Below are 53,817 nucleotides of genomic sequence, written 5' to 3' on the forward strand. Positions count from 1 at the left end.
GGCGGGAGCGGGTCCTCAGCGGGCTCATGTCGTACTGGGTGTACCAGCACCTGGGCAATCTCTCCCCCGCCGAGCTGGCCGCCGACGGGCTGTACGAGGCGATACGCGAGACCCCCGACGGTACGGAGGTGCTCCGGGCCTTCGCGTCCGCGGCGGACGCCGACCCGGGCACGGTGCGCTGGAGCTACCGGCGCGACTTCGGCCGGACCCGGCTGCTGATGGTCGACACCCGGGCCGCGCGGGTGCTGGCCGAGGACGGGCGGGCGATGCTCGATCCGACGGAGCAGCAGTGGCTCCGGGAGAATGCCCTGGCCGGGCACGGCGGTTACGACCATCTACTGATCGGGTCCTCGTTGCCGTGGCTGATGCCGCCGCTGATCCACGATGCCGAGACGTGGAATGCCGCGCTGTGCCGCGGGGAGCGGGGGCCGCGGTGGGCTCGGATCGGGGAGGATCTGCGCCGGCGCAGCGATCTGGAGCACTGGGCGGCGTTCCCCGCCTCGTTCGCGGCGCTGACGGATCTGATCGAGGAAGTGGGCACGGGGCCGCGGGCGCCGGCGACGGTGTGCGTGCTGTCCGGGGACGTGCATCACGCGTATGTGGCCGAGCCTCGAATACCGACCACGTCGCGGGTGTTCCAGCTGACGTGCTCGCCGGTTCACAATTCCATCCATACCGCGGTGAAGTGGGGTTTTCGGCTGGGCTGGTCCCGGACGGGGCGGTGGCTGGGGCGCGGTTTCTCCCTGCACGGGCGGACGGGGCGGCCGCCGGTGAACTGGCGGCGTACGGGCGGTCCCTGGTTCGGCAATCAGCTGATGACGCTGGCTCTGTCGGGGCGGAGTGCGCGGCTGCGGCTGGACCAGGCGCGCAAGAAGCGTGAGGGGGCCGTGCTGGAGACGGTGCTGGACCGGGACCTCACCGCGGCGGAGTAGGGGTGCGGGTGGGCTCCGGCGGTGCGGGGCGGTTGACTTGGCGGGCCGCCGCGGCGGGTTGCGCCCCGGGCATCCGGGATGCGAACGCCGGGCGTACGCTGTATGGCTGTCAGCCGCTCCTGCCGCTCCCCGCGACGTCGCGGCGCTTCATGCCGCAGCACGTCAACCGGACTGGGGAGTCCCGCTTTGTTTGAGACGCTGGGGTCGCTGACCGCGAGCCCATGGATCTACGCCCTCGTGGCGGTGTCCATCGTGCTCGACGTCTTCCTCCCGGTGCTCCCGAGCGGGGTTCTGGTGATCACCGCTGCGGCGGCCGCCGCGGCCTCCGGGGCGGCGGGACCCGTGCCGGTTCCGGTGCCCGAGCAGGTGCCGGACATCCTGCTGCTGCTAGTGATCGCGACGAGCGCCTCGGTGCTGGGTGACATGGCGGCGTTCCGGCTGGGCCGGCGCGGCGGAGCCCGGCTGGACCGGGCCATCGCCCGCTCCCGCCGGCTGACCCGGGCCCATGAGCGGCTCGGCACGGCTCTGGCCCGCGGTGGTGGCGCCCTGGTGGTGATCGCCCGCTTCGCCCCGGCCGGGCGCTCGGTGGTGTCCCTGGGCGCGGGCAAGACCCAGCGCAAGGTCGCGGAGTTCCTGCCCTGGTCGGTCCTGGCGGGCATGGCCTGGGCCGGCTACAGCGTGGCGCTCGGCTACTTCGGCACCCAGTGGCTCGGTACCCAGTGGCTGGGCACCGCCCTCTCGGTGGTCGCCCTCTTCGCCGCGGGCGCCCTGGCGGCCTTCCTCGTGCGCCGCCCGCCCCCGGCCGCGGCGACGGCGTAGCCGCACTGCACGGCTGGGCTCCCCCGGGCGGAGCAGTGGCTCACCCGTTCACCCGGCCCCGATCGCCGCCCCCGGGCCGGGCTCCTAGCGTCCAGAGAACGGTGCGCAACCGAATCCGGGTCACATCCGTGCCCGGCCGCGCCGTTTCGACGAGCCGAGGAGTCCTCTCCATGCCCGCCAAACCGCCCGCAAAAGCGCCCGCCACACCGCCCACCACGGCGGCACGCCGCCTGATGACCGTCGCGGCCGCGACCCTCATCGCCGCTGCCGCCGCTCCCGCCACTCTCGCGTACGCCTTCCCCTCCGCCACCGTCTCCCCCACCGCTGTCGCCCCGGGCGGCCGGGTCGCGCTCAATGTCGCGGGCTGCGGAACGCAGGTCGCCCGGGTCACGTCGACCGCCTTCGGCGAGGTCCGGCTGACCCCGGGCAACCAGACGGCCGCCAGCCTCATCGGCAGCGCCACGGTCTACAACAACGCCACCTCCGGCGCGCACCGCGTCATCTTCGAGTGCGGTGGCCCCGGCGGCGAGCGCGTCACCCTGTCGCTGCAGGTCACCACGGGTGCGGCGCGTGGTGGCACGGGCGGCAGCATCGGCTCGATGAGCCCCGGGCAGATCGCCGTCGGCAGCGCCCTCACCGCGGGCGCGCTGGGCGCCGGAGTGTGGGTGATGCGCCGCCGCGCGGCGGCCTCGTAGGCCCTGACCGGGTCAGGCGGGGGCGCCCTGCCCCCGTACGTGCACCCCGTCGAGCAGCGCCGCGGTGGCTTCGGCGACGGCGTCCACCGCCGCCTCGAACACCTCGCGGTTGTGCGCGGCGGGCACCCGGAACCCGGACACCTTCCGTACGTACTGCAGGGCGGCGGCGCGGATCTCCTCCTCGGTCGCCTTCTCGGGGATGGCGGGCGGGCGCAGAGTCTTAATGGAACGGCACATACCCCTACTATCCCGCTACCGGGGCAGCTCGGCCCCGGAAAGTTTCATGATCAAACCGGCTTGGAGGCGGGCCCGGAGCTCGGGGTCCTCGACCGTGCCCAGCAGCTCGATGGCCTGCTGGGTCGTCTCGGCGGCGCGCCGGTCGTCGCGCAGCGAGGCGGTCTGGTCGGCCATGTGCTTGAGCGCGATGTCGGCCCGCCGGTGGAAGAGCTGCCCGATCAGGGCGGTGACCAGCCCCGCCGAGCTCGTGACGATCCCCAGGTAGAGCTCTCCGCCGGCCTCGGCCTTCCAGACGGCCAGGCCGATCCCGAAGAGCAGGATCGCCGCCCCGACCCCGGCGAACCGCTGGCTGGTGGCGAAGCTGCTGCGCGCCTGGGTCAGTCCGTAGGCGTAGTACTCCACGAGGATCGGTGTGAAGTCGTCCCGCCGCTCGACGGCTTCCTGGATCCCGCCGACGTCCTGGAACTTCCGCCCCCCGGGCCCGGCAGCCGGCTCTTCCTGCTCGGCAAGACTCGCGAGCAGTCGCGCCCGCTCCTCGTCCCGCTTCCGCTCGAACCCGACCCCGAGCGACCGCTCCATCAGCGCCAGCGCCACGGCGACCACGGCGACGACCGACCCACCCCACGCGAGCTCGCCCATCCCCCGACGATCCCACGCCCGGAACCGCCGGCCAAGGGAGCGTCCGTCGCCCCAAATGCGGATCAACCGCCCCGAACCTAGACTGACCGAAGCATGAACTGTCGCCGACGAGGGAGACCAGCATGGCGAAGCGAGGCAACAAGCGCCGGGCCCGCAAGAAGAAGAAGGCCAACCACGGCAAGCGCCCCAACGCCTGACCGAAAGACCCCCGACCTCACCGGCCGGGGGTCTTCGCGGTTCACTTGCCACACACCGGGCCGTCAGCTCCGGCGGGTCAGATCGACGGTGGTGCCACCGCTGAACAACGAGTCGTGCAACTCGATGCGTACAGGATCCGCACCATTCGGAACATCGAAGACAACGATCCCGTCGACGACGTTGCCCGGGTTGATCTGCTGGAGGAACGATTCGCTGCCGTCGAGATAGAGCGCCGCGGCGGTGTCCGCGCTGTACTTGCTGCCGTTGCGGTCGATGAGCTTCTGGTCGGCACCGTCGAAGGTCTGGGCCCGGTCTCCGATGTTCTTCACGGTCATGTGCACCAGCAAGAACTGCCCTTGCGCATCCTGACCGTACGCACCTCCGATGTTCCCCACCCCCGGCTGGAGCCTGGTGACGGTGAACTCGAACTTCCCGTCCCGAACCGGCTCCCCCACCCCGGGCAGACGCCCGGAATCCGTGACGGCCTTGGCCTTGGTCGGAGCGGGCGGTGGCGGGGCGGCCGACTCCTTGCCCGCGAACGATCCGGCGATCCCCAGGACCACGAGCCCGGCGGTGACGGCCAACAACACCGTCAACAGTCGATGCCGGGCGAACCGCCCCCGCCGCTCGGGCGGACGCTCCGGGGCAGGCCCCCACTGCGGCGGCGGCTGACGGCTCATGGCAACCTCCGGGCTCAACCTTGCGGCGGATCCCGATTGTCCCGCCGCGAAGCCCTCCCGGCATTCCGAGCCCAAATCCAGCAGCAGGCCCCGGTCGGCCAGGGATGCCTTCTTCCGGGCCCAAACGTCGCCCGAGCGCATGGGTGGAGCACGTCGCTATCGGCGAGTACGGCGTGAAGGTGTGCGGCGTGACGTGACCCGCGAGCGTTCACGCCGACCGTCGCGCACCTACGCCACGAGACCGTGCGAACCATACGCGACGTCGACAAAGTCTCCCCGGACTGCCTGAAAACGCTCCAGCAGTGGGTCGCGGAGGAACCCTCCGATCATCTCGTCCCAGCACGCGACGCTATTCGCCACTTCGAGTACCTGGCTGACCTGCTCCGCATCCAGGGCGTGGCTCTCTTGCAGGCAGAATTCCAGGAAATCGAGTTCTTCCCACCGCTCTTCTTCCTCCAAGCGCCCCCACCGGTCCAAGAGTTCCCAAGCCAGGTACGCCGAGGTGTGGTGCGGGTCCTGGCAGAATTCGGCGTTGCGAGGGCACCAGGCTTCCTCCAGAGCGCTGATCGCCGATCTCAGCACAGCTCTGCGGAGTGCCAACTGCTCCAATCGGGCGCATTGCTCGGCCACCTCCTCCGCCTGGCCAAGAACTGCCGGAGGTCCCAGGACTGCGACACCGGCCCGTGCCTGCACCACTGCGGTCGCCTTCTGATCGAGTAGCTCCCGCCGGGCAGGGCCAGGCACTTCCGGCAGCTTCGTGATGATCCGAACGAGAACGTCCGCTGCACTCAAGAACTCGGCATAAGCCGAGCGCCGCGCATCCTCCAGCGACTGCTCGCGTCCCGCGCGCTCGTGGAGTTGGGCAGCCGCCACTGCGGCCTGAGACTGATCAAAGCCTGCCAGCGCCGTGGCATGAGCGGCCCTGTCCGCACTGCGTCTGGTCCAGTGGGCAGCAAGGAGGGTGGCCGGCACGGCGATGAGGGTGGTGAGGGCACTCGTTGCCGCTACAGCTTGTTCTAGTTGCACGAGACGCATGCTGGTGCCAGAACACCTCGGCCAGGGCGAAAAGGCAGAACTGCCGAGGTCGGCTGCCGCGCCGTGCTAGGCACCGGTCGCCGCGAGTGTGGAGCGGTTGGCATCGATCCGGGCCGTCAAGTCGCCCAGTGAGCACTGGATGCGGGCCCCGGGGATCGGGTCGAAGTCCTGGACCCGGGCTGCTGTGGCGAGGTAGTCGGAGGGGGCGATGCCCCACCCCTCGATCGGGCTCCAGCCCGCCTGGACCTCTGCATCCTCCCCGTCTTCGGATGAGACCCGCAGCCATGCCGTGCACTGGTCGGAGAAGTCGAAGGGCAGGTAGACCGTGCCGCCGACCCTCCCGAGTTCCGCGATCTGAGAACCCCACTGCTCCAACAGCCGGGCGAGCCTGGCCCCGAGTCCACCCGGCGCCGTGGGCGCTTCGTCCAGGCCGAAGTAGTAGGAGTCACACTTCTGCCGGTAGGCGCCAATGCGCAGCCTGAGGTCGTTGTGAGACCCCTTGGTGGACACGCGATCAAAATGCAGAGCGATTCCTGCGGGCACAGCGGGCTTCCTCCAGTGCGAACTTGCGGTGGGTGTCGGCCGTCGCAGCCACGGACGCGGGACTCGGGACGTGCGGTACTCCTGGCCGCCCTCGTCACACATTCGACCGCAGCCGGTCGAGCTCGCTTCCGATCGCCTCCCGCAGTCGGTCGTGCTGCGAGCCGAGTGCGTGCTGCTCGTCGCTCCAACTGGCCCGGGGATAGAGCCACACCGGCCTGCGCACCAGGTCGGACGGCTCCCACTCGAAGCGCGGCCACACGTGCGCGTGCAGGAAGCTGTCGGTGTTGCCGAGGATCTCCAGGTTCACGCGGCGGAAGGCCCCGTCCAGCCGTCGGCAGGCCCGTTCGACCGCTTCTCCCAGTTGGTCCATGTCGGACAGGAACGCCAGCCGCTTGTCCCGGGGCAGGTCCAACAGCCGCTCCACCGCCGGGTCGTCCGCCAGGAGCACCGAGTAGCCCGGGAGGAACTGCACATCGCCGATCACCGCGAATCCGGCGTCCAAGCGCCTGAGCACTGTGGGGTTTTGACCCCGCAGCGCAGTTCCGATCCGGTCCTTCCGCCAGTCACCAGTCATGGCCAGAACCTACCCGCCTGTGATCATGAAGCCCTCCGCGGCGCGCCGGTGGTAAATCAACGCCGCATGGACCGAGCCCCCATCGCGGTCCGGCCGCACGGCACCCGCCCCGCACGGGACCGCGACCTCCCCGACCGTCAGCCCCCGACCCGCACCTACAGATGTCGGATACGGATACAAAAAGGCCCCCGCCATGATCGGCGGGGGGCCTTTGTGCTGGTGGGCGCGGACGGTTTCGAACCGCCGACATCTGCTTTGTAAGCTCGCCCGAACCCCACCCCACACTGACCGTTCCGAGGTCGTGAAGCCTCTGCAGGACCGCCCGGAACTGTCAGTGTGCACCCGCGTTGATGTCAGGAATGGATGTCAGAGGCCGCTCACCACCAGCCCCACTTCTTCTTCCGCAGCTCCTGCATCTTGGCCTTGGCTTGCTTCGCCTCTACCTGCGCGATCCCCTGTCGAGTCCAGCGTCCCTGGTGCTTGGCGCACTGGCCGCTCCCGACGATCGCCTTGTTTCGACACCGGCCTCCGCGCTTGGTCACCGCGCCGCACCTCGGTTGTGTCACCCCGCTCCCTCCCGCTCACCCGACGTGAGCATCCCTTGCACCGTGCCGGAAGCTCCGAGGCGCAGGAAGGGCGCACAGCAACGCACTGGGAGCTCAGAAGGGCTTCGGCCGGTTGCCTCGGAGGAAGGTCAGGCCTGGGACGGCAGGGATCAGCGGTTCGTCCCCTCGGAGATCTGCCGGGCGAGTTCGTCGACCACCTGCGGCACCATCGGGCGGGCCCCTTCCTCTTCCAAGGCAAGCGCAAGCGCCACCCGAACCGTTGAGAACGGCTGGCCGGCGTGCGTCGCCCACGTACGGTCTACGCCTCGTTCCATCTTCTTCAGGAACTCCGACACTGCCGGCATGTCCTTCTCGTACTCGCTCGGGTCCGCACTCATGGCCAGAGCCGACCAAATGAGCAGGTCGCCGTCAAGCACGCCAGAGCACTAGTTTAGAAGATCGCGTACGCGCCTACCCGCTCACCGGCCAAGTCTCTGACCTGCACGTTACCGCCAGCCTCCCCGCCTCTCCCCGACACTCCCGCCCGGAGACCCCCAGCTCGGGCACGTGGGGGACACGGCCCGCTGGGCCCTGGGGGACAGGACTGGCGAGCGGTATACGCGGTTGCGGCACATCCCTGCCGCATCGCAGGATGCCAGCAGGGGAGGGGCCATGGAACGACATCAGTTGATGCGACTGCTGGCCGGCGACGACGAGGCGTCGAAGGCTGCCCTGACGGTCCTCGCCGACGGCGCCGACTACGTCGTATGGGAGGGCGGGTCGAGGCGCTCGGACGGCCATGCAGGGGTCTTCGCGATCCGGCATCGATGCATGCAGCGGAAGGGGGTTGAGAACCTGGGATGGGAACGAGCGCTGGAACTCCTTCGTGAGTACGCTCAGCCCATCCGCATCGGGCAGATCACAGCCCCCAACAGGTCATGGATCTACACGATTTTCCTCACGGAAGACGGCAGCTCACTGGTGGCCTGCGCCGGCGTACGGCTGGCGGCCGAGCAGATGTCAGACCGCCCTGAGATCCTGCGCCCGTGAACATGACATGGGCCGACTTCTGGGCACTCATAGCCACCCTGAACGGCGAGGCCACCCAAGAGAGCTGTCAACGCCTGGCGGAGGAGCTGAGCCGTCGCCCCGTCTCCGACATCATCGGGTTCGCGGAACGCCATGCTGAGGCCCTCTACCGCCTGGACCAGGAGAAGTTCGGCACCCTTCCCGTGATCGACCTGACGGTTCTTGACGGCAGGCCGTTCCCGCAGTCGTCCGACGGCTTCCTGTACGCACGCTGCGCTGTGGTGGCCGCGGGGCAGTCCGTCTGGGAGAGCGTCTTCTTCGACGTCGACAAGTTCGCCCCTTACACCTCCACCGAGTGCGACGGCGAATGGCTGCTGTACGTCCCGGACCGGGCGTACGAGCTGGCCACCGGCGACGAGTGGGATCGTTCGACGCGGTACTGCTTCGAGAGCTACTCCAACCGGGACGGCTGGTCGCACCTGCAGAAATGAACTATCCCCTGATGGGGATCTCATAGACGATCTCGCACAGTGCGACGGGGACGACGATGTCCGCCGTCTCCACGGGCTGCCCCTGGTCGCTGTAGTAGGTCCGCCGGATGTGGGTCACCAGGGCCGCTTTCTGGATGCCCAGGAGCGAGGCCTACTCGGTCGTCGCCTGCCGCGGCTCCGGCTGTTCCACGACATGGCTGACCGTGATCCCGATCTCCGCCATGCGGTTCACCACTCCCGCCCCGGCATGCGGCCCGCCCTCAGGCAGAACGACGAGTGTGCCGGCGGTGAGCGCGTACGGCTCCCAACTCGTCGACAACTGCACCGGCCTGCCATCGGCAAGGAACTCGTACACCGTGCGCACACACAGCTCGCCAACGGCGATACCGAGACGCGCCGCGATCTCGGCCGGCGCGGGCACCTTCGCCTCGGTCCGACTCTCCCAGTTCCCCTGCCGCCCCAGGGCCTGCATGTCCGCACGGAACGGTGAAGCGCCGGGCTGCTCGCGAGCCGAAGAACGGACCACTCGTACGCGCTGACGGGGCTCCGCGACGTACGTGCCCGAGCCTGCCCGCCCCTCCAACACGCCTTGAGAGATCAACAACTCCTGCGCCCGACGGACCACGTTCTCGCCGACGCCACACTCCTCGGCGATCTGGGCCCGCGAGGGGAGCCGGTCGCCGGGTGTCCACTCGTGCTCCGCGATCCGCTGCCGCAGTACGTCGGCGATACGGAGATAAGGCGGCTGCTCAGGCATGTGGAAAATCTAGTCCACTAGCTCTAATCTAGTTAACTAGCTTCACTCAACGTGTTCGCTCGGCGACGGAGGCCTCGGTGCCCGCTTCGACAGCAAGGGCCAAGGGCATCGCCGCGCGACTGTCCGCCCTGGGGCTGACCACGCGGGTGGAGGAGCACGCCCGATACGCGTCGATCGAAGCGGAGGTACCGGAAGCGCTACCCGCCGCGTCATGGCGGGAGGTCCTGGAAGTGGTGGCGGAGGCCGATCGATTCGGGCTCGTCGCCAGCAGCTTGACCGGCCGCACCCTCTGGGCCGTCGTAAACAAAGCGGTCCCCGCGACGGGCGACGTCCGGGGACCTGGCCATCAGCGATAGGAGCTGATCAGCATGCACAACCGTATGGGCCCCACCACCAGCCGCACCAGTGGGCGGCACCACCCCACACCTCAACCCGCCGCCCAGGCGATGACCGCCTACCGGTCGAGCTCGTGCGCCATCGGCGCGCATCCCGAGTGCGCCCAGTCGTCCCCGGCCACCGCCCCCGTAGGCGTCCCGGTGATTTACGAAGCGTGCGACTGCTCCTGCCATGCCCCGGACGCTGCGCCGGCCCCGCAGCAGGTGAACCAGTGACGGGCTGGGCTCCCAGCGGCGCACTCGCTGCCAACGTCGAGATCACATCGATCAACGTGCGGCGCGGCGACGTCATCCAGATCGGCGGGCAGCCGTGCCGCGTGACGGACCTCCTCCAGCTTCCCGGCGGCGCCAAGCGGCTGTTCTTCGAGTCTGGTGAGGTGCTGACGATGCACGCGCGGAGCCGCCTCATCGCCCTCCGGATGATGAGGAAGTGGTGACTCGCCCCGTGACATCTCGCCGCCACGCCATCGCCGAAGACCTCCGCCACCGGATCTCATCTGGCTCCTTCAAAGCCGGTGGACGCCTCCCCTCGGAGACTCAACTCGCCACCCACTACGCGGTGAGCACCGCCACCCTGCGAAGCGCGCTCGCGCTCCTCCAGGGGGAGGGCCTGGTCGAGAAGATCCACGGCAAGGGCAACTTCGTCCGCCGCCCCCTCCGCCGGATCATGTACACCGGTGGTGCAGCCGCACCCGCCTTCTGGACCGCCTTCTCCGCTCCCTTACGGATGACCGCCACCCGCACCACGAACATCGAGGCGTCCAGCCACCTGACCACCCTCCTGAACGTGCCACCCCGCAGCAGCCTGACCGAAGTCCTCATCACCATCCACGAGGAGAAGACACCTCACGGCCTGGCCCACATCTATGTCCCCCAAGACCTCACGCTGGCCACCCCGCCCTCGCCCGGGCAGGCGGCAGTGCGCCCGGCAGACCTCCGTCCGCCACTGTCCAAAGTCCAAGAGCGCGTAAGCGCCCGCCTCCCGACCCATGAAGAGGCATCGACCCTCCGAATCAGCCCCTCGCTGGCGGTCCTCTCCCTCTCCCGCGTGGCAACCGATACAACCGGCCGCGTGATCGAGGCTTTCCTCCTAGTCCTCCCCGGCGACAGAGCGGACGCCGTCTTCCCCACCCGCTTCGCGACCGGGGAGAGGAGCTCAAAGGCGTGACCGAGAGCAACGAACTGCGCCTCCTCCCTTGGTCGGGCCCCGATGACAAGCCCTGTTACCTGAGCGCCGACGAGAGCGCCGGCTATCTGTCCCGCCTCGCCGACAGCACCGAAGAGATCCAACTCGGTCTGGGGGCTGAGCTCCTGGCCCACTCCGCGGAAGTACTCGCCGACAAGGACTCGGACGCCCAGGAGCTCCGCCTCCTGGCCTCGGACCTGTCTGACGCACTCCGCAACGCCGTCCGCGTGGCAACCAGCCGAGGCCACCGCCTCCCACGCCGAGACCAAGCCTCCTAGGGAGATCCGTCGTCTCACCTTTGCTAAGAACAACTGGCACGAGATAACGGAGCGGCCCCCGAGCATGTCGGGGGCCGCTCCTGCGCACACGGCTCCGGAGGCCCCGTGAGTCTCACGCATGTCGGCAGGTCAGGGCAGCGGCAGTGCCCCGGTGACCCCTGGCCGTCCGCGAATAGGCCGCAGCTTGCAGAGAGCATTGTTCATGCGCTGACTCGGAACACAGCCACCCCGCACCGTAGTACCCGCCTCCGTGCGTTTCCCCAACATTCCCCGCGCGGAGACTCCCCGCTCGGACATGTGGGGGGACACAGACGATGAGCGTCCTTCGCCGTTGAGGCACATCCCTATGGCGCCGCAGGAAGCAAGAAGGGGCAGCGCGGGGTGCAAGGGGCAGTCTCCAGAGTCTGCGCCAAGACAGACTCCCGCGCAGTAGGTTGGGTGGTCCCCGATCGAGTGCAGCAGCGAGGTTCTCCGGTCTATGTCGTCGCCTTTGGAAATCCCCCCGTTGTACGCAGTCCTGTTCGCTCCGGGAGCCGGGGAGGGTCGCGACCAGGACAGGTTGCCGTACGCTCCTGTATTGCTGGAGCGGCCAGACCCTGCGGATGCGACTGTGCCTCACGGCCTGTCCAAAACGGTGGCCACCGCGCTGCCTGGACTCTGGTACTGCCTGCACCTGCCCGCCGCGCTCTCAGATCTAGTCGATGTCGATGCCTGGATGCTGAAGGCAGCCCAAAGCCTGCGCCTCGACCACAACATCCTGTTGGTGCCGATCGACTGCTTCGACGAGGTTCTGCTCGGTTACCACCTGCAGCATCACCATCCCGTTGTCGCTATCTGTCCGGACGAGCTGCTGGACGAGGCCCGGCAGCGGGCCTCGTCACTGGGATTCGTGTTGCCTACGACCCCCTACTCAGAACTTTGCGATGCCACGCTCACAGCGCAGTGGGATGCCATGCACGAGCACTTCATCCCCGATCTGCCGGCGCTGACCGGGGAGGTGTCCCTCACTCGCCGTCTGGACCTGGCCGCTCTCACCCTGCCTCACCGCAGGCTGGCCCGGCAGATGGGGTGGCCTACCGCAGAGTTGGCCGTCCAAGACGGCACGAGCGTGAGCGGGGTGCTCGCGCAGGTCCTCAATGGTCAGACGCGCTTGGCGGCCGTTGCACGCCTAGAACGAGAAGGGGCTTCCCACAGCGAGGCAGGCCGCCGCTATCCGCAGACGGTACGGGAGGAAGCAGCCCGATTGCGGGTACCCGTGGCACTGGGCCTGCCCGGTGTCGCTCCGGCCTATGCCCGCAACGCCTACGACGCCGAGTTACGGCGCCGGACAGGGACCCAGCCAGCCGTCGATCCGGACGACACTTGGTCGGTCACACTTCACGAACGCCCCGATCACATGGTGGAGCGAGCAGCCGTCGAGTTCGCGGTGACACATCAAGCCGTCGCGAGCAGCGGGCTGGGACTCATGCTGCCTACCGTGCCCCCGGAGGCTTTCGTCATCCTTGCCGAACTCGAACGGCACTTTCTCACCACACACAGCAGCGCTGCGGTGAGACGCCTGCTTACACGGCTCAACGACGCTGCCCAGCCACTGTGGAGCAAGGAGGTGATGGTCGCAATCCAGCGCGCCTCTTACCTGACGGTGTTCTCCGACTTTCCTCTCGGGCTGTTGACCATGCCCGGGGACAGCGCCCCGCTGTGCGCACGTCTGCCCGTCACCTACCGGCCGCTGGACCCTCTGACCAGGACGGTGCAGCAGCAGGTTGTCGCCCCGCCGGGCCTCAGCCTGAATCACACCATCAAGGTCTTGGTAGCCGAGTGCATTCCCGTAAGCGACCCAGTGGGACGTATCTCGCGAGGAGGGTGGAGCCTGGCCCGCGAGACCGCCGCACCCCAAGCGAGCAATCTCACCATCATCCAGGATGAGACCCTCACTCTCCAGGCTCTCCAACAGTCCGTGGCTGAACACCGCCCCGACATCCTTGTTATCAGCGCCCACGGAACGATGATCGGCAACATGGCCGCGCTGGTCATCGGTGACACACCGCATCTGGACCTCGGCCTCACCCGCATGCCGCCTGTGGTCATGCTCAGCGCCTGTCATGTCGCACCCCGTGGTTCCGGCGCCGTGGCCATCACTGATCTCCTGTTGCGGGAAGGCGCCTTGGCGGTGCTCGGCACGCAAGTCCCCGTTGAGGTGACGCGCAACGCCATCCTGATGGGTCGGTTCCTCGTATACCTCGCTGAAGAGATTGCGAACCCCGGGCAGTTCGCCACCATCCTGGAGGTGTGGCATCACGTGCAGACGTCGAACGCGGTCCACGACATCCTTGACGGAAGTCCCAGCCTCAAGGCGTGGGCCAGCAGCGTCACCATCAGCGGCCACTCTGTGATCGCCGAGTTCAAGAGCAACCGGGCATCCGGCCGTCTCCGTCCGCCACACGTCTACGAGGACACGGAATACGTCCTGGGTGAGATTGCCGATGAGCAGGGCCAGGGCGACCGTGTACGCAACTGGTTCCGCAGGCCCGGCTACGTCCCCGAGTCGCTGTTCTACGTCTTCGCAGGCCGCCCCGACCGCATCTACCTATCCTCGCTGGAGCAGCAGGTCGAACAGGCTCACCCCGGGCGATAGTTGCTCAGCTCGCTCTGGCTTGGCGCAGTTACGCCTGCCCTTGGCTCAAGTCGAGGAGAAGGTGAGCGCCCGACTCCCGACCGCGGAAGAGACAACGGCCCGCCGGATCGGTGCCTCATTGGCGGTCCTCACGATCACCCGCGTGGCGACCGATACTGCCGGCCGCGTGGTCGAAGCCTCTTACAGGTACTCCCCAGTGACAGAGCGGACGCACTGTTGACCACCCAGAGCATGACCGAGGAGAGGACCTCGACAACATGACGCCGAGCAACGAACTGCGCCTCCTCCCATGGTCGGGCCCCGACGGATAGCTCTGCTTCCTGAGCTCCGACGACGACAACAGCTTCCTGTCGCGCCTGGCCGACGACGCTGAAGAAGCACAGCTTGGGTCGGGAGCCCCAATCCTGGCCCACGGATGCGAAGTGCTAGCAGACCCGGAGGTGGACCTGGACGAAACTCGCCTCCTGGCCAGCGTTCTGATCGACGCCCTTCGAGACGCGATCCGAGTAGCCACCAGCCGAGGTTGCTGCCTTACACACCCTTCCCAGAGAAGGCCTGAAGGACCGGCCCCTGTGTAGGGACTGCCGCCCGACTAGTATCGGGCTCCAACACGGAGCGGCCCCCAGCTTTGCGGGGCCGCTCTTCGCTGGCTCAGACGGTTTCGACTGCCGAATACCTCCGCTTAAGGGCGCGCTGACTGATTGGGTTGCCTGTGTTGCCGTCTACCGTTGGGCTGCGAGCTTCGGTGGGCCGTCGGCGGGGAATCGCTCGCCGAAATTTGATCAGGATGGGGTTTGGCCGAACCGAAATCCGAGCAGGGTGTCTTCCGGTCGCGAGTCTCCCAGCTGCAACCTCACATGATCTTTCCATCGGAGTCCGATCTCGTGGAGATCCGTGAGTGGCAGATTGTCGCTATTAATGAGTGCGATGTATTGAAAGTTCAGATTCTCACTACCCTGCTTTGCGTAATTCAGTGCAAGGGCGATCTGGCGTTCATCGACACCTTCGAACAGCAGGCTGTCGTGGATCAGGAACCCAGCCCTCCGCTTTGCTCCCTGCCAGACTTGTGCAAGCGAAATATCGTAGGAGTAGATCCCCATCAGGTCTACCCCATTTGAGCCACGGCGCTGCATCTTCGTCTCGAAGATGAATCCGTTCTCGTTCAAGCCGAAGTTAATCTCTCCAGGTTGGCCATAAAGATACTGGGTTACCTCGACGAATCGAGAAGTAACCGCCGACCATTTCGGTCGCCGCTCCGATCGATCCAATAGCGCACGGCTGAGCAGAGCCTGGCGACCCGACGCAACTGTTGCTTCTTTGGCGGCTGAACTTTCCAGGCTGGTGATTCTTTTTTCAATTTCTTCGAGACGCTCTTGTGTTCGTCCCAGGCGAAACTGGAGCTGGCCCAGGTCCTCGACTGCGCCGCCCTCATTGAGAAGTCGCATCAGTTCTGCGCGCTGATTATCTAGGAGGTTGAGCCTGTCGGTAATCGCGCTAGCCCGCGTTCGGAGGCGGACGATCTCGTTTTGCAGGTACTCCTTGCGATGCGTCGTCACTTCGTTGTGGAATCGAATAACATCAGAGAGATCTCTGCTCAAGCTGTCGGGGAACAGTAGCCCCGCTTCGTTGTAGATGTCCTTGACTCGACTGATCTCCCCGGCCGACTCTGAAGACATTTGCTGTTCGTATCTTGAGATCTTCTGTGTGAGGATACTCGACTCGTTCACAAGTTCGCGCATTTCGGTTGTGAGGAGTCGAGTCTGGTCTTCAACTGCTGAATATTCTGGAACGATTCGAAATTCTGCCACTTGACTGCGTAGACGCTGCTGATCCGCAATAAGCCTAACCTGCTCATTTTCCAATGCGGCTAGCGTAGAGCGCTTCTGTAGTGCGGAGTCTGGCGACGGCGTCCGAACCATCTTTTCCTGGTCTTTCAGTACCTGCCACTCCGATGCATGCCGCCAATTCAGTCCAACCAAGAATGCATTGTAGACCTGCTTCTGGTAGCTGCGGATTTGGCGGGATGTCGTGAATGGATCCAGGTAGGCATCCCGGCCAGACCGGGCGAAGTATGAGACCAGTGAGCGGAACGTCGGCGCGTACTTCTCTGTAGCGGTCTCTTCTGTGAGGCCGAAACAGATTTGGCCGAGAATATCCTTCCAGGTCTTAGTGGAGATTTCGATCTCGCCATTCAGGGAGACCTTGACTGCATCCATCAACGGCAAATCGCGCGCCGAATTGGTCAGAACTACGGCAGTTGCCTTACTCAGGGATCGCCGTACGGTGAAGATGGAATCTCCATACTCCAGGCCAAGGGAAAATTCCCAGTCGTCGTCACGGAGCTGGTGAATGATATTCTTCTGTGTCACGGAAGATCCGAGACAGAAGTGGATAATCTCGACAAGGGTGCTCTTGCCGACCCCATTTCGCGAGTCGCGATCGGTGGAGGCTTCACTTCTCTCGGCGATGATCAGGTTGAGGCCATCCGTGAATTCTACCTCCCGGAATGACTCCTTGTTGGCGCTCACCTTCCTGATTTTTAGTGACGCCATGACAGGGTTCCTTTGTCCAGGTCTACAATTCCGACGGTGTACAAGAAGTCGAGGCAGAGAATGAACCTCTCGTAAGAGATGTCATCTCCTATTTCTCGTACCTCATCCCACAGTGATGAGACTGTCGTACTGTTCTTTCGCAATGCGAGGATGGAACTCGCCTGGCCTAGGATCGAGTTCTTTGTGTTGACGTACTTATTGGGTGCAATCATGGTGTGGTCTCGAAAATGTCGCAGACCTGGAACAGGTGGGCAAGCACGGCCAGGCCGGCTGCGTGGCGCTCGAAGTCTGTCGAACCTCCGGCAGCAAAATGCTCCAAGAGGACAAAGAGGCCGTCGCCCTTGACGCCCGTGCTCCGATGCTTGTCGTACTCTTGTCGGAACCCTGCGATCAATCTGGGAGGGAAATCTGGATCGACGTGAGTGACCATGCTCTGCAGGTAGCTTGCTACAAGTGGAGCCTGCATAAGTCCCATGGTTATCTTCTTTGAGCTGCTGGGACCGAGGTCATTCAGGTCGATTTTGTCGCGAGGGGGTAGCGAGTTGAAGGCCGTCGAATCTGCGAGCTCGCTGGAAATGATCCGCTTGCACACTACCTCAAGCTCGGGGAACCTGATGTCGCTCATCTCATTCTCAAGATTCCTGTCCACCCAGTCGAGGTGATCATTCTTCATGGCTCTTAACGTATCGTCAGGGTAATCGTCCGGTTGGCCGTCCACGAGTCGATGGCAGGCGGCGCACAAGAGTAGTAGATTCTCGAAGGAATTCCTGTCCTTGTCGGACACGGTGGAGTCGGCGCGCGGGCCTTCGTCCGAGAAAGCCAAGATGTGTGCAATGTCGCCGATTATGGTGGTGGTGCTTTGTTCCGTAGCGGGATGGATCAGTTTCCTTCGACATGACGGAAACGCGCAGCGGCCGGCAGCGGAGCCGAACAGTTGCTTGATCGTTTGCTCGGTGTAGGACCTTGATGCCATGCTCCCCCCAACTTTGCTACGTACAGGCTATGTTCGCGGGCTGTCCGATGCCAGATCAGGGCCACTCCAACCCTCTGACGAGTGCATAGGAGTGCTGTGCAGTCCGGTCTGCGGATGGGCGGGTGAACCGGAGCACTCAAGTGCAACGCGCTGGGCAACTTAGGTCGGCGGAGCGGCTTTGGCCGGTGTCCTGCCCGGTTTGGGGTCGAGCATGATCAGGGGGCCGTACGCTAGTTGGCAACTCGGTCAGGTCTTTGGGCCTGACCGCAATGTGATCGAGTGGCCCCCTGGTCTTGCTCGACGCGGGACCCGAACCGGGGAGGTGGGTAAAGCCGTGGAGCCGACCGCCCCAGCCACAGAGGGTTTCTCCACCACCAACCCGAGCCGTAGGCGTGCGGCCGACGGTCGGGCTGGAGCGGGGCGGAGACAGGAGCGCAGGCCCGGGCGACGGGCCGCGCGCGCCGCGCGTGCGCGGCGGGTGCCTTGATGAAGTAGGGAAAGTCTTACCGCACCGGCTCGGCGCGGAACTCGTCGACGAGCTCGAAGAACAGGTCTACGGCCGGTGTACCCGCCGCTTCGGCTGCCCGCTCGATCTCCACGGCCCAGCCCAGCGCGCTGGCGTATCGCATGCCGAGTCGAGGCCACAGCCACTCGCTGAAGGGTCCGAAGTGTTCGAAGTCCGTCATGCTCAGAGCGCCGTGTATCTCCGAGGCGACGCGGTACCCGTAAAGGATCGACTGAAGATCCAGGAGAGAAGATCGGCGCAGGAACATGCTTGACCGCAGTCGGACTTCGTCCAGAAAGTCGTAGACGTCGCGCAGCTCGCTTACCGGTCTGGGTGCAGGCCTCTTCTGGGGTGAGGCCGTCATGCTGATGCCCTGAGAAGGTGGCGGCCGTCGTGGCTTCGGACATGGGGGCCTGCGTCGTCCAGGGCGTCCAGGAGGCGGATCGCGAAGACCTCGGCCATCTGTTCGGAGATCTCTGCCGGGGTGAGCCAGGCAACCGCGGTCGATTCCTCCGAGGTGCGCTCGGTTCCGCCGGATGGCTTGCAGCGGAAGACCAGGGCGACGATGCCTCGCGACGTGTTCTTGTAGACCCCTGTGAGCTCGTTGACCTCGACCTCGATGCCCGTCTCCTCCAGGACCTCGCGGCGGACGCCGGCCTCCGGGGACTCGGTGAGTTCGAGGACTCCGCCCGGCAGTTCCCAAGTCCCGTTATCCGCTCGACGGATCGCCAGGAGTCGGCCGTCCTCGCGCAGCACTGCCCCGGCTACGGACACGGAGTGCAGTGGCGTTGACTTGTCCTGCGGGGAACCCGTACTCATGTACAGGAGCATAGGAGGAAGAGAAGGACTATGGGAACCGCAGTAGGAGGTGGCAGGGCCGTACCTCGGTACGTGCAGATCGCCGACGACATCGTTCAGCAGATCCGGGCCGGAGTGCTAGGTCCTGGCGACATGGTGCCGAGTGAGTCCGAGCTCGTGGAGCGCTACGGCGTCGCGGGCGGGACGATCCGTAAGGCCATGGTGGAGGTCCGCGCGAGCGGCCTGGTGGAGACGCGGCATGGCAAGGGGTCGCTCGTGAAGGCCCGGCCGCCGGTACGGCACCGGTCCTCCGACCGCTTCCGGCGTACGCACCGGCAGGAGGGCAGGGCGGCCTACCTCGCGGAGTCCGCGCAGTCCGGGGCCGAGGCCAAGGTGAGCGTGCTCTTCATCGGGCCCATGGAAGCGCCGGAAGAGATTGCCGAGCGGCTCGGTGTTACCGAGGGGACTCAGGTGCTCGCCCGGCGTCGGCTGTACTTCCGGAACGGCACGCCGGTCGAGACGGCGAGCTCATACCTGCCGTGGGACGTGGTGAAGGACATCCCGGAGCTGTTCGCCGAGAATCCCGGCCCTGGCGGCATCTACGCACGGCTGGAGGATCACGGTCACGTCTTCGCCGAGTACGTGGAGACGCTCCAAGCCCGGCCGGCCTCCAAGGCCGAAGCAACCGAGCTGTCACTGAGCCCCGGCGCCCCGGTGGTGCATCTGCTGCGCAACGCGGTCACGGAGGAAGGCCGAGTGGTGGAGGTCTGCGACACCCTCATGGCCGCTGACCAGTTCGTCTTCGAGTACCGGATTCCTGCGCGCGACTGACGTCCGCTCAACTCCCCCCAGCCCGCTGCGAGTTTCTCTTCGTAGCGGGTTGACTCATGTATAGGAGTCAGGCACTCTTCTTCATGTCACTCATATACATGAGTGACGGAGTCGAACCTCTATAGAGGAGTGATCTTCTGTGCGTCAGATTCCCGTCGACACCACCGGCGCGACCGTGATGGTCGCCCAGCCCCCGCAGCTCAAGATGCGCGACAAGAAGACCGGTCAGGTCGCCGTCGACAACGAGAGCGGCAGCAGCCTCATGACCGTCGACGTGCTGTTCGTGATGAACGGCAACGCCGAGGTCATCTCCGTGACCGTCGCGGAGCCCGACATCTCCGGCGAGCTGGCCATGGGTACCCCGGTCGCGCTGACCGGCCTGGTCGCCCGTCCGTGGGAGAACGAGTTCAACGGTCAGAAGCGCCACGGGATCAGCTTCCGCGCCGTCGCCGTCACCTCACTCGCGAAAGTCAGCTGACCGTGGCCGTCTTATGGGTCACGTTGCCGGTGCTCCTCGTGACCGCGCTCATACTGCGCTGGCTGCGGCCCACCTGGTACTGGATGACCTTCGGGGTTACCTGCGCGACCATCCGGGTCCTGGTCCGCTACCGCTCGGTGATGGACGCCTGCGGACTCACCGTCCCGCCCTCCCGCTGGAGGCTGGCACTCGCCCGGGTCGCCAACCGGCCCGTGCCTGAGGCCCGTTCGCCGCGCATTCTGCGGCTGCGGCCCACCTCGACCGGCCTGGTCCTACGGCTGAAACTGCGGCCCGGACAGGACGCGTTCGACTTCTCCGCCTCCTCCGACCGGCTACGGCACTCCTTCACCCTGCACAACGTCGTCTCGCGGGAGGTCCGCTCCGGCGTCGTCGAGCTGCGGATGACCGGATACGACGTACTCAAGCGGGTGCGGATGCCAGCAAATCCGCCCCCCGAGGTGCTGCGGGTTCCCGTGGCCCTGCGGGAGGACGGGGAGGTTCATCACCGGGACTATCGGCAGGTCCCACATGCCCTGAACGTCGGGGCGACCAAGTCGGGGAAGTCTGTGTACCAGCGCACCTTGGTGGCTGGGCTGGCGTCGCAGAGGGTCGCGCTCGTCGGCATCGACTGCAAGAACGGCGTGGAACTCTCGCCCTTGGCGCGCCGGTTCACCGCCCTTGCCGACAATCCCGCCGAGGCGGCTGAACTGCTGGCCGCCCTCGTCCAGTACATGGGCAGGGTCTACGAGGTCATCCGCGCCGAGCAGCGCATCAGCATCGACCTGCCCGATGCCGAGATCACCGCCGATATCTGGGACCTGCCCGCGCACCTTCGCCCCGTCCCCGTTGTGCTGCTCGTGGACGAGGTCGCGGAACTCGCCCTCGCCGCGAACAAGACGGAGGAGATCCGGCGGGACCAGATCGTGACGGATCTTGTCCGCCTCGCTCAGCTCGGCCGCGCCGCCGGCATTCACCTGGAGATCTGCGGCCAACGCTTCGGCTCCGAACTCGGCAAGGGCATCACCATGCTCCGCGCCCAGCTCACCGGCCGTACAGCCCACCGCGTCAATGACGAGACCTCGGCGAACATGGCCTTCGGAGACATCTCCCCGGACGCCGTCCTCGCCGCCGTACAGATCGACAAGGATCGCCCCGGCAGCGCCGTGGCCGGTGACTCTTCCGGCGGCTGGTGCCGCATCCGGGCCCCACACACGACGCTGCGACAGGCCGTGGACATCTGCAACGCCCACGCGCACCGCACCCCGGAAATCCCGGAGCTGGAGCCGTTCCGGCCGGCGCTCCCGGCCCGCGTCCTCGTCGGCAAGGTCCAGCCGAAGACCGCGTCGGCACCTGCCTTCTGATCACTCGCCCCACTCGGTCGGCGCGGCCTCATCGCGCCAGGTCCCTACCCACCCCTTGCCTGAAAGGAGGTGAAGACCATGACTCGGCTGGTCCGCCCGGACGCCGTCCTCGTGCAGGCCGTCATCGCCGGAGCCCTCTCCTTCGCCCACCTTCACGACCTCGCCGAAGCCGCCGGACAGGACGGCTGGAAGGCCTGGGCCTACCCGGTCAGCGTGGATCTGCTCCTCGTCGCCGCCTGGCACCGCCTGCGCACCCTGCGGGACGCGGGGGAGCCCTCACGGTCGGCCTGGTCCTGGTTCGCGGTCGCCCTCGCCGCCTCGCTCGGCGCGAACGTCGCGACCGCCGGCCTCCTCGACCTGGGCGACGTCCCGGACTGGCTCCGGATCCTCGTCGCTGGTTGGCCCGCGCTCGCCTTCCTCGGCGGCACGCTCCTGGTCCACCGGCCTACGTCGCCCCACCAGCCGGATCCGGAGCCCGCCCCGGCGCCCCAGCCCGTGGTCGAGCGGGAGACAGAACCCGGCGTACAGGCCGACTCAGTCCCGGCTCTGCCCGCCCCGCCCCCAGCACCGCCCGCTGCCGCGCCTGCGGTCACCGCTCCGCCCGCGCTCGTCGCCCACGCCCAGAAGATCGCCGCCGACCACCGCACCCGTACCGGCTCGGACATCGACACCGACACGCTGCGCGCCCGGCTCGGCGTACCGCCCCCGATGGCCGAGGCCATCGCCGCCCAGCTCACCTGAGGAGATCCCATGCCCGCCCGGATCAACTTCCGCTCACTCATGAAGATCGGCCCCGTCCAGATCGGCACCTACCGCGACCGCCACGGCCGCAACAAGGACGCCGCGGTCTGCACCACCGACGGCTGCGGCTGGTCCTCCGACTACAGCTCCTCGACCGCCGCCCAGCTCGCCGCCCGCTCCCACCGCTGCCGCGTCAGCTGACCCGAAAGGCCAACGCCATGGACGTCCCGCTCTGGTTCGCCCTCCTCGCCGTCGGAGTGCTCGGCGTGAAGCTCATCCGCCCGCCCTGGTGGCTCGTCGCCGTGATCCTCCTCGGCGGCTTCCTCCTGGCGGACAGCTTCCTCGCCCCGGCCATCGACACCGCGATCAACAAGTAACCGCCTCGGAAGGAGAACGGCCATGTTCAAGCCCAAGTACCCCAGCCCCGACAGGTACACCCCCGCGACCATCCGCCCGACCCCGGCGCTCGTCGAGCACTCCGAGTCGGCCCCGGCCCCGGCCCCGGTACACAGGAAGTCCTCGACTGCCCTCGGTGGCCTGGTCCAGAACTCGCCCGGTACCGCGCTCGCTCTCGCCGCCGGCGGAGTCGCCGGAGTCCTTGCCCTGGCCTCCGTCGCCGTCTCGCTGCTTCTGGCCGTCGCGGTCACCGCCGTCGCCCTGTCCACCAGCGGCGTCGTCCTGCTCTTCCTCGTCCGCGCCCTGCGCCAGGAGTTCAAGAGCCGTTGACCGGCCCCGGGACGGCCTCAACCGCCAAGTTTCCGCCGTCCCGGCGCCGCGCTCCTGCCCGATCCAACGAACCGGAAGGAAGCACCATCATGTCCCAGCCCACCGTTGCGCCCGCCGAGGTATGCCCCGACTGCGATGGTTTCCCCGCCGTAAAGATCACTTTCGGCGGCCGTGACAGTACCGACGCCCTGCGCACCATCACTGCCCACTGCCCGGCCTGCCACGGCACCGGCAACCGCCGCTCCATCCGCCCTCGCCGGACGGTGACGGCGTGACCAACCCCGCGACCCTCTCGGACCTGGACCCTGGCCTCCTCGGCGACATGCTGAAGGTGGCCGGGGCTCCCGGTTACGCCCGCTGGGAAGACCAGATCCGCCGCACCGGCGGCTGCTCCGACCCGATTCACGTCACTGGCTGGACAGTCGCCAAGGACAAGACCTCCGGCGAGCTCCTGCACCGGTACTCCACCGAGAACGAACCCGGCGCACGCCTCCGCATCGCCTGCGGCAACCGCCGCGCGTCTCGCTGCCCCGCATGCGCGTGGACCTACGCCGGGGACACGTACCACCTGATCCGGGCCGGGCTCGCCGGAGACGATCGCCGCGACATCCCCGCCACCGTCCGCGAACACCCCCGCGTCTTCGCCACCCTCACCGCCCCGTCCTTCGGCCCGGTCCACAACCGCCCCGCCGGCCGACCGTGCCGCTGCGGCAAGCACCACCAGGAGGACGCCGCCGAACTCGGCACCGCCCTCGACCCGACCACCTACGACTACGCCGCCGCCGTCCTCTTCAACAACCACGCCGGACAGCTATGGCAGCGCTTCACGACCCGGCTGCGCCGCGAGATCGCCGCCTACGCCGGACTGACCCAGCGAGAGCTGAAGGAGGAAGCCCGGATCTCCTACGGCAAGGTCGCCGAGTTCCAAAAGCGCGGCGCCATCCACTTCCACGCCGTGATCCGCATCGACGGACCCGCCGGACCATCCAGCCCGCCGCCCTTCTGGGCCAGCACGGAACTCCTCGACCGCTCGATCCGGGCCGCCGTAGCCCACACGTACACCTCGGTGACGGTCCCGGCCGCCCCCGACCAACCCGCTCGCACCTTCCGGTGGGGCGCGCAGCTCGACGTGCGGCCCATCAAGGCCTTCGGTAACGGCTCCGACATCACCGAGCAGGCCGTCGCCTCATATGTCGCCAAGTACGCCACCAAGGCCGCCGAGAACACCGGCACCCTCGACCGCCGGATCGGCAACCGCGAGGCCCTGGTCCTCCTCGACGTCCCCGGCCACACCGCCCGCCTGATCGAAGCCTGCCTAGACCTGGACCCGCTCTACCCGGACCGCCGCCTCGCCGCCTGGTCGCACATGCTCGGCTTCCGCGGCCACTTCTCCACCAAGTCCCGCCAGTACTCCACCACCCTCGGCGCCCTCCGCCAGACCCGCGCCGACTACCGCGCCGCTCAGGAACGCGAAGCCCGTGGCCTCGGCGACATCGAGCCGGACACCGTCCTCGTCCTCGCCTCCTGGCAGTACGCGGGCCACGGCCACTCCCCCGGCGAATCCGTCCTGGCCGCCAGCATCGCCCGGGACATCCAGCTCAACCGCCAGACCGCCCGCGAAGCCCTGCCCGACCAACTCGCCGTGGAAGGAGCCGCGTCATGACCACTGCCACCGCCGAACTGCTGACCGTGCCCGAGGTCATGGAGCTGCTCAAGCTCGGGCGCTCAACCGTCTACGACCTCATCCGATCCCGGCGGCTCGTGTCCATCACCATCGGCCGGGCCCGCCGCATCCCCGCTGACGCCGTCCGGGAGTTCATCGACCACGAGATTGAGGAGGCTGCCTGATGGCCGCCCCGCGCAAGCGCAACCCGAACGGCGCCGGCACCATCACCAAGCGCAAGGACGGTCGCTACATGGCTGCCGTGTACGTCCTCCAGCCCGACGGCAGCCGCGCCCGGAAGTTCGCCTACGGCAAGACCTGGACCGAGTGCGACACCAAGCGCCGCGAGTTGCTCGCCAAGGTGGACCAGGGCGTGCCCGTGCCCACCCGGTCGGCCAAGCTCGCCGAATGGCTGCCGTACTGGCTGGACCACATCGTCAAGCCACACCGGAAGCGCACGACGTACGCCAAGTACGAGACTCATGTCCGGCTGTACCTCGTGCCGTTGCTCGGCACGAAACGGCTGGAGTCCCTGAGCGTCGCCGACGTGCGCAGGGCCCTGGTGCAGCTGCAGAAGCAGACCAGCGCGGCGACGGCCAAGGAGTCGCATCGGGTGCTGCGTACGGCCCTCGCCGCCTCCTGTCGGGAGGAACTGGTCAGCCGGAACGTGGTGTCGCTCGTCGAGCCGCCCAAGGTGCACGTTCGGGAGATGTCGCCGTGGGAGCTGGACGAGGCCCTCGACTTCCTAGCCGCCGCACGCAAGGACCCGTTGTACCCCGCCTTCGTCCTCGCCATCGCCCTCGGCCTCCGGCGGGGTGAGCTCGTCGGGCTCCGGTGGGAGAACGTGGACCTTGACAAGCGGGAGGTCCGGGTTCGGAGTCAGAGGCAGCGCGTTCGTGGCGAGTCCTACGAGGACGACCCCAAGGGGCGGCGGCGTCGGCAGACCCTGCCGCTGCCCGGGATCTGCATCGCTCCTCTGCGCTGGCAGCGGATGCGGCAGGCCGCTATGAGGGAAACCGCCGGCGCCAAGTGGGAAGAGACCGGGTACGTGTTCACCACCCGGACCGGGCGACCCATCGAGCCGCGGAACGTCTACCGGTCCTTCACCCGAGTGGCCAAGGACGCCGGGCTCCGGGTGATCCGGCTGCACGACGCGCGGCATGGGACCGCGACGTTGCTGACCGCCGCCGGCGTTCCGCCCCGGGTCGTGATGGAGATCCTGGGACACTCCCAGATCGCCGTGACCATGAACGTCTACGCGCACGTCGTCCAGGACACGCAGCGAGAGGCGGTCGGGCACATGGATCGCCTGCTCAGGACCCGGCGCGACCGCTCCTGACTGCATCCGTTGATGTCAGATGTAGATGTCAAAGGCCCCCAACCGTGATCGGTTGGGGGCCTTTGTGCTGGTGGGCGCGGACGGTTTCGAACCGCCGACATCTGCTTTGTAAGAGCAGCGCTCTACCCCTGAGCTACGCACCCGTGGATGAGTGGACAGCCTACATGGCGGGCACACCCCCCACGCAAACCCGTTCCCGTGGGGGAGAATGGATCGGGGCATGGCGGACACGGTACGGGAGAGGGATTGTGACGACGGCATCCCGGCGGTGGTTCGGTGGGCGGGACGAGAGTCGGCGGGCGGATGCGCAGGCGGCGAAGGATGCTGCCGCAGCCGCGTTCTACGAGCTGGATACGGCGCAGCGGGATCTGCGGATCTCGATCGAGACGATCGCCGCGGCGGACGGGTCGCCCGCCGCGCGGCAGGCGACCGAGGGGTTCGCCGCGCTGGGGCAGCGGATCGACCAGGTCAGTCACGTCTACATCCAGGCGGTCGACGCGCACGACCTGGACCGGGCCGAGTTGGAGGCTTCGGTCGCCACGCGTGCCCGGGACGAGCTGACCCGGGCGCGGGACGAGCTGGTGCGCGTACAGGGGGAACTGGAGCGGTTCGCGCAGGGGCTGCAGCCGCTGCTGGACAAGGCCGAGACGCAGCTCGCGCGGGTCGCGCCGGCCCGGGAGCGGGCCAAGGCCGCGCTGATCGGGGCCAGTGACGCGCTGGACGCCGTACGGGCGAAGGGGATGCGGGCCGATGATCTGGCGGCGCGGCTGGCGGCGCTCGGCCCGGAGCTGACCAAGCTGAACCAGGGCGCGGCCCAGCACGGGGTGCAGGAGACGGTGCAGCGCGCCGACCGGATTCTGCGGGACGCCGAGGCCATACGGGCCGAGGTGACGCGGCTGCCCGAGCGGGCGGCGGAGATCGACCGGCGGCTGGTGAGTCTGCGGACGCGCGCGCAGGCGTTGCGCAACCGGGCGGACCGGGTGGATCCGGTGCTCAGCGAGCTGCGCCGGCGGTTCAGTGCGGCCTGCTGGCAGGACCTGCAGCACGTGCCGGACCAGGCGGTACGGGACGTGGCGCGGGCCGAGGAGCAGCTGCGGGAGGCCGGCCGGGCCCGGGACGAGCAGCGTTGGGCCGATGTGGGGGAGCTGATCGAGGCGGTCCGCGGCTCGCTGGAGGCGACGGACGAGGCGGTGTCGGCGGCGCAGGACCGCCTGACGCGGCTGGAGGCGGTGGCGCGGGACCCGCAGGCGGAAGTGGACCGGACCCGCTTCGCGATCCGGGACGCGCAGCGGCTGGCGATGGCGGGGCGCAGTGTGCCGGATCCGCGGCACGCGCGGCCGCTGGACGATGCGGTGGCCCGGGTGGGCCGGGCGCTGGAGGCTCTGGAGGGGCGTCACCCCGACTACTGGGCGTTCCTGCTGGAGATGGAGGACGTACGGGGTTCCGTGAACCGGGTGGTGAGCGGGATCCGGGCGGAACGCGGCCACGGATAGGACCGCGGAAACGGCTGAGGGCAGGGCTGGCTGATCTTGCCGGTTGGGCCCGCGGCGTTCCGTGAGCGGCCCCCGTTTGTTTCGTGGCGTCCGGCGACGGATGCTGGGAGGTGCCGGGAACGGAGCAGAGGAGGGCACCATGGCTGCCCACACCACCCACCAGCCTCCCGCGGCGCATGAGCCCTACGTGGCTCACGCGGCGTACGGGTGCACCGAGCCGCACGAGCATTACGCGCCCTACGTGGCCCACGAGCCCGATCCCGATGCCCCTGCTCCACCGCGTTTCGCCGACACGGTCTCCCGCCGCATGGAGCGCGCGCTGCATCCGGTCAACGCCCGGCTCGACGATCATCTGCCCACGGACCACAAGCTCAGCCAGGTGTACCGGGTCGGGGCGGGTCTGACCGGCCTGCTCCTGGTGGTGTTCGGGATCCTGGGGCTGATCAATCAGATCGGGTTCTTCGACACCGGCGGGGACACGGTGCTCGCGCTCAACACCAATGGGGCGCTGAGCGTCCTGTCGATCTGCATCGGTGCGCTGCTGTTCTTCGGGATGGTGGTGGGCGGCACCTTCGCCTCGACCCTGAACATCGTGCTGGGCGTGCTGTTCATTGCGAGCGGTTTCGTGAATCTGGCGCTGCTGGACACGGGGCTGAACTTCCTGGCCTTCCGGATCCAGAACGTCCTGTTCAGCTTCGTCGTCGGTGTGATGCTGATGTGGTTCGGGATGTACGGGCGGGTGGGAAGCGCCCTGCCGCACGACAATCCGTACTGGCGTGCACGCCACCCCGAGCAGGCGGCCCGGGAGGACCGGGCGCGACGCGTTCCGGGGCGGGCGCCGGTCATGCACGGCCGCTGTCCGTAGCCGCCGCGCCTGGCCGCCGGACGTAGCCGGCATGCGTGGTCGTCGCCGTGCGTGGCCGCGCCGTACCCGGCCGCCGTGCATGCCCGCGCCGTACCTGGCCGCCGTACCCGGCCGCGCCGTACGTAGCGCGCGGCGGCCGGGCCCGCTTAGCCTGTGCGCATGCCTCGATACGAATTCCGCTGCCGGACCTGCGACGACACCTTTGAGGTCAGCCGACCCATGGCCGAGTCCTCCGCGCCCGCCGACTGCCCGGCGGGACACGCCGACACCGTGAAGCTGCTGTCCGCCGTGGCCGTGGGCGGCGCGAGCAGCGGCGCCCCCGCGCCCGCGATGGGTGGCGGCGGGGGCGGCTGCTGCGGTGGTGGCGGCTGCGGCTGAGCCCACAGCCCGGGCCGGCGGTCGGGAACATCAGCCGCGGGAACATCGGCGGCGGGAACGCCGGCGGCCGGAACCTCAGCGTTTGCGCGACAGGGTCAGGCCGTCCGAGATCGCCAGGAGGACGGAGTCCATGCGCGCGTCGGCCGAGACATGGTCGTTGAAGGCGCGGACGCCGGCCGCCGAACCGGTGGCCGACTCGTCGAGCACCGTGCCGTGGTACAGGGTGTTGTCGGTGACGATCAGGCCGCCCGGACGCAGCCTCGGCACCAGCTCCTCCCAGTAGGCGATCTGGCTCTCCTTGTCCGCGTCGACGTACGCCATGTCGATGTGCGGTTCGGTGGGCATGGCGCGCAGGGTCTCCAGGGCCGGTGCGATGCGCAGCTCGATGCGGTCCGCGACGCCCGCCTCCTCCCAGGCCTGCCGGCCGTACTCCGTCCACTCCTCGGAGACGTCGCAGGCGATGAGGCGGCCGTCGGCGGGCAGTGCCTGGGCCATCGACAGGGCCGAGAAGCCGGTGAAGGTGCCGACCTCGACGATGTGGCGGGCGCCGGTCAGCCGGACCAGGAAGGCCAGCAGCGGGCCCTGCTCCTCGGCCGACTGCATCCCGGCAACGTCGGGGAACTTGGCGTAGGTCGTCGCCACGAGCCCCCGCTGGACCGGGTCCAGCGGGGGGTTGTGGTCGAGCATGTACCGGTAGAGCTCGTCGGTGATCTTGGTGCTGTTGCCCTTGGTCATGCGTCCAGTCTGCCGAGTCGGGCGGCTTCCCGGGCGAATGCGCGCACGATTTCCTCGCCCGCCAGGACGCCCGCCGTGGCCAGGGCGGTCACCGTCGGCGCCGTCCAGGCCGCGTCGGCCAGTTCGCCGTGGCCCGGGCGCCAGGCGGCGTCCGCCGCCAGCAGCAGGTCCGCGTCGAGCAGGGAGTCGCCGGCGGCGAGGGTGGTGGTGGCTCCGGTCCGGCGGGCGACCTCGTACATCGCCGCGCTCTTGGTGAGCGGGCGCGGGACGGCGTAGATCTTCCGGCCCTGGAGGGAGACCGCCCAGCCGCGCGCCTCGGCCCACTCGGACAGGGCCTTCACCCACTCGTCCGGGACCAGGGCTCGCTCGACGACGAGGTACGCGAAGAGGTCCTCCGCCAGGCGCGCCTTGCGCAGCCACGCCGGGTCGGCGGTGGACAGCAGGTGCTGGTGCACCTCCTCCAGGGGGGCGCACTCCTCGGCCAGGCGCGCGGCGACCTGGCGCCGCCAGTCGCGGTCCGGTACGCCGTCGACGAGGAGCTGCCCGCCGTTGGCGCAGATGGCGTACGGGGCCGGGCGGCCGGGGAAGCGGATGCGCTGGTACTGCTTGCGGGTCCGGGTGGTGGTGGGGACGAAGACCACCGAGGGGTCGGCCGTCAGCTCCGCCAGCAGTTCCGCCGCCGTCTCCGTCATGTAGGACAGCGGCTTGCTCTCGTGGACCTCGACGCACAGCAGCCGCGGGGCCACCGGGTCGGGCATGGTCAGACCGAGGGCGGCCGTCGAGTAGATGAGCGTACGGTCGAGATCACTGGCTACGAGGACAGTCACTTCGAGGCCACAGCCTTTCCGTCGGCGCCGGTGGCGCCGCGCGTGAATCGGGGGTGGATGAGGCCTACGCACGTGTAGGGCAGGCCGTCGACCTCTTCCACCGGTACGCCGCGCTGCTCGGCGAGCAGCCGTACGTGGTCCAGGTCGGCCCCGGCGCCGCGCTGCGCCAGGATCTTCCACGGCACCCTGCGCAGCAGGACGCGGGTGGTCTCGCCGACGCCGGGCTTGACGAGGTTCACGTCGTGGATGCCGTACTCCTCGCTGATCCGTTCGACGGCCGCCCAGCCCTCCCAGGTGGGCGTGCGGTCGGCGGCGAGGAGTTCCTTCACCTCGTCGTCGACGGCTTCGGCCACCTCGTCGAAGTGGGCGGCGACGGTGTCGACGAACTCGACGGAGACATCGGCCCCGGCGAGCTCGCGGTAGAACTTCGCGCCGTGGAAGTCGGCGGGACCGACGAGGTCGGACCTCAGCACGGTACGCGAGATGAGACCGGAGACGGTGGAGTTGAGGCAGGCGGACGGGATCAGGAAGTCCTCGCGGGTGCCGTACGTGGGCACGCAGGAGCCGGGGTCGGCCAGGACGACGATCTCCGGGTCGAAGCCCGGGAACTCCTCCAGGGCGACCTTGAGCTCGCGGGTGATGGCGCCCTTGCCGGTCCAGCCGTCGACGAAGACGACGTCGGCCGGGTCGTGGTGGGCGGCCAGCCAGCGCAGGGCGTTGGCGTCGATGCCGCGGCCGCGCACGATGGAAACGGCGTAGTGCGGCAGGTCCAGGCCGTGGCGGGCGCGGGCCCAGCGGCGCATCAGTACGCCGACGGGGGTGCCGGCGCGGGCCAGGGAGACCAGGACCGGGGACGGGGAGCGTTCGGCGAGGACGGTCTCGGTGACCGTGCCGACGGCCCGGGCGACGCGAACGGCGGAGGTGGCCAGGGCGCTCCGGTACAGCTCCTGGTACTGGGGGGACGGCTGGTACTCGACGGGCAGGGACTCGGCGTAGTGCGCGCCACCGGCCTGGATCGCCTCCTCGCGCTCCTCCGTGGGTGCCTCCAGCTCGATGTCGGAGAGGTCCTGGAGCAGCCAGCCGACGTCCTCGGCGGCGTACGAGGAGAAGGCGGGGCCGCGCAGCGGCTCGCGCAGGGTCGGCTCCGTGAGCTCGCGCGCGGTGGGCTGCTCCATGAGCTCCGTGGGCTCCATGAGCTCGGTGGGCTCCATGAGCTCGGTGCGCTCGGTGCGCTCGGTGCGCTCGGTGGGCTCGGTGGGCTCGGTCATGATCGGCTTCGGCTCCCGCCGGTCGGGTATGTAGGACGGGACGACGGCCAGGACGACGCGGCCGGTGTGCGGGGCGAGGGCCGCCAGCAGTCCCGTGTGCAGCTCGGGGGTGTCCCCGGCCGAGTCCACGACGGCAACGACGGCGTCGAAGCCGGTGCCGTCCGTGCGGTGGACGTTGTAGGCGTAGCGGTCGCCGAGGCCGTCGGCCGGGGCGTCGTGGGCCGGGAAGACCAGCCGGGTGCGGATGGCGTAGCCGGGGTCGTCCACGGCGAGGACGGGCGAGCGGGTGGTGGTCGAGAAGCGGACCTCGGAGGCCGCCCCCGCCTCCTCCAGGGCCTTGGCCAGGCGCAGCGGCGCGTACATCAGCTCCTCGTTGCCGAGTACGAGGATCCGCGCCGGGGAGGCGTCGCCGAGCGCGGCGGCGATCCGGCCGGTGAGGGCCGGCAGGGCCTCCTCCAGCCGGGCTCGGTGCGCGGCGGTGAAGCCGTGGCGGCCGCCGTCGGGGACCCCCGCCGGCCAGTACGGGCCCAGGTCCACGCGGGTCGGCCGCTGCGGGCCGCCCGCAGGTGCCGCCCGGCCCGGCAGGGCGGGGCCGGGCGCGGGCTGCGCCTCGTACTCCTCGACCAGGGCCCGGCCCTTGGCGAGGACGCCGTCCGGGAGGGACACGGTGCCCGAGGCGAGGGCGATCAGGTCCACGCGGGCGCCCAGCTCGGCGGCGAAGGCGGTGAGCCGGTCCCGGTCGGCGGCGGAGCGCATGTCGACGAGGGCGACGACCACGTAGTGCGAGCGGGGGTGGCGTGCGTGCAGGTCGCGAATGGTGTTCAGGACCGTGTTGCCGGTGGAGAACTCGTCGTCGACCAGGACCAGGGGCCCGCTGCCTGCGAGCAGCCGCGGGTCCTCGGGCAGCAGCAGGTGCGAGGTGGCGTGCGAGTGCGCCTCCTCGAAGCCGCCGGCCTGTTCCACGCCCGGCACGGGGCGGCGGGTGGAGTGCAGGTAGGGGGCCGGGCCCAGGCCGTCGGCCACGCAGTGGCCGAGCCCGGTGGCGGTCTCGGCGTAGCCGAGGACCACCGCGGTCGCGGCCCCGTCCTCGCCGAGCAGGTCCCGGACGCGTTCGCCGAGTCCGAAGCCGGCCGCGTACACGACCTCCGGGGACTGCGGGACGTGCTTGCCGAGCACCTGCGAGACGAGCAGGTGGGCGCGCTTGGGGTTGCGCCGCAGGGCCAGTCCGAGCAGCTCTGTCAGCCGCGGACCCCCACCGGAGTCCTCCAGGCTCACGCCCAGCCGGTCCGCGACCCAGGTACCCGACCACACCGCTTCGATCGTCTTGCCTTTCCTCGTCATCGTCATTGTCCGTGGCGCCGCCGGCTTCCGCTCGGGCGTGCTCACACCTGGAGCCCGGCCGTGAGGAGGTCGACGAAGCCGACCTCCTCCTTGGCCACACCGAAGACCTCCGCGCGCAGCATGGTGCGCTCGGCCCAGGCCCGGTGCGGCTTCACCTCGTTCATCTTGTTCGTGTAGGCGCTGCGCATCACTCCGCCGCCGCCGCGCTCGGGCCGCAGGATGTCCTGGGCGTCGCAGAACTCCTCGTGCGAGACCACCGAGAGCGCATGCACGGGGGTGACGTGGGCGGGGTGGATGCAGGTCTTGCCGAGCAGTCCGTTGGCCCGGTCCAGCTCGATCTCGCGCAGCAGGCCGTCCAGGTCGTGCTCGATCAGGGCGGTGCGCAGTTCTTCCACGCCCTCCTCCAGGAAGGGGCTGCGGCGCAGCTGGGGCTTGAAGAGGCGCTGCTGGCTGCGGAAGTACTCCCAGACGGGCCCGGTCACCGTGAAGCCGGTGCCGTCGGCGCGGCTGAGGACGTTGACGACGTCCGCGATGACGCCCGCCACGATCTGGACGTCGTAGGCGGTCATGTCGGGCGTGCGCCGCAGGCCGTAGGCCGAGCAGAAGTCGGTCACGCCGAGTCGCAGCGCCAGGACCCGGTCGCGGTGACTGTTGACCGTGCGGGAGATCCCGGCGAGTGCCTGGGCCCGGGTTTCGAGGTGGAGGAGCTCCGGGGTCTCCAGGACGGGCATGGCATACAGGCGGGACAGTCCTGCGGCGGCCTCGGCCTCGGCGACGGCTTCGAGGAAGGCGACACCGCGGTTCTCGTCGAACTTCGGGAGTACGAATCCGGCCAACCGCCGTACGGAGCCGCCGAGCCTGCGGACCAGATCGGGTATCTGCTCGGCCGTGCGGACGCGGATGAAGAGCAGCGGGAGCTCCGCGCCGTCGGCGTCGAGCTCGGTGAAGTGCCGGACGAGGTTCTCCTCGGCTCCGGCGACGTCGCCGTCGCTGATGGAATCCTCCAGGCAGAGGACCATGGAGACGACCCCTCGGCCGGCCTGCTTGCGGATGTCCGCGGCGAGCGTGGGGCGGGTGGCGGGGCTGTAGAGCGTGGCTCCCAGCGCCGCCGCGAGGACACGGGAGGGCGAGGCTCCGGTGAATTCCGCCGGTTCCTGGTGGAAGAGGTCCTGACGGACGGTGGGCGTTATGTGCCCAAAGTGACGCATGTGCTTCCCCCGTACTGCCTCGGCGGCCCAACTGGCATGGCCGGTAATAGTACGTACGAACGTGAGTCAAGAGTTCCTCAAGCACATGAAGTTCAGGTAACCCTCTTGCACCATGCCCAGCTCTCGCGTTCGGTACAAGGCCCTACGGGGGGCCGCATTGTCCCTGTCCACCCCGGGAGGGCAGGATGACGTGCATGACGCACGCGATGCAGAAGGGCTCGAACATCCCGGTGGCCGCCGTGGCGGTCCGGGCGGTGCTGCGCTGGACCGGCGGCCCCGAGGTGCCGGACGTGGACGCCTCGGCGCTGCTCGTCGGCCCGGACGGCCGGGTGCGTTCGGACGAGGACTTCGTCTTCTACAACCAGCCCCGGCACCCCTCCGGGGCCGTCTGGCGGCTGGGCAAGAAGCAGATCGGGGACGCGATCACCGACGCCGTCCAGGCGGATCTGTGTACGGTGACCCCGACGGTGGACCGGATCCTGGTGGTGGCCTCCGCCGAGGACGTCCCCTTCCAGCGGGTCCACGACCTGCGGATCCTCCTCTACGACGCCTCCCCGGGCGGCAGCTCCGAACCGCTGGCCTACTTCGACGTACGGCCCGAGACCGGCGCCGAGACGGCACTGATCTGCGGGGAGCTGTACCGGCGGGGCGAGGGGTGGAAGTTCCGGGCGCTCGGCGAGGGCTACTCCGACGGGCTGGTGGGCCTGGCGACCGACCACGGGATCTCGGTCGACGAGAACGCCGCCGAGCCGGACGCGGGCGCCGCGGCCGGTTCCGCCTCCGGTCCGGCCCCCGACGCCGGCTCCGAGCAGACCGCGATGATGGCCCCGCCCACGCAGGCTCCGCCGCCCATCCAGCCGGCCTACGGGTACCCGCAGCCGGTGTCCCCGGCCCCGGTGCCGGGTCCGGGCGGCGACCCGTCCTTCCGGCTGCCGGTGCAGGGCCCGCAGTTCATCCGGCGCTGACGCCGCCGGCGCCGGCCCGGGCGGTACCGGGCCGGCCCGGTACCGCCCGGGCGCGGGCCCGGTCGGCCCGGTGTGTGGGCCCGGTCAGCTCTTGGCGCTCTTGTAGCCGCGCCCCCACTGGAGCCCCCAGCCGTACAGCCGGTCGAGCTCGGCCTGGAACCCGTACACGAACTTCACCTCGCGCCGCACGACCAGCTCCCCCTTGACCTTCTCCAGCGAGACGACCGCGCAGGAGCGCGCCTGCGGGTGCCGTTCGTCCAGCGGGATCTCGATCCGCGGCCCCGTGACGGGGTAGAGGGTGACCATGGCGTGCGTCCGGTCGAAGGCCGGGGTCTGGTCGTAGATGTAGACGAAGACGAGCAGCCGCTTGATCTCGTCGGCGTGGTCGAGGTTGACGTAGAGGGTCTCCCCCGACGCCGAACCGAACCGGTCGTCGCCGCTGAGCTTGACGTACGGCGGGTCGTTGAGGTCGCCCAGCAGGTTCCCCAGCGGCTGCACGGCGCCGCGGGTGCCGTCCGTCAGCTCGTACAGGCAGCCCATGTCCAGGTCGACGTTGACCATGCCCTGGGTGTGCGCCTGCACCATGTCCGGCTTGAACAGCTTGAACGGGTGCCGGAACAGCTGGCCGCTCTGGCCGGAGCGGCCGCCGATGTCCGAGGTGCGCATCCGCCAGGACAGATTGACCCGCAGATTGCCGTGGACGGCTCCCTGTTTGGTGAGCGACACCGTTGATTGCCGCTTGGTCAGCTCGATCGCGTTCGACGAGGCACTGCCCGACTGGAACTGCACGGCCCGGCTGCCCATGATGCCGTCGAAGAAGCCCATCCCCTACCCCCCTGGTCCCCTGATCCCTGATCGCCCTGAGCCTACGGAAGCGGGGCGGCCCGCCGGGTCCGTGGACCCGGTGGACCGCCCCGCAATGGAGCGTTCCGCATTACCGCCGCGGTCATGCCTCGGCGGTGGAACCCTCCAGTTCCAGGCGCTTGTTGCGGCGCACGGAGGACCAGAAGGACCATCCGATGAGCAGCACGCCGACGAGACCGGTGATGATCTCGTTGATCTCGTACTGGATGGTGACGAGCAGGATCACGGCGAGGGCGCCGATCGCGTAGTGCGCGCCGTGCTCCAGGTAGACGTAGTCGTCGAGGGTGCCCTGGCGGACCAGGTAGACCGTCAGCGAACGGACGTACATGGCACCGATACCGAGGCCGAGGGCCATCAGCACGATGTCGTTGGTGATGGCGAAGGCGCCGATGACCCCGTCGAAGGAGAAGGAGGCGTCGAGGACTTCGAGGTAGAGGAACATGAAGAAGGCGGCCTTGCCGGCCATGGCGACGGCCGAAACGGGCTTGCCGGTCCTCTTGGCCTCTTCCTCGGCCTCGTGCTCGGCCTCTTCCTCTTCCTCGAGCTTGTTCTCGAAGTAGCCGGAGAGACCACCGACGACCATGTAGGTGATCAGACCGAGGATGCCGGAGATCAGGACGGTCTGCGCCTTGTCCACATGGATGCCACCGTGCTGGTGGGCGTTGGCCCCCACGGTCATCGAGGCGATGACCAGGACGATCAGCGCGATGCAGGCGGACAGCATGTCGACCTTGCCGAGCTTGGCGAGCGGACGCTCCAGCCACGCGAGCCACTTGATGTCACGGTCCTCGAAGATGAAGTCGAGGAAGATCATCAACAGGAACATGCCACCGAACGCGGCGATGGACGGGTGGGCGTCCGTGACCAGCTGCTCGTACATCTCCTTGTCGTTGAGGGCAAGCTCCACGGCCTCGATGGGCCCGATCTTGGCGCTGATCGCGACGATCACGACGGGGAAGACCAGTCGCATACCGAAGACCGCGATGAGGACGCCGATGGTGAGGAAGATCTTCTGCCAGAAGGCATTCATCTTCTTCAGGATTCCGGCGTTGACCACCGCATTGTCGAAAGACAGCGAGATCTCGAGGACCGACAGGATCGCGACGATACCGAAGGCCTGCCACCCCCCGTAGAACACCGCTGCGACCAGACCGAGCGCAGTGATTGCGAACGACCAGCCGAAGGTTTTGAGAACCACTGGCACCCCATCGTCTTGTACGGCTTTACGAAACGTTGACCCCGAAGTCTAGAGCGATGCCTCGGAGCCCCGACGCGTACCCCTGTCCCACCGCACGGAACTTCCATTCACCGCCGTAGCGGTAGACCTCACCGAAGATCATCGCGGTCTCGCTGGAGGCGTCCTCGGAGAGGTCGTAGCGGGCCAGCTCCTGACCGTCGGCCTGGTTCACCACGCGGATGAAGGCATTGCTGACCTGGCCGAAGCTCTGCCGGCGGGAGTCGGCGTCGTGGATCGAGACCGGGAAGACGATCTTGTCCACGGCCTGCGGCACCTTGGTGAGGTCGATGATGATCGACTCGTCGTCGCCTTCACCCTCGCCGGTGAGGTTGTCCCCCGTGTGTTCGACGGAGCCGTCGGGGCTCTTCAGGTTGTTGTAGAAGACGAAGTACTCGTCCCCCAGCACCCGGCCGCTGTTGCACAGCAGCGCGCTGGCGTCGAGGTCGAAGTCGGCTCCCGTGGTCGAGCGCGCGTCCCATCCGAGACCGATCAGAACCCTGGTCAGGTTCGGTGCGGCCTTGGAGAGGGAGACATTGCCCCCCTTGGCGAGTGTGACGCCCATGTTGTGGTCCTCCCCGGACGACGGTGTGGCGGTTCGGCGATGTGCCGGTGGTGCGGCGTGACGGTGCAGTGGTGTGACGGGTGGTGCGCTGTGACGGGTGGTGCAGTGTGACGGTGGTGCGGTGTGCCGTCTGCGGAGGTGTCCGCAGGTAAAGCCGGTCCGGCGCCGTACACACAGTGCACGGCGCCGGACGGACGGACTGCTCTCGGACTCAGACGTTGACGCCGAAGTCCTGCGCGATGCCGCGCAGGCCCGATGCGTAACCCTGGCCGATGGCGCGGAACTTCCACTCCGCACCGTTGCGGTACAGCTCGCCGAAGACCATGGCGGTCTCGGTCGAGGCGTCCTCGGAGAGGTCGTAACGCGCGAGCTCGGTGTTGTCGGCCTGGTTCACGACGCGGATGTACGCGTTGCGGACCTGGCCGAAGCTCTGCTGGCGGCTCTCGGCCTCGTAGATCGAGACCGGGAAGACGATCTTCGCGACGTCGGCGGGGACGCCGGCCAGGTTGACCTTGATCGCCTCGTCGTCGCCCTCGCCCTCACCGGTGGTGTTGTCACCGGTGTGCTCCACCGAGCCGTCGGGGCTCTTCAGGTTGTTGAAGAAGACGAAGTTCGCGTCGCTGGTGACCTTGCCCTGGTCGCTGGTCAGGATCGCGCTGGCGTCGAGGTCGAAGTCGACACCGGTGGTGGTGCGAGCATCCCAGCCCAGACCGACGATGACCGCCGTCAGGTTAGGCGCGGCCTTGGTCAGCGAGACGTTGCCGCCCTTGCTGAGGCTGACTCCCACGGGTCCTCCATTGGGTTCTGTGTGTGGGGCGGTGCCCCGTCGTGCAGGGGGCCCTCCCGGTCGTGACCGGGGGAGCTACCGGATCAACGTTTCGATCCTAGTGACGGGTTCCCGCCTGTAAGCGGTTTTCGCAGGGAAAATGCATGTACGGCCCGCGCCGCCGCGGTCAGAGACTGTCGAGTGCCTTGATGTACTCGTTCAGGTCACGCGCGTCGGGCAGTCCGTTGACGACAGTCCAGCGCACGATGCCGTCCTTGTCGATGATGAAGGTGCCGCGGACCGCGCATCCCTTGGCCTCGTCGAAGACCCCGTAGGCGCGGGAGGTCTCGCCGTGCGGCCAGAAGTCGGACAGCAGCGGGTACTCCAGACCCTCCTGCTCCCCGAAGACGCGCAGGGTGGGCACGGAGTCGTTGGAGACCGCGAGGAGCTGCACGTCGTCGTTCTGGAAGCGCGGAAGCTGGTCGCGCAGCTCGCACAGCTCGCCGGTGCAGACGCCGGTGAAGGCGAAGGGGTAGAACAGCAGCACCACTGCCTTCTCGCCCCGGAAGTCGGAGAGCCGCACGGCCCGGCCGTGGTTGTCCTTGAGCTCGAAGTCCGGGGCCTTGTCGCCGACCACGATCGCCATCTCTCGCATCCCTTCGTTCCCGCATCCCCGCGTTGGGCTGTTCGGGTGAGTCACAGACTAGGTCCTGATCGCGGCACGGGCACGGAACGCACACACCCCGCCGACCGGGGTCACCTGGTCGGCGGGGTGCGCGTCCGCTTGGCTGCGGGCGTACGGTTCAGCGCTTGGCCTTGGCGGCCTTCGGCGTCACCAGCTTGGTGGAGGTCCACTCCTTGCCGACGGGCAGGCCCTTGGCAAGCGAGAGGCCGGCCGTTTCGGCTGCCTCGCTGATGTCGCTGGCCTCGACGTAGCCGTCACGGCCCGTCTTGGGGGTCAGCAGCAGGATCAGTGCGCCGTCCTCGACCAGCTCGGTCGCATCGACCAGGGCGTCCGTCAGATCGCCGTCCTCGTCGCGGAACCACAACAGCACCGCGTCGGCGACGTCGTCGTAGTCCTCGTCGGCCAGCTCGCTGACGAGCTTCTCGACGGCGTCACGGAATTCCTGATCGACGTCGTCGTCGTAGCCGATCTCCTGGACCACCTGTTCGGACTGGAAACCCAGCCGGGCGGCCAGGCTCTCCGCGTGGTCCGCGGTCGCGCTCACGGGGTGCCTCCTGCTCATGTTCGGTGAATGTCATCTGGCGGCGCGCGTACGCGCAGCATTGGGCGTAGTCCACACGGGCGCGGCGGATCGCGCAAGTACCCGGCCATCGAGACCGTCGAAACGGTGACGATTGCGGCCGTCTCGCCGCAACTTTCAGCCTTCCCGTGTGCACCTCTCGTGATTCATCCCACACCATTCCAGGTCATTCGGCATCATCGTCGACGCTTGACGCCTTTCCTACCTGTTTGAGGGACGAACGGCCTTGCGAAGCCGGCGCCCGCTTTGGGCGTAAGGTAACGATTCGGACGGACTCGCCAAGGATCCCCGCCGATCCTCCCCCACCGGGTTCCACCGGGTTCCCTGCGGTTTCCGGGGATTACCCGGTGGTAAAGATGAAGATTTCGGCCCAGCGTAAGAGCATGGGAGGCGGCGAACCCAAGGCACGACTCCCCCGACAGCGAAGGAACAGCGTGGCTTCCGCATCCGATCGTAATCCGATCATCATTGGCGGCCTGCCGAGTCAGGTCCCGGACTTCGATCCGGAGGAGACGCAGGAGTGGCTCGACTCGCTCGACGCCGCGGTCGACGAGCGGGGCCGTGAACGCGCCCGCTACCTGATGCTGCGGCTGATCGAGCGGGCCCGCGAGAAGCGCGTGGCCGTGCCCGAGATGCGCAGCACGGACTACGTCAACACGATCGCCACCCGGGACGAGCCGTTCTTCCCCGGCAACGAGGAGATCGAGCGCAAGGTCCTCAACGCCACCCGGTGGAACGCGGCCGTCATGGTCTCGCGCGCCCAGCGTCCCGGCATCGGCGTCGGTGGCCACATCGCCACGTTCGCCTCCTCCGCCTCCCTGTACGACGTGGGCTTCAACCACTTCTTCCGGGGCAAGGACGAGGGCGACGGCGGCGACCAGATCTTCTTCCAGGGCCACGCCTCCCCCGGTATCTACGCCCGTGCCTATCTGCTGGACCGGCTCTCCGAGCAGCAGCTCGACTCGTTCCGCCAGGAGAAGTCGAAGGCTCCGTACGGCCTTTCGAGCTACCCGCACCCGCGGCTGATGCCGGACTTCTGGGAGTTCCCGACCGTCTCGATGGGCCTCGGTCCGCTCGGGGCGATCTACCAGGCCCGGATGAACCGGTACATGGAGGCGCGCGGTATCGCGGACACCTCCAAGTCCCACGTTTGGGCGTATCTCGGCGACGGCGAGATGGACGAGCCGGAGTCGCTCGGCCAGCTGTCGATCGCCGCGCGCGAGGGCCTCGACAACCTGACCTTCGTGGTCAACTGCAACCTGCAGCGCCTCGACGGCCCGGTGCGCGGCAACGGAAAGATCATCCAGGAGCTGGAGTCGATCTTCCGCGGCGCCGGCTGGAACGTCATCAAGCTGATCTGGGACCGTTCCTGGGACCCGCTGCTGGCCCAGGACCGCGACGGCATCCTCGTCAACAAGATGAACTCCACCCCCGACGGGCAGTTCCAGACGTACGCCACCGAGTCCGGTGCGTACATCCGCGAGCACTTCTTCGGCGGTGACCAGCGGCTGCGCGCCATGGTCGAGAACATGTCCGACCAGCAGATCCAGCACCTGGGCCGCGGCGGACACGACCACAAGAAGGTCTACGCGGCCTACGCCGCGGCCAAGGCCCACAAGGGCCAGCCGACGGTGATCCTGGCCCAGACGGTCAAGGGCTGGACGCTCGGCCCGAACTTCGAGGGCCGCAACGCGACGCACCAGATGAAGAAGCTGACGGTCGACGACCTCAAGCGCTTCCGCGACCGCCTGCACATCCCGATCACGGACGCGCAGCTGGAGGGCGGGGCCCCGCCGTACTACCACCCCGGCCCGGACTCCCCCGAGATCCAGTACATGCACGACCAGCGCAGCGCCCTGGGCGGATACGTGCCGACCCGGGTGGTGCGCGCGAAGCCGCTGCAGCTGCCGGACGACACGACGTACGCGGCCGCCAGGAAGGGCTCCGGGCAGCAGTCGATCGCCACGACCATGGCCTTCGTCCGCATCCTGAAGGACCTGATGCGGGACAAGGAGATCGGCAAGCGCTTCGTGCTGATCGCGCCCGACGAGTACCGCACCTTCGGTATGGACGCCTTCTTCCCGAGCGCCAAGATCTACAACCCGCTGGGCCAGCAGTACGAGGCGGTCGACCGCGACCTGCTGCTCGCGTACAAGGAGTCCCCGACCGGCCAGATGCTGCACGACGGCATCTCGGAGGCGGGCTGCACGGCCTCGCTGATCGCCGCGGGTTCGGCGTACGCGACGCACGGCGAGCCGCTGATCCCCGTCTACGTCTTCTACTCGATGTTCGGGTTCCAGCGCACGGGTGACCAGTTCTGGCAGATGGCCGACCAGCTCGCGCGCGGTTTCGTGCTCGGTGCGACCGCCGGACGGACCACCCTCACGGGTGAGGGGCTCCAGCACGCCGACGGTCACTCCCAGCTGCTGGCCTCGACGAACCCGGGCTGCGTGGCGTACGACCCGGCCTACGGCTACGAGATCGCGCACATCGTCAAGGACGGTCTGCGGCGGATGTACGGCCCGGAGGCGGAGGACGTCTTCTACTACCTGACCGTCTACAACGAGCCGATCCAGCACCCGGCCGAGCCGGCGGACGTCGACGTGGACGGCATCCTCAACGGGATCCACCGGGTGTCCCGGGGCACCGAGGGCACGATCGGGGCGCAGCTCATGGCCTCGGGCGTGGCGGTGCCGTGGGCGCTGGAGGCGCAGCGGATCCTGGCCGCCGACTGGGGCGTCCGGGCGGACGTCTGGTCGGCGACCTCCTGGAACGAGCTGCGCCGCGAGGCGGTCGAGGTCGAGGAGCACAACCTGCTGCACCCGGAGGAGGAGCAGCGCGTCCCGTACGTGACGCGGAAGCTGTCGGGTGCGGAGGGGCCGTTCGTGGCGGTCTCGGACTGGATGCGCTCGGTTCCGGACCAGATCTCGCGGTGGGTGCCCGGCGCGTACACCTCGCTGGGCGCGGACGGCTTCGGCTTCGCGGACACCCGCGGCGCCGCACGGCGCTTCTTCCACATCGACGCCCAGTCGGTGGTCCTGGCGACGCTCACCGAGCTGGCCCGGGCGGGGAAGGTCGACCGCTCGGTGCTGAAGCAGGCGGTCGACCGTTACCAGCTGCTGGACGTGGCGGCGGCGGAGCCGGGGGCGGCGGGCGGCGACGCGTAGTCGCCGCGCGGCGGGACGGATCACAGCGGGCGGGCGGGCCCCGGCTTCGGCCGGGGCCTGCTCCCGTGCACGGGTTCCCTACGATGCTCGGCATGAAGGAACCCTCACGTCAGCGGCAGTGGGAGCGGCGGAGCCAGCTCCCGCTGCTCGTGCTCGCCGTGGTGTTCGCGGTCGCGTACGCCGTCCCCATCGTCGCTCCGGACGCCGACGCGGGCGTGCACCGCGCCTGCACCTACGCGGAGTGGACGGTGTGGGGTGCGTTCGCCGTCGACTACCTCGTACGGCTGGGCCTCACGGGCGACCGCAAGCACTTCGTGCGCACGCACTGGCTGGACCTGGCCGCGGTGGTGCTGCCGCTCGTCCAGCCGCTGCGGCTGCTGCGGCTGGTGGCCACCTTGATGCTGGTGGGCCGCCGGGCCCGGATGGCCCCGCAGGTCCAGCTGACGACCTACGTGGCCGGGGCCGTGGTGGGCCTGCTGATGTTCGGCTCGCTGGCGGTGCTGAGCGTGGAGCGGGAGGCTCCCGACGGCAACATCAAGAACCTGGGCGACGCCGTGTGGTGGTCCTTCACCACGATGACGACGGTCGGGTACGGGGACCACTCCCCCACGACCGGCCTCGGCCGGCTGCTGGCGGTCGGCCTGATGCTGTCCGGCATCGCCCTGCTGGGTGTGGTCACCGCGAACATCGCGGCCTGGTTCATCGCCCGCTTCGACCGCGACGACCAGGCCGAACGGCTCCAGCTGGCCGCCCTCCTGGAGCTCCGGGCGGAGGTACGGGCGCTGCGCGGCGAGGTCGCCCGGCTGGGCGGCACGGCGGCCGACGTGGCCGCGGCCGCCCCGCCGAGCGCCCCGGCGCAACGGGAAGCTACCTCTCCCACACCTTGAACGCCCGCACCTGGTAGGGCGACTGGGGAAGCCAGACCCCGTCGCCGGGGTAGGTCTGGAACTCGCCCGTCTCCGCGCACTCGGCCGACTGGTACGTGGTCACCGGGCGCCCGGTGCGGTTGGTGAGGGACTGGGCGCTGGTCCCGGCGGGCAGCGCGGTGCAGCTGTTGATGTCCAGGTTGCTCAGCTCGTGCGTCTGCCGGGCTCCCTTGAACTCCGGTTTCGCCCACAGGCACAGCTGCCCGGTGGCACAGGCCCCGAGCGTCGGCGGCCCCGCGGCGTGCGCCGTACCGGCCGTACTCGGGAGGAGGGCGGTCAGGGCCAGGACGGTCGCGGCCAGGACGGTCGTGGTGGTGGTACGGGCGTTTCGACACGTACGCATGACGGGTCAACTCCTTGTGGACGGCGGGCGCCCGGACCGTTTCCGAATGCTCCGCCGACACCACGCTGACCTGCGGTGACGGGCGGACGGAAGAGGCTCCGGGTGCATCCACCCTGATAGGCGACAGCCCCGCCGGAACCGTCCGGCGGGGCTGTCGTATGTACGGAGTTGACGCCTCCGGGAGCCGCCCTGCCGGGCCGGCAAGGCCGGCGGCCGACCCGAACGAGTCATGCGCGAGCGGCCGCGTGGGCGCGCCGAGGACGTGGGACGGCACGTCGACACCCCCTGGCGGAGCCCTCTGCGGCCCGTCGCGCACCGGTACTCTGACCGCCGGCTCGGCGTCAGGAAGGAGCCCCGACGTGGTGATCGACGAGCGGCCGGCGACGGCCGCGCCGGTGGCCGGACTGCGCGAACGAAAGAAGCGGCGCACGCGGGGAGCCCTGCTCCGTGCGGCCCTGCTGCTGTTCCTCTCCCAGGGCTACGAGCGCACCACCGTCGATGAGATCACCGACGCCGTACGCGTGTCCCAGCGCACCTTCTTCCGCTACTTCGCCAACAAGGAGGAGGTCGTCTTCGCCCTCCAGGAGCTGGTCGAGTCGCGGTTCCTCACCGAACTGCGCGCCCGGCCGGCCGCCGAGGGCCCCTTCGAGGCCCTGCGGGGCGCGGCGCTCGCCGCCTGGGACACCGTCGAGGTGACGCTGTCCGAGGTGGTCCCGGTCGATCTCTACATGCGCAGCTACCGGCTGATCGAGTCCACTCCGGCCCTGCTCGCCGTGCACCTGCGGCGCTCCACCGAGCTGGAGGACCGGATCGCCCGGCTGATCGGCGCCCGGGAGGGCCTGGACGTGGACGCCGATCCGCGCCCGCGGGTCGCCGTCGCCGCGTTCTGCGGCGTGATGCGCGTCACAGGACGACTGTGGGGGCAGGGCGAGGACACCAGCGTGGAGTCCCTCCGCAAGCTGACGGAGACGTACCTGGACGGGATCGGACCGGCGCTGACCTCGACGTGGCGCGAGCGTGCGTAGCCCGGCGATCCCGGTGGCCGGTCCGCGGGCGCGTGCGGGGGTCCCCCGGCCGGTCCTCACGGGGTCCCACGGTCGGCCGTGAGTCCGGTCACCCGGCACCCGCGTGCCGCATTTCGTCTCATAGGCTGGTCGCAGTGAACGTGCCCGGCCTTGCCCACCCCACCGCCCTCGGCGCCGACCCGCGCCCTGCCGCCCTGCGTGCCCTGCTCGCGCTGGCGGTGGTCTTCATCATGCTGGCGACGACCGGCTGGACGGCCGTGCACCGGCCGGAGGGGGGCACTCCGCTGCGGACGGCCGCCCTCGGCGCGTGGGCCAAGGCCCGGATCGACGGCCGCCCGGTGCCGCCCGCGAACGCCCCCGCACGGACCGTGGCCCGTTTCTTCGCCGGCCTCGACGGCGCCCAGCAGGCCCGCCTGGTCGACGGCTACCCCCTCGTCGTCGGCAACCTCGACGGGGTCCCTCCCGCCGTTCGCTATCGGGCCAACCTGCAGGGCCTGGAGCAGGCCCGCCGGGTCGAGGAGGCCCGCGGCCGCGATGTCGCGCTGACGCCGGCCGACCGGGCCACGGCCACCCGGCGCTCGCACCGGTTCGCCTCGCTCGCCGACCCTGACCGGCAGATCCTCGCCTTCGATCCGTCCGGCGGCGGCCGGGTGGCCGAGGTATTCGGCGACCTCGGCCGGGCCGAGCGGGTCTCGGTGATCGTCCCCGGTGTCGACACCGACGTGTTGACCTTCGAGCGCACCCAGCGCCGTCTGACCTCCCCCGTCGGCATGGCCGAGTCCCTGTACCAGGCCCAGCGCACGGCCGACCCGGACCGCCGGACGGCGGTCATCGCCTGGGCCGGCTACACCGCCCCCACCGGGGTCGGCATGGACGCGGCCACGGGCCGGATGGCCGTCGACGGCGCCGTCCTGCTGAAGGCCCTCACCACGACCCTGCCCGGCGACGCGAGCGTGGCGCTGTTCTGCCACAGCTACGGATCGGTGGTCTGCGGGGTGGCCGCGCACGAGCTGCCGCGCCGGGTGACCGACGTGGTGGTCGCGGGCAGCCCCGGGATGCGCACGGAGAACGTGGCCGGGCTGCACACCTCGGCGCGGGTCTGGGCGACGCGCGACGAGGGCGACTGGATCGCGGACGTTCCGCACCTGGAGGTCGGCGGGCTGGGCCACGGCGCCGATCCGGTGTCCCCGGAGTTCGGCGCGCGGCTGCTTTCCTCGGCCCGGGCCAGGAGTCACACCGGCTATTTCGCGCCAGGGACGGACTCGATGGACAATTTCGCCAAGATCGGAACCGGTGCGTTCGGTTCCGTTGTCTGCGCGACCGGCGACGATGCCTGTAGGCGCGGAATTTCCGGGACAGAGCAGGACCGACGCGCGTAGAGGCGCGGAAAACGGGCCCCGCAACCGGGGGGACGCGCGGGGGCGCCGCCCTTTACGATGTGCCGCATGGGTGACGTACTGGCCGGAAATCATGCCGTCTGGGAGTTCGACTCGGACTCGGTGCTCATCCGCTTCACACGGGGGATCAGAACGCCGAGGCTGCTCCATGCCCTGGGCTCGCGTCGAATCCCCCTCGAAGCGGTGTCCGCCGTGTCCGTGACCGAGACCGGCGGCAAGCGCGACGCGGTGGTCCTGCGTGTCCTGCCGCGGCCGGGAGCGGATCCGCTGACGGAAGCCGCCGCCGGGCAGCTGAAGGATGCCTGCGACCCGTACCGGCTGGTGCTGCCGGGTGACCGGGCACCGGCGGCCGCCGCATTCGCCGACGCGCTGCGGTCCCGGCTCGGGCCGGATGCCGACGAGCCGTCCGAGCGCTTCCTCGTCGACGTGCCGCAGCCGCCGGTGCACCTGAAGGCGTACGACGCCCGGGTGTCCTTCGACGGCTCGGCGATCACCTTCCACTGGTCCCGTACGGGCGCCACCGGCACCAAGTGGAAGGCGGGCGACCAGCGCTACCCGCTGGCCGCCCTCACCGGCGTCGAGTGGTGCTCCCCCGAGGGCCCGGGCGGCCACCTGCGGCTGGTGCTGCGGGACGCCGCCGGTGACCCCCGCCCCGACCACGACCTCTCGTCGGCGGTCTTCGGCACGGGCTACGGGGCGGTCCACGATTCGCTGCCGTTCGCCGCGGCCGTCCTGGCCGCCCTGCGCAGCCGTACCCCGGTCGCCGCCGTGCCGCGGGCCCGCTCCGGCGACGACCGGCTGCGGCACCTGAGCGAGCTGCACAGCGCGGGACTGCTCACGGACGCGGAATACGCGGCGCTGCGGGACCGGTTCGCCGCCGAGTCGCTGTAGCGGCCGGGCGCGCGGGCGGGCGCTCGCGCGCCCCGGCGGCTCAGGCCTCCCGCGCCGTCGAGGTGGCGCTCATGTCCGGGTAGCGGTCCCCGGCGACCTGCGCGGCGATCGGCTCCAGCAGGTCCAGCTCGGCCTGCGTGAGGACGATCCGGGTCGCCGCGGTGTTCTCGCGCAGCCGGGCCGGCTTGCGGGTGCCCGGGATCGGGACCACGGTCAGCCCGTGCACCTTCGCCCGCTGCTGCACCCAGGCCAGGGCGATCTGCGCCGGGGTCGCACCGCGCTGCGCGGCGATCTCCCGGACCGGGACCAGCAGCTCCGCGTTGGCCTTGGCGTTGTCGCCGTTGAAGCGCGGCTGGTAGCGGCGGAAGTCGTTCTGCGACAGCTCCGCGGACGCGTCCGCGAAGGACCCGGTCAGGAAGCCCCGGCCGAGCGGGGAGTACGCCGCGACGGCCACGCCCAGCTCCGCCGCCGCGCCCACCGCGCTGCGCTCCACGTCCCGACTGAACAGCGACCACTCCGACTGGAGCGCCGCGATCGGGTGCACGGCGTGCGCCTCGCGCAGTTCGGCGCCCGTGACCTCACTGAGGCCGAGGTGGCGGACCTTGCCCTCCTGCACCAACTCCGCCATGGCCCCGACGGATTCGCTCAGCGGCACGGCCGGGTCGCGCCGGTGCATGTAGTACAGGTCGATGACGTCCACGCCGAGCCGGCGCAGGCTCCCCTCGACGGACGTGCGGACGTAGGCGCGGTCGTTGCGGATGCCCCGGTACTGCGGGTCGTCGGTGCGCTCTATCGCGAACTTCGTCGCCAGGGTGATCTCGTCCCGGTGGGCGGCCACGAAGGGCGCCAGGAACTCCTCGTTGCGTCCCCGTCCGTAGACGTCCGCGGTGTCGAAGAGGGTGACACCGGCCGCCAGCGCGGCCTCCAGGGTCTCCCGGGCCGCCGCCTCGTCGGTGTCCCCGTAGAACTCGCTCATGCCCATGCAGCCGAGCCCCTGGACGCCGACCGGCGGGCCGCCCTTGCCCAGCTCGACCTGTTCGAGGGTGGTTCCGTGCTCCGTCATTGCTGTGCCTTCCCCGATACCGTTTTCATGGCGTACATGTCGATCTTGTAGTCCAGTACGGCGAGTGCGTCCGTGAGCTCCGTGATCCGCGAACGCACCTCGCGGCGCGTGCGTTCCAGCAGCTCCCGGCGCTCCCCGACCGTGTGGGCGCCCTCGCGGACCAGTTCGGCGTACCGGACCATGTCCGCCACCGACATCCCCGTGGCCCGCAGCTTGCCGACGAAGGCCAGCCAGTCGAGGTCCTTGTCGGTGAAGCGCCGCTGTCCCGAGTGGGAGCGGTCCACGTGCGGCATCAGGCCGATCCGCTCGTACCAGCGCAGGGTGTGCTGGGTCAGACCGGTCCGGGCCTCGACCTCGCTGATCGTGTACCGCGTCTGCGTCAGGCTCTGGCTCATGACTCCACGCTAAAACCCTTGAGTGCACTCCAAGCAAGTAGGCTCGGCGGCATGGAGAGCGTGGAGGGCGTGAACGGCATGGAAAGCCTGCGGATCATAGAGACCTGGCCGGTACCGACCGCCGCGGCGGGCGTCGTGCGGGCCGACGGGAGCCTCGCCGGCTCCCACGGGCCCGTCGACCACCGGTTCGCGCTGGCGTCGGTCACCAAGCCGCTCGCCGCGTACGCCGCCCTCGTCGCGTACGAGGAGGGGGCGATCGAGCTGGACGAGCCGGCCGGCCCCGAGGGGTCGACGGTCCGTCACCTGCTGGCGCACACCAGCGGCCTGGCCTTCGACGAGCACAGGGTGTCGGCCCCGCCCGGACAGCGCCGGCTGTACTCGAACGCCGGTTTCGAGGAGCTCGGCGACCACATCGCCAAGGCCACCGGGATCCCCTTCGCGGAGTACGTGCACCAGGCTGTCTTCGAGCCGCTGGGTATGGAGCGGACCACCCTGGAGGGCTCGCCCGCCAAGGACGGCGTCTCCACCGTCTCCGACCTGCTGCGCTTCGCCGCCGAGCTGCAGGCACCCCGGCTGCTGGACGTCCGTACGGTCGCCGACGCGACCTCCGTCGTCCACCCCGGGCTCAAGGGCGTCCTGCCGGGCTACGGACACCAGTCCCCCAACGACTGGGGCCTCGGCCTGGAGATCCGCGACCACAAGTCCCCGCACTGGACGGGCGCTTCCTCCTCGCCCCGCACCTTCGGCCACTTCGGCCAGGCCGGCACCTTCCTGTGGGTGGACCCGGACGCGCGCGCGGCGTGCGTGGCCCTGACCGACCGCGCCTTCGGCCCGTGGGCGGCCGAGGCCTGGACCCCGTTCACCGACGCGGTGCTGGCCGAGCTCCGCTCCCGCTAGTCCGAGCTCCGCTCCCGCCGGGCCGCGCCCGTCCCGGCTTCGGCCGGGCCGGGGAATTCCCAGATCAGCAGCTCGCCCGGGGACCCGGCGACGATCTCCAGGTCCCGCTCGGCGGAGATCCGTACCGAGTCGCCGGGGCCCAGCTCCTCCCCGTCCAGGCGCAGGTCCCCGCGGACCACGTGCAGGTACACCCGGTCCGCCGCCGGTACGGCGACGCGCTCGCCCGCGCCGGGCCGCCGGACGTGCAGGACGGCGCCGGCCGCCGGGACCTCGTAGGGCACGGCGTCCGTGAGCTCCCGGACCACCTCGTACGAGGGCTCGCCGCCCGCGACGAGCGGCGCGAGCCACATCTGCACGAAGCGCAGCCGCCCGGCGCCGTCGTTGCGCTCCGCGTGCCGCGCCCCGGACCCGGCGCCGAGCCGCTGCACGTCCCCGGGCCGCACCTGGCTCTTCTCCCCGGTGCCGTCCTGGTGGGTGAGCTCGCCCTCGATCACCCAGGTCACGATTTCGGTGTGGCTGTGCGGGTGCTCGTCGAAGCCGGCGCCCGGTGCGAGGGTCTCCTCGTTGCAGGCGAGGACCGGGCCGAAGCGCAGGTTGTCCGGGTCGTAGAAGGCGCCGAAGGAGAAGGCGTGCCGGGTGGTGATCCCGGCGGCCGGGTCCCCGCCCTGGTACCGGTCGGCGCCGCGGCGAACATCAATCATGAACGCCACGGTAGACCCAGCCACGGGTCGGAGCGCGGGCCGGACACGGGACCGGACTCCGCGCACCCGTCCCGATAAGGCAGTCTTGTCACGTGCCCCAACCCGAACGTGAGCATTCGCCCGCCACCCCTGCCGCGCATCCCGCTCCCGCCCATCCGCACACCGCGACGCTCCGCCGACTGGAGAAGTCCTCCGGCCGGCTGGCCGCCAACGCGATCGCGCGCATGGACGAGACCCTGCCGTGGTACCGGGCCATGCCGCCCGAGAACCGGTCCTGGATCGGCCTGGTCGCCCAAGCGGGTATCGCCGCGTTCACGGAGTGGTTCAGGCACCCGGAGACCCCTCAGGCGATCTCCACCGACGTCTTCGGGACGGCTCCGCGCGAGCTGACCCGGGCGATCACCCTGCGGCAGACCGTCGAGATGGTCCGCACCACGATCGAGGTCATGGAGGCCGCGATCGAGGAGGTGGCGGCGCCGGGCGACGAGTCGATCCTGCGCGAGGCGCTGCTGGTGTACGCCCGGGAGATCGCCTTCGCGACCGCCCAGGTGTACGCGCAGGCCGCCGAGGCGCGCGGGGCCTGGGACGCCCGGCTGGAGTCCCTGGTGGTCAACGCGGTGCTGTCCGGCGAGGCGGACGAGGGCGCGCTGTCCCGGGCGGCGGCGCTGGGCTGGAACTCCCCGGAGCACGTGTGCGTGGTGCTCGGCACTGCGCCGGAGGGGGACAGCGAGCTGACGGTCGAGGCGATCCGGCGCGCGGCCCGTCACCACAAGCTCCAGGTCCTCACGGGTGTGCTCGGGGACCGTCTGGTGGTGATCGCGGGCGGCAGCGACAACCCGATCCAGGTGGCCAAGTCGCTGATCGGGCCGTTCGCGGCAGGTCCGGTGGTCGCCGGACCGGTGGTGTCCGACCTGTTGAACGCAACGAAGTCGGCGCAGGCCGCGGCGGCCGGGCTGAAAGCGTGCACGGCCTGGCAGGATGCCCCTCGGCCCGTCCTGGCGGACGATCTCCTGCCGGAGCGGGCCATCGCCTCCGATCCCGCTGCCAGGGATCAGCTGGTGGAGGAGATCTACAGACCACTGGAGGAGGCGGGGTCCGCACTACTGGAGACCCTGAGCGTCTACCTGGAGCAGGCCAGCAGCCTCGAAGGGGCGGCGCGGATGCTGTTCGTGCACCCCAACACGGTGCGCTACCGGCTGCGACGTGTGACCGACGTCACCGGGTGGTCTCCTTCCGATGTCCGCTCTGCGTTCACGTTGCGGATCGCCCTGATTCTGGGGCGTCTGGCCGACGGCGATCCGCAGTCCTAGACTTTTGTCGGACATCAACAATTACCCCGACGGTTCTTCGTCCCTGTCCCCACGGGCGTCAGGGACCATCCACAAGAGAGAGTGTGAGGGTGCTCGTACTCGTCGCTCCCGGCCAAGGCGCTCAGACGCCCGGCTTCTTGACTCCCTGGCTCGAACTTCCCGGTGCCGCCGACCGCGTCGCCGCGTGGTCGGACGCCATCGGGCTGGACCTTGCCCACTACGGCACGAACGCCGACGCCGACGAGATCCGCGACACGGCCGTGGCCCAGCCCCTGCTGGTCGCCGCGGGTCTGCTGTCCGCCTCGGCGCTCGGTTCCCCGGCCGTCTTCGGCGCCGTGGCCGGCCACAGCGTCGGTGAGATCACCGCCGCCGTGTACGCCGGCGTGCTGTCCGATGCCGACGCGCTGTCGCTCGTCCGGACCCGTGGGCTCGCCATGGCCGAGGCCTCCGCCGTCACCGAGACCGGCATGGCCGCGGTCCTCGGCGGTGACCGCGACGCGGTCGTGGCCCACCTGGAGAAGCTGGGCCTGACGCCGGCCAACGTCAACGGCGCGGGCCAGATCGTGGCCGCCGGCACCGTGGAGCAGATCGAGGCTCTGCAGGCCGACAAGCCCGAGGGCTCCATGAAGGTCGTCGCCCTCAAGGTCGCGGGCGCCTTCCACACGCACCACATGGCCCCGGCGGTCGCCACCCTTGAGAAGGCCGCGGAGGCCCTCACCCCGGCGGACCCGTCGCTGAAGTACGTATCGAACAGGGACGGCCTCGTCGTCGCCACGGGCGCCGACGTCGTCGCCCGCCTGGTCGGCCAGGTCGCCAACCCGGTCCGCTGGGACCTGTGCATGGAGACGTTCGCCGAGCTGGGCGTCACGGGAATCATCGAGCTCTGCCCCGGTGGCACCCTGACGGGTCTGGCCAAGCGCGCGCTGAAGGGCGTACCGAGCGTGGCTCTGAAGACCCCGGACGATCTCGACAAGGCCGCGGCGCTCATCGCCGAACTGACGGCCTGAGAGAAGGAGCCCACACAGCATGTCCAAGATCAAGCCGGCCAAGGGCTCCCCTTACGCCCGCATCCTCGGTGTTGGCGGCTACCGCCCGACCCGTGTGGTGCCCAACGAGGTCATCCTCGAGACCATCGACTCGTCCGACGAGTGGATCCGCTCCCGCTCCGGCATCGCGACCCGGCACTGGGCCTCGCCCCAGGAGACCGTCGCCGCGATGTCGGTGGAGGCCTCGGGGAAGGCGCTGGCCGACGCCGGTGTCGCCCCGGAGCAGATCGGTGCCGTGATCGTCTCGACGGTCTCGCACTTCAAGCAGACTCCGGCGATCGCGACCGAGATCGCGCACCGGATCGGCGCGGGCAGGCCCGCCGCCTTCGACATCTCCGCCGGCTGTGCCGGATTCGGCTACGGCCTGACCCTCGCCAAGGGTCTGGTGGTCGAGGGTTCCGCGGAGTACGTCCTCGTCATCGGCGTGGAGCGGCTCTCGGACCTGACCGACCTGGAGGACCGCGCGACGGCCTTCCTGTTCGGTGACGGCGCCGGCGCCGTGGTCGTCGGTCCCTCGGACGAGCCGGCCATCGGCCCCACGGTGTGGGGTTCGGAGGGCGACAAGTCCGAGACGATCAAGCAGACCGTGCCGTGGGACGAGTACCTCGGCAAGGACGGCGGCGAGAAGTTCCCGGCCATCACCCAGGAGGGTCAGGCGGTCTTCCGCTGGGCCGTCTTCGAGATGGCCAAGGTGGCCCAGCAGGCGCTCGACGCCGCCGGGATCACCGCGGATGACCTGGACGTCTTCATTCCGCACCAGGCGAACATGCGGATCATCGACTCGATGGTGAAGACTCTGAAGCTGCCGGAGCACGTCACGGTCGCCCGTGACGTGGAGACCACCGGCAACACCTCGGCCGCCTCGATTCCGCTCGCTATGGAGCGGCTCCTGGCGACCGGAGCGGCGAAGAGCGGCGACACCGCGCTCGTCATCGGCTTCGGGGCGGGACTCGTCTACGCCGCGACGGTCGTTACCCTCCCCTAGGGCCGGGATCCACATCCCACCCTGTTCCACCCCAGTCAGCTATAGAAGGAGCGCCACATGGCCGCCACGCAGGAAGAGATCGTCGAGGGTCTCGCGGAGATCGTCAACGAGATCGCCGGTATCCCCACCGAGGACGTCGCGATCGAGAAGTCCTTCACCGACGACCTGGACGTCGACTCGCTCTCCATGGTCGAGGTCGTCGTCGCCGCCGAAGAGCGCTTCGACGTCAAGATCCCGGACGAGGACGTCAAGAACCTCAAGA

General features: G+C 69.2%; 65 protein-coding genes, 1 tRNA gene and 1 pseudogene (2 of these 67 only partly in view). 38 read left to right on the forward strand and 29 right to left on the reverse strand.

The genetic code is table 11. The annotated features are described in order from the left end of the window. From IE257_RS02205 to IE257_RS02215, 3 genes are all read left to right on the forward strand, one after another. On the forward strand, positions 1 to 932 hold the 3' portion of the coding sequence (locus tag IE257_RS02205; protein WP_189963951.1) for an alkaline phosphatase D family protein. The gene continues 727 nt to the left of window position 1, outside the view; 932 of the gene's 1,659 nt are visible here — the last part of the coding sequence; its start codon lies beyond the left edge, outside the window; its stop codon occupies positions 930 to 932. Positions 933 to 1,118: 186 nt separating this feature from the next. Next, positions 1,119 to 1,751 (forward strand): DedA family protein, encoded by a 633-nt coding sequence (locus IE257_RS02210; RefSeq protein ID WP_189963952.1) that lies wholly within the window; start codon positions 1,119 to 1,121, stop codon positions 1,749 to 1,751. A gap of 170 nt (positions 1,752 to 1,921) precedes the next feature. Beyond that, positions 1,922 to 2,446 (forward strand): hypothetical protein, encoded by a 525-nt coding sequence (locus IE257_RS02215; protein ID WP_189963953.1) that lies wholly within the window; start codon positions 1,922 to 1,924, stop codon positions 2,444 to 2,446. 12 nt (positions 2,447 to 2,458) lie between these two features. Here IE257_RS02215 and IE257_RS02220 read toward each other — a convergent pair whose 3' ends face one another. Together IE257_RS02220 and IE257_RS02225 are read right to left on the reverse strand one after the other, a co-directional pair. Further along, entirely contained in the window at positions 2,459 to 2,683 is a 225-nt protein-coding gene (locus IE257_RS02220; protein ID WP_189963954.1) for a DUF2277 domain-containing protein, read from the reverse strand. Between the two features lie 15 nt (positions 2,684 to 2,698). Next, entirely contained in the window at positions 2,699 to 3,322 is a 624-nt protein-coding gene (locus tag IE257_RS02225; RefSeq protein ID WP_229920068.1) for a TRADD-N-associated membrane domain-containing protein, read from the reverse strand. Positions 3,323 to 3,444: 122 nt separating this feature from the next. Between IE257_RS02225 and IE257_RS39265 the strand changes: the two genes are divergently transcribed. Then, entirely contained in the window at positions 3,445 to 3,519 is a 75-nt protein-coding gene (locus tag IE257_RS39265) for a 50S ribosomal protein bL37 (protein WP_100661309.1), read from the forward strand. Positions 3,520 to 3,582: 63 nt separating this feature from the next. Here the strand turns inward: IE257_RS39265 and IE257_RS02230 are convergent, their stop codons facing one another. The 6 genes from IE257_RS02230 to IE257_RS02255 form a co-directional block, all read right to left on the reverse strand. Then, entirely contained in the window at positions 3,583 to 4,341 is a 759-nt protein-coding gene (locus IE257_RS02230; RefSeq protein WP_189963955.1) for a DUF4352 domain-containing protein, read from the reverse strand. 87 nt (positions 4,342 to 4,428) lie between these two features. After that, complete coding sequence (locus tag IE257_RS02235; protein ID WP_189963956.1) at positions 4,429 to 5,235, reverse strand: hypothetical protein; 807 nt, start codon at positions 5,233 to 5,235, stop codon at positions 4,429 to 4,431. Between the two features lie 66 nt (positions 5,236 to 5,301). Then, entirely contained in the window at positions 5,302 to 5,745 is a 444-nt protein-coding gene (locus IE257_RS02240; RefSeq protein WP_189963957.1) for a hypothetical protein, read from the reverse strand. A 127-nt stretch (positions 5,746 to 5,872) separates the two neighbouring features. Then, the gene (locus tag IE257_RS02245; protein WP_189963959.1) at positions 5,873 to 6,352 is read right to left on the reverse strand and encodes an HIT family protein; all 480 of its coding nucleotides are present in this window, start codon (positions 6,350 to 6,352) and stop codon (positions 5,873 to 5,875) included. 377 nt (positions 6,353 to 6,729) lie between these two features. Beyond that, complete coding sequence (locus IE257_RS02250; protein ID WP_189963960.1) at positions 6,730 to 6,894, reverse strand: hypothetical protein; 165 nt, start codon at positions 6,892 to 6,894, stop codon at positions 6,730 to 6,732. Between the two features lie 173 nt (positions 6,895 to 7,067). Next, positions 7,068 to 7,334: a hypothetical protein gene (locus tag IE257_RS02255; protein WP_189963963.1), complete on the reverse strand. Its 267-nt coding sequence runs from the start codon at positions 7,332 to 7,334 to the stop codon at positions 7,068 to 7,070. 235 nt (positions 7,335 to 7,569) lie between these two features. Between IE257_RS02255 and IE257_RS02260 the strand changes: the two genes are divergently transcribed. Next, entirely contained in the window at positions 7,570 to 7,947 is a 378-nt protein-coding gene (locus IE257_RS02260; protein WP_189963965.1) for a hypothetical protein, read from the forward strand. Between the two features lie 2 nt (positions 7,948 to 7,949). Then, positions 7,950 to 8,417 carry a DUF4240 domain-containing protein gene (locus tag IE257_RS02265; RefSeq protein ID WP_189964756.1) on the forward strand — a complete coding sequence of 156 codons (468 nt, stop codon included), beginning with the start codon at positions 7,950 to 7,952 and terminating at the stop codon, positions 8,415 to 8,417. A gap of 1 nt (position 8,418) precedes the next feature. Here the strand turns inward: IE257_RS02265 and IE257_RS02270 are convergent. Next, positions 8,419 to 9,174, reverse strand: a pseudogene (locus tag IE257_RS02270) (GntR family transcriptional regulator). A 77-nt stretch (positions 9,175 to 9,251) separates the two neighbouring features. Between IE257_RS02270 and IE257_RS37790 the strand changes: the two are divergent. The 7 genes from IE257_RS37790 to IE257_RS37800 all read left to right on the forward strand — a co-directional run bounded on the left by IE257_RS37790 (position 9,252) and on the right by IE257_RS37800 (position 13,888). Beyond that, a complete protein-coding gene (locus tag IE257_RS37790; protein WP_229920069.1) occupies positions 9,252 to 9,530 on the forward strand; it encodes a hypothetical protein in 279 nt (92 codons plus the stop codon). A gap of 12 nt (positions 9,531 to 9,542) precedes the next feature. Then, positions 9,543 to 9,785: a hypothetical protein gene (locus tag IE257_RS02275; RefSeq protein WP_189964815.1), complete on the forward strand. Its 243-nt coding sequence runs from the start codon at positions 9,543 to 9,545 to the stop codon at positions 9,783 to 9,785. Next, positions 9,782 to 10,006 (forward strand): hypothetical protein, encoded by a 225-nt coding sequence (locus tag IE257_RS02280; RefSeq protein ID WP_189963967.1) that lies wholly within the window; start codon positions 9,782 to 9,784, stop codon positions 10,004 to 10,006. The genes IE257_RS02275 and IE257_RS02280 overlap by 4 nt, the downstream gene beginning before the upstream one ends. An 8-nt stretch (positions 10,007 to 10,014) precedes the next feature. Next, complete coding sequence (locus tag IE257_RS02285) at positions 10,015 to 10,737, forward strand: GntR family transcriptional regulator (RefSeq protein WP_189963969.1); 723 nt, start codon at positions 10,015 to 10,017, stop codon at positions 10,735 to 10,737. Beyond that, positions 10,734 to 11,033 carry a hypothetical protein gene (locus tag IE257_RS02290; protein WP_189963970.1) on the forward strand — a complete coding sequence of 100 codons (300 nt, stop codon included), beginning with the start codon at positions 10,734 to 10,736 and terminating at the stop codon, positions 11,031 to 11,033. Before IE257_RS02285 ends, IE257_RS02290 begins: the two co-directional genes overlap by 4 nt. Positions 11,034 to 11,610: 577 nt before the next feature. Next, on the forward strand, positions 11,611 to 13,668 hold the full coding sequence (locus tag IE257_RS37795; protein WP_229920070.1) for a CHAT domain-containing protein: 2,058 nt from the start codon (positions 11,611 to 11,613) through the stop codon (positions 13,666 to 13,668). 61 nt (positions 13,669 to 13,729) lie between these two features. Further along, positions 13,730 to 13,888: a UTRA domain-containing protein gene (locus tag IE257_RS37800; RefSeq protein ID WP_229920071.1), complete on the forward strand. Its 159-nt coding sequence runs from the start codon at positions 13,730 to 13,732 to the stop codon at positions 13,886 to 13,888. Positions 13,889 to 14,450: 562 nt separating this feature from the next. Here the strand turns inward: IE257_RS37800 and IE257_RS02300 are convergent. The 5 genes from IE257_RS02300 to IE257_RS02315 all read right to left on the reverse strand — a co-directional run bounded on the left by IE257_RS02300 (position 14,451) and on the right by IE257_RS02315 (position 18,529). After that, a complete protein-coding gene (locus IE257_RS02300; RefSeq protein ID WP_189963972.1) occupies positions 14,451 to 16,196 on the reverse strand; it encodes a DUF2326 domain-containing protein in 1,746 nt (581 codons plus the stop codon). Positions 16,197 to 16,207: 11 nt separating this feature from the next. Beyond that, positions 16,208 to 16,432: an ABC-three component system middle component 6 gene (locus IE257_RS39270; protein WP_372453025.1), complete on the reverse strand. Its 225-nt coding sequence runs from the start codon at positions 16,430 to 16,432 to the stop codon at positions 16,208 to 16,210. After that, on the reverse strand, positions 16,429 to 17,193 hold the full coding sequence (locus IE257_RS02305) for a hypothetical protein (protein WP_189963974.1): 765 nt from the start codon (positions 17,191 to 17,193) through the stop codon (positions 16,429 to 16,431). The genes IE257_RS39270 and IE257_RS02305 overlap by 4 nt, the downstream gene beginning before the upstream one ends. A gap of 503 nt (positions 17,194 to 17,696) precedes the next feature. Beyond that, positions 17,697 to 17,879 carry a hypothetical protein gene (locus IE257_RS02310; RefSeq protein ID WP_189963976.1) on the reverse strand — a complete coding sequence of 61 codons (183 nt, stop codon included), beginning with the start codon at positions 17,877 to 17,879 and terminating at the stop codon, positions 17,697 to 17,699. Positions 17,880 to 18,058: 179 nt separating this feature from the next. Continuing rightward, positions 18,059 to 18,529: an NUDIX hydrolase gene (locus tag IE257_RS02315; RefSeq protein WP_189963978.1), complete on the reverse strand. Its 471-nt coding sequence runs from the start codon at positions 18,527 to 18,529 to the stop codon at positions 18,059 to 18,061. An 18-nt stretch (positions 18,530 to 18,547) separates the two neighbouring features. On the opposite strand from IE257_RS02315, the gene IE257_RS02320 reads away from it, so the two are divergent. The 11 genes from IE257_RS02320 to IE257_RS02370 all read left to right on the forward strand — a co-directional run bounded on the left by IE257_RS02320 (position 18,548) and on the right by IE257_RS02370 (position 25,635). Beyond that, positions 18,548 to 19,327 (forward strand): GntR family transcriptional regulator, encoded by a 780-nt coding sequence (locus IE257_RS02320; RefSeq protein ID WP_189963981.1) that lies wholly within the window; start codon positions 18,548 to 18,550, stop codon positions 19,325 to 19,327. Between the two features lie 139 nt (positions 19,328 to 19,466). Further along, positions 19,467 to 19,805 (forward strand): SCO3933 family regulatory protein, encoded by a 339-nt coding sequence (locus tag IE257_RS02325; RefSeq protein WP_189963982.1) that lies wholly within the window; start codon positions 19,467 to 19,469, stop codon positions 19,803 to 19,805. A 29-nt stretch (positions 19,806 to 19,834) separates the two neighbouring features. Next, a complete protein-coding gene (locus tag IE257_RS02330; protein WP_229920099.1) occupies positions 19,835 to 21,166 on the forward strand; it encodes an FtsK/SpoIIIE domain-containing protein in 1,332 nt (443 codons plus the stop codon). A gap of 78 nt (positions 21,167 to 21,244) precedes the next feature. Continuing rightward, positions 21,245 to 21,907 (forward strand): DUF2637 domain-containing protein, encoded by a 663-nt coding sequence (locus IE257_RS02335; protein ID WP_189963984.1) that lies wholly within the window; start codon positions 21,245 to 21,247, stop codon positions 21,905 to 21,907. 9 nt (positions 21,908 to 21,916) lie between these two features. Next, positions 21,917 to 22,108 carry a mobile element transfer protein gene (locus tag IE257_RS02340; RefSeq protein ID WP_189963986.1) on the forward strand — a complete coding sequence of 64 codons (192 nt, stop codon included), beginning with the start codon at positions 21,917 to 21,919 and terminating at the stop codon, positions 22,106 to 22,108. 17 nt (positions 22,109 to 22,125) lie between these two features. Further along, entirely contained in the window at positions 22,126 to 22,284 is a 159-nt protein-coding gene (locus IE257_RS02345; protein WP_107084747.1) for a hypothetical protein, read from the forward strand. A gap of 22 nt (positions 22,285 to 22,306) precedes the next feature. Then, positions 22,307 to 22,633, forward strand: coding sequence for a SpdD protein (locus tag IE257_RS02350; RefSeq protein ID WP_189963988.1), 327 nt, complete (start codon positions 22,307 to 22,309; stop codon positions 22,631 to 22,633). Positions 22,634 to 22,722: 89 nt separating this feature from the next. Beyond that, positions 22,723 to 22,908 carry a hypothetical protein gene (locus tag IE257_RS02355; RefSeq protein WP_189963990.1) on the forward strand — a complete coding sequence of 62 codons (186 nt, stop codon included), beginning with the start codon at positions 22,723 to 22,725 and terminating at the stop codon, positions 22,906 to 22,908. Next, complete coding sequence (repSA, locus tag IE257_RS02360; RefSeq protein ID WP_308277853.1) at positions 22,905 to 24,296, forward strand: replication initiator protein RepSA; 1,392 nt, start codon at positions 22,905 to 22,907, stop codon at positions 24,294 to 24,296. The genes IE257_RS02355 and repSA overlap by 4 nt, the downstream gene beginning before the upstream one ends. Continuing rightward, on the forward strand, positions 24,293 to 24,481 hold the full coding sequence (locus IE257_RS02365) for a helix-turn-helix domain-containing protein (RefSeq protein WP_189963992.1): 189 nt from the start codon (positions 24,293 to 24,295) through the stop codon (positions 24,479 to 24,481). The genes repSA and IE257_RS02365 overlap by 4 nt, the downstream gene beginning before the upstream one ends. Further along, a complete protein-coding gene (locus IE257_RS02370) occupies positions 24,481 to 25,635 on the forward strand; it encodes a tyrosine-type recombinase/integrase (RefSeq protein WP_189963994.1) in 1,155 nt (384 codons plus the stop codon). The genes IE257_RS02365 and IE257_RS02370 overlap by 1 nt, the downstream gene beginning before the upstream one ends. Positions 25,636 to 25,703: 68 nt before the next feature. Here the strand turns inward: IE257_RS02370 and IE257_RS02375 are convergent. Beyond that, a tRNA-Val gene (locus IE257_RS02375) sits at positions 25,704 to 25,778 on the reverse strand. 105 nt (positions 25,779 to 25,883) lie between these two features. Here IE257_RS02375 and IE257_RS02380 point away from each other — a divergent pair. The 3 genes from IE257_RS02380 to IE257_RS02390 all read left to right on the forward strand — a co-directional run bounded on the left by IE257_RS02380 (position 25,884) and on the right by IE257_RS02390 (position 28,371). Next, a complete protein-coding gene (locus IE257_RS02380) occupies positions 25,884 to 27,128 on the forward strand; it encodes a coiled-coil domain-containing protein (RefSeq protein WP_189963996.1) in 1,245 nt (414 codons plus the stop codon). 307 nt (positions 27,129 to 27,435) lie between these two features. Beyond that, a complete protein-coding gene (locus IE257_RS02385; protein ID WP_189964762.1) occupies positions 27,436 to 27,993 on the forward strand; it encodes a DUF4383 domain-containing protein in 558 nt (185 codons plus the stop codon). A gap of 159 nt (positions 27,994 to 28,152) precedes the next feature. Then, entirely contained in the window at positions 28,153 to 28,371 is a 219-nt protein-coding gene (locus IE257_RS02390; protein WP_189963998.1) for an FmdB family zinc ribbon protein, read from the forward strand. Between the two features lie 75 nt (positions 28,372 to 28,446). On the opposite strand, the gene IE257_RS02395 is transcribed toward IE257_RS02390, so the two are convergent. Genes IE257_RS02395 through IE257_RS02410 form a run of 4 tightly spaced genes read right to left on the reverse strand, consistent with a single transcriptional unit; the run spans position 28,447 to position 33,750 of the window. Continuing rightward, positions 28,447 to 29,106 carry an O-methyltransferase gene (locus IE257_RS02395; RefSeq protein ID WP_189964000.1) on the reverse strand — a complete coding sequence of 220 codons (660 nt, stop codon included), beginning with the start codon at positions 29,104 to 29,106 and terminating at the stop codon, positions 28,447 to 28,449. Further along, entirely contained in the window at positions 29,103 to 29,933 is an 831-nt protein-coding gene (locus IE257_RS02400) for an HAD family hydrolase (RefSeq protein WP_189964002.1), read from the reverse strand. Before IE257_RS02400 ends, IE257_RS02395 begins: the two co-directional genes overlap by 4 nt. Then, a complete protein-coding gene (locus tag IE257_RS02405) occupies positions 29,930 to 32,542 on the reverse strand; it encodes a phosphoribosyltransferase (protein ID WP_189964004.1) in 2,613 nt (870 codons plus the stop codon). The genes IE257_RS02400 and IE257_RS02405 overlap by 4 nt, the downstream gene beginning before the upstream one ends. A 41-nt stretch (positions 32,543 to 32,583) precedes the next feature. Further along, positions 32,584 to 33,750, reverse strand: a complete 1,167-nt coding sequence (locus tag IE257_RS02410; RefSeq protein ID WP_189964006.1) for an HpcH/HpaI aldolase/citrate lyase family protein — start codon at positions 33,748 to 33,750, stop codon at positions 32,584 to 32,586. A 194-nt stretch (positions 33,751 to 33,944) separates the two neighbouring features. Here IE257_RS02410 and IE257_RS02415 point away from each other — a divergent pair, with 194 nt between their 5' ends. Beyond that, positions 33,945 to 34,715 (forward strand): TerD family protein, encoded by a 771-nt coding sequence (locus tag IE257_RS02415; RefSeq protein ID WP_189964008.1) that lies wholly within the window; start codon positions 33,945 to 33,947, stop codon positions 34,713 to 34,715. A gap of 84 nt (positions 34,716 to 34,799) precedes the next feature. Here IE257_RS02415 and IE257_RS02420 read toward each other — a convergent pair whose 3' ends face one another. The 6 genes from IE257_RS02420 to IE257_RS02445 form a co-directional block, all read right to left on the reverse strand. After that, positions 34,800 to 35,540: a TerD family protein gene (locus IE257_RS02420; protein WP_189964010.1), complete on the reverse strand. Its 741-nt coding sequence runs from the start codon at positions 35,538 to 35,540 to the stop codon at positions 34,800 to 34,802. 121 nt (positions 35,541 to 35,661) lie between these two features. Beyond that, positions 35,662 to 36,777, reverse strand: a complete 1,116-nt coding sequence (locus tag IE257_RS02425; protein WP_189964011.1) for a DUF475 domain-containing protein — start codon at positions 36,775 to 36,777, stop codon at positions 35,662 to 35,664. A 25-nt stretch (positions 36,778 to 36,802) separates the two neighbouring features. Then, complete coding sequence (locus tag IE257_RS02430; protein ID WP_030389474.1) at positions 36,803 to 37,378, reverse strand: TerD family protein; 576 nt, start codon at positions 37,376 to 37,378, stop codon at positions 36,803 to 36,805. A 211-nt stretch (positions 37,379 to 37,589) separates the two neighbouring features. After that, complete coding sequence (locus IE257_RS02435) at positions 37,590 to 38,165, reverse strand: TerD family protein (RefSeq protein WP_030009302.1); 576 nt, start codon at positions 38,163 to 38,165, stop codon at positions 37,590 to 37,592. Positions 38,166 to 38,331: 166 nt separating this feature from the next. Then, the gene (locus tag IE257_RS02440; RefSeq protein ID WP_189964013.1) at positions 38,332 to 38,790 is read right to left on the reverse strand and encodes a peroxiredoxin; all 459 of its coding nucleotides are present in this window, start codon (positions 38,788 to 38,790) and stop codon (positions 38,332 to 38,334) included. Positions 38,791 to 38,947: 157 nt separating this feature from the next. Then, the gene (locus tag IE257_RS02445; RefSeq protein ID WP_030009300.1) at positions 38,948 to 39,373 is read right to left on the reverse strand and encodes a DUF3052 domain-containing protein; all 426 of its coding nucleotides are present in this window, start codon (positions 39,371 to 39,373) and stop codon (positions 38,948 to 38,950) included. Between the two features lie 470 nt (positions 39,374 to 39,843). On the opposite strand from IE257_RS02445, the gene aceE reads away from it, so the two are divergent. Then, entirely contained in the window at positions 39,844 to 42,576 is a 2,733-nt protein-coding gene (aceE, locus tag IE257_RS02450; protein ID WP_189964015.1) for a pyruvate dehydrogenase (acetyl-transferring), homodimeric type, read from the forward strand. 92 nt (positions 42,577 to 42,668) lie between these two features. After that, positions 42,669 to 43,463 carry a potassium channel family protein gene (locus tag IE257_RS02455; RefSeq protein WP_189964016.1) on the forward strand — a complete coding sequence of 265 codons (795 nt, stop codon included), beginning with the start codon at positions 42,669 to 42,671 and terminating at the stop codon, positions 43,461 to 43,463. Here IE257_RS02455 and IE257_RS02460 read toward each other — a convergent pair. After that, positions 43,444 to 43,845 (reverse strand): peptidase inhibitor family I36 protein, encoded by a 402-nt coding sequence (locus tag IE257_RS02460; RefSeq protein ID WP_189964019.1) that lies wholly within the window; start codon positions 43,843 to 43,845, stop codon positions 43,444 to 43,446. The two genes, IE257_RS02455 and IE257_RS02460, sit on opposite strands and share 20 nt — an antisense overlap. A gap of 362 nt (positions 43,846 to 44,207) precedes the next feature. Between IE257_RS02460 and IE257_RS02465 the strand changes: the two genes are divergently transcribed. From IE257_RS02465 to IE257_RS02475, 3 genes are all read left to right on the forward strand, one after another. After that, a complete protein-coding gene (locus IE257_RS02465) occupies positions 44,208 to 44,870 on the forward strand; it encodes a TetR/AcrR family transcriptional regulator (RefSeq protein WP_189964764.1) in 663 nt (220 codons plus the stop codon). A gap of 218 nt (positions 44,871 to 45,088) precedes the next feature. Further along, positions 45,089 to 46,249: an alpha/beta hydrolase gene (locus tag IE257_RS02470; RefSeq protein WP_372453044.1), complete on the forward strand. Its 1,161-nt coding sequence runs from the start codon at positions 45,089 to 45,091 to the stop codon at positions 46,247 to 46,249. Between the two features lie 57 nt (positions 46,250 to 46,306). Next, entirely contained in the window at positions 46,307 to 47,158 is an 852-nt protein-coding gene (locus IE257_RS02475) for a DUF4429 domain-containing protein (protein WP_189964022.1), read from the forward strand. 40 nt (positions 47,159 to 47,198) lie between these two features. Here IE257_RS02475 and IE257_RS02480 read toward each other — a convergent pair whose 3' ends face one another. Both IE257_RS02480 and IE257_RS02485 read right to left on the reverse strand, forming a co-directional pair. Next, positions 47,199 to 48,221: an aldo/keto reductase gene (locus IE257_RS02480; RefSeq protein WP_189964024.1), complete on the reverse strand. Its 1,023-nt coding sequence runs from the start codon at positions 48,219 to 48,221 to the stop codon at positions 47,199 to 47,201. Next, entirely contained in the window at positions 48,218 to 48,616 is a 399-nt protein-coding gene (locus IE257_RS02485) for a MerR family transcriptional regulator (protein WP_189964026.1), read from the reverse strand. The genes IE257_RS02480 and IE257_RS02485 overlap by 4 nt, the downstream gene beginning before the upstream one ends. 78 nt (positions 48,617 to 48,694) lie before the next feature. Here IE257_RS02485 and IE257_RS02490 point away from each other — a divergent pair, with 78 nt between their 5' ends. After that, on the forward strand, positions 48,695 to 49,513 hold the full coding sequence (locus IE257_RS02490; protein WP_189964769.1) for a serine hydrolase domain-containing protein: 819 nt from the start codon (positions 48,695 to 48,697) through the stop codon (positions 49,511 to 49,513). Here IE257_RS02490 and IE257_RS02495 read toward each other — a convergent pair. Further along, positions 49,510 to 50,214 carry a pirin family protein gene (locus tag IE257_RS02495; RefSeq protein ID WP_189964028.1) on the reverse strand — a complete coding sequence of 235 codons (705 nt, stop codon included), beginning with the start codon at positions 50,212 to 50,214 and terminating at the stop codon, positions 49,510 to 49,512. The genes IE257_RS02490 and IE257_RS02495 overlap by 4 nt on opposite strands. Before the next feature lie 92 nt (positions 50,215 to 50,306). Here IE257_RS02495 and IE257_RS02500 point away from each other — a divergent pair, with 92 nt between their 5' ends. From IE257_RS02500 to IE257_RS02515, 4 genes are all read left to right on the forward strand, one after another. Beyond that, positions 50,307 to 51,524 carry a PucR family transcriptional regulator gene (locus tag IE257_RS02500; RefSeq protein ID WP_189964030.1) on the forward strand — a complete coding sequence of 406 codons (1,218 nt, stop codon included), beginning with the start codon at positions 50,307 to 50,309 and terminating at the stop codon, positions 51,522 to 51,524. 89 nt (positions 51,525 to 51,613) lie between these two features. Then, complete coding sequence (locus IE257_RS02505; protein WP_189964032.1) at positions 51,614 to 52,531, forward strand: ACP S-malonyltransferase; 918 nt, start codon at positions 51,614 to 51,616, stop codon at positions 52,529 to 52,531. 19 nt (positions 52,532 to 52,550) lie between these two features. Continuing rightward, complete coding sequence (locus IE257_RS02510; protein ID WP_189964034.1) at positions 52,551 to 53,555, forward strand: ketoacyl-ACP synthase III; 1,005 nt, start codon at positions 52,551 to 52,553, stop codon at positions 53,553 to 53,555. 57 nt (positions 53,556 to 53,612) lie between these two features. Continuing rightward, positions 53,613 to 53,817, forward strand: the 5' portion of a protein-coding gene (locus IE257_RS02515) for an acyl carrier protein (protein WP_053702965.1). The gene runs 47 nt beyond the window's last position; only the first 205 of its 252 coding nucleotides appear in the window; it begins with the start codon at positions 53,613 to 53,615; its stop codon lies off the right edge, out of view.

Origin of the sequence: Streptomyces avidinii, from assembly GCF_014650695.1 — a bacterium.
Classification (GTDB): Bacteria; Actinomycetota; Actinomycetes; order Streptomycetales; family Streptomycetaceae; genus Streptomyces; species Streptomyces avidinii.

Excerpts from the sequence above, each read along its gene's own strand:
- IE257_RS02215 (WP_189963953.1), top strand. The coding sequence starts at position 1,922 with ATGCCCGCCAAACCGCCCGCAAAAGCGCCCGCCACACCGCCCACCACG.
- IE257_RS02220 (WP_189963954.1), bottom strand. The coding sequence starts at position 2,683 with ATGTGCCGTTCCATTAAGACTCTGCGCCCGCCCGCCATCCCCGAGAAG.
- IE257_RS02225 (WP_229920068.1), bottom strand. The coding sequence starts at position 3,322 with ATGGGCGAGCTCGCGTGGGGTGGGTCGGTCGTCGCCGTGGTCGCCGTG.
- IE257_RS02230 (WP_189963955.1), bottom strand. The coding sequence starts at position 4,341 with ATGCGCTCGGGCGACGTTTGGGCCCGGAAGAAGGCATCCCTGGCCGAC.
- IE257_RS02235 (WP_189963956.1), bottom strand. The coding sequence starts at position 5,235 with ATGCGTCTCGTGCAACTAGAACAAGCTGTAGCGGCAACGAGTGCCCTC.
- IE257_RS02245 (WP_189963959.1), bottom strand. The coding sequence starts at position 6,352 with ATGACTGGTGACTGGCGGAAGGACCGGATCGGAACTGCGCTGCGGGGT.
- IE257_RS02260 (WP_189963965.1), top strand. The coding sequence starts at position 7,570 with ATGGAACGACATCAGTTGATGCGACTGCTGGCCGGCGACGACGAGGCG.
- IE257_RS02265 (WP_189964756.1), top strand. The coding sequence starts at position 7,950 with ATGACATGGGCCGACTTCTGGGCACTCATAGCCACCCTGAACGGCGAG.
- IE257_RS02275 (WP_189964815.1), top strand. The coding sequence starts at position 9,543 with ATGCACAACCGTATGGGCCCCACCACCAGCCGCACCAGTGGGCGGCAC.
- IE257_RS39270 (WP_372453025.1), bottom strand. The coding sequence starts at position 16,432 with ATGATTGCACCCAATAAGTACGTCAACACAAAGAACTCGATCCTAGGC.
- IE257_RS02305 (WP_189963974.1), bottom strand. The coding sequence starts at position 17,193 with ATGGCATCAAGGTCCTACACCGAGCAAACGATCAAGCAACTGTTCGGC.
- IE257_RS02310 (WP_189963976.1), bottom strand. The coding sequence starts at position 17,879 with ATGACGGACTTCGAACACTTCGGACCCTTCAGCGAGTGGCTGTGGCCT.
- IE257_RS02315 (WP_189963978.1), bottom strand. The coding sequence starts at position 18,529 with ATGCTCCTGTACATGAGTACGGGTTCCCCGCAGGACAAGTCAACGCCA.
- IE257_RS02320 (WP_189963981.1), top strand. The coding sequence starts at position 18,548 with ATGGGAACCGCAGTAGGAGGTGGCAGGGCCGTACCTCGGTACGTGCAG.
- IE257_RS02335 (WP_189963984.1), top strand. The coding sequence starts at position 21,245 with ATGACTCGGCTGGTCCGCCCGGACGCCGTCCTCGTGCAGGCCGTCATC.
- IE257_RS02340 (WP_189963986.1), top strand. The coding sequence starts at position 21,917 with ATGCCCGCCCGGATCAACTTCCGCTCACTCATGAAGATCGGCCCCGTC.
- IE257_RS02345 (WP_107084747.1), top strand. The coding sequence starts at position 22,126 with ATGGACGTCCCGCTCTGGTTCGCCCTCCTCGCCGTCGGAGTGCTCGGC.
- IE257_RS02350 (WP_189963988.1), top strand. The coding sequence starts at position 22,307 with ATGTTCAAGCCCAAGTACCCCAGCCCCGACAGGTACACCCCCGCGACC.
- IE257_RS02355 (WP_189963990.1), top strand. The coding sequence starts at position 22,723 with ATGTCCCAGCCCACCGTTGCGCCCGCCGAGGTATGCCCCGACTGCGAT.
- IE257_RS02365 (WP_189963992.1), top strand. The coding sequence starts at position 24,293 with ATGACCACTGCCACCGCCGAACTGCTGACCGTGCCCGAGGTCATGGAG.
- IE257_RS02370 (WP_189963994.1), top strand. The coding sequence starts at position 24,481 with ATGGCCGCCCCGCGCAAGCGCAACCCGAACGGCGCCGGCACCATCACC.
- IE257_RS02385 (WP_189964762.1), top strand. The coding sequence starts at position 27,436 with ATGGAGCGCGCGCTGCATCCGGTCAACGCCCGGCTCGACGATCATCTG.
- IE257_RS02390 (WP_189963998.1), top strand. The coding sequence starts at position 28,153 with ATGCCTCGATACGAATTCCGCTGCCGGACCTGCGACGACACCTTTGAG.
- IE257_RS02395 (WP_189964000.1), bottom strand. The coding sequence starts at position 29,106 with ATGACCAAGGGCAACAGCACCAAGATCACCGACGAGCTCTACCGGTAC.
- IE257_RS02405 (WP_189964004.1), bottom strand. The coding sequence starts at position 32,542 with ATGACGAGGAAAGGCAAGACGATCGAAGCGGTGTGGTCGGGTACCTGG.
- IE257_RS02410 (WP_189964006.1), bottom strand. The coding sequence starts at position 33,750 with ATGCGTCACTTTGGGCACATAACGCCCACCGTCCGTCAGGACCTCTTC.
- IE257_RS02415 (WP_189964008.1), top strand. The coding sequence starts at position 33,945 with ATGACGCACGCGATGCAGAAGGGCTCGAACATCCCGGTGGCCGCCGTG.
- IE257_RS02420 (WP_189964010.1), bottom strand. The coding sequence starts at position 35,540 with ATGGGCTTCTTCGACGGCATCATGGGCAGCCGGGCCGTGCAGTTCCAG.
- IE257_RS02430 (WP_030389474.1), bottom strand. The coding sequence starts at position 37,378 with ATGGGCGTCACACTCGCCAAGGGGGGCAATGTCTCCCTCTCCAAGGCC.
- IE257_RS02440 (WP_189964013.1), bottom strand. The coding sequence starts at position 38,790 with ATGGCGATCGTGGTCGGCGACAAGGCCCCGGACTTCGAGCTCAAGGAC.
- IE257_RS02455 (WP_189964016.1), top strand. The coding sequence starts at position 42,669 with ATGAAGGAACCCTCACGTCAGCGGCAGTGGGAGCGGCGGAGCCAGCTC.
- IE257_RS02460 (WP_189964019.1), bottom strand. The coding sequence starts at position 43,845 with ATGCGTACGTGTCGAAACGCCCGTACCACCACCACGACCGTCCTGGCC.
- IE257_RS02475 (WP_189964022.1), top strand. The coding sequence starts at position 46,307 with ATGTGCCGCATGGGTGACGTACTGGCCGGAAATCATGCCGTCTGGGAG.
- IE257_RS02480 (WP_189964024.1), bottom strand. The coding sequence starts at position 48,221 with ATGACGGAGCACGGAACCACCCTCGAACAGGTCGAGCTGGGCAAGGGC.
- IE257_RS02485 (WP_189964026.1), bottom strand. The coding sequence starts at position 48,616 with ATGAGCCAGAGCCTGACGCAGACGCGGTACACGATCAGCGAGGTCGAG.
- IE257_RS02490 (WP_189964769.1), top strand. The coding sequence starts at position 48,695 with ATGGAAAGCCTGCGGATCATAGAGACCTGGCCGGTACCGACCGCCGCG.
- IE257_RS02495 (WP_189964028.1), bottom strand. The coding sequence starts at position 50,214 with ATGATTGATGTTCGCCGCGGCGCCGACCGGTACCAGGGCGGGGACCCG.
- IE257_RS02510 (WP_189964034.1), top strand. The coding sequence starts at position 52,551 with ATGTCCAAGATCAAGCCGGCCAAGGGCTCCCCTTACGCCCGCATCCTC.